The following is a 57,671-nucleotide window of genomic DNA, read 5'->3' on the forward strand; positions in this document are numbered from 1 at the left end:
GGCCGGCAGGCGGCGCTGCCGGATACTTGCTTTTCCTGTGTAAGCAACCGCTTGCTCGATCCATTGGTACGGCAAGTGCTGGCCCAGGCGTGCCCAATCCGGGTCTTCCTGAGCTTGCACGAGAAAATGGAGCGCGTCATCAAACATGGTGACGCAGGTTAACAGCCCCTGCCAACGTTTACAACACCCCAAAAGAAAAATGCCGTTCAGTCTTAACTGAACGGCATTACCTTCGAGAGGCGCTTTTTTACCGAGCAAGCCGCATCACCCGCAGGCGACGGGCCATCTCGTCACTGCGGCTGGATATTGGCAGCCTGTTTGCCCTTCGGGCCAGTGGTGATGTCGAAGCTCACGCGCTGATTCTCTGCCAGCGACTTGAAGCCGGGAGCATTGATTGCCGAGAAGTGCGCGAACAGGTCTTCACCGCCGCCATCAGGGGTGATGAAACCAAAACCTTTTGCATCGTTGAACCACTTAACAGTGCCAGTCGTCATTTTTATTCCCCAAAAGTTATTTTAATTTGCCTTGTCAGGCTTGTCGGTGAAGAAACGAATGACGCCAGCGACTGTCTTAACAAAGCAAAATTATTATAGGCACAATTTCCAGTGTGTGAAGCACAATTGTGAGTAGTATTTACTGTCGAGTTGGGCAGCGACGACAGGAAACCCGGCTTCCCCTGCAACGCCTGTTCTCAGGTGCAATGAAAGTTTCACACTAGTACCGTTTTCGTCGATTTTACCCCGGCTGCATGCGTGTGACGGCAGGCTTGTCCGCCATGCCGCTAAGTACTCGCCTAGTGGGCCGCCGCCTTCGACAGGAGCGCCACCAGCGTCTCGATCGCATACGGTTTGGCCAGCACCTGCACGCCGGGCGTGGCCAGCTGCTGGTCGGTGTAGCCGGTGGCAAGGATCACCGGCAAGCCGGGATAGCGCTGGCGCAGGATGTTCGCCAGGTCGATGCCGCTGACCGCGCCCGGCATGACGACGTCGGAAAACACGACGTCGGGACGGCGCGGGCGGCCTTCCAGCAGGCGCAGCGCCGCGTCGCCGTCTTCCGCGACCAGCACCGTGAAGCCGCTTTCCGTCAGCGCGCGCATGACCGCTTCGCGCACCAGGGCATCGTCTTCCACGAACAGGACCGTGCCGCTGCCGCGCGCCGGCGCCGCGTCTTCGATCGCGGGCGCGGCCGTGACCTCGTCCTGGGCGCGCGCCAGGTACAGGTCGACGCGGGTGCCGATGCCGGGAATGCTGTCGAGGGCCAGGGTGCCGCCGGCCTGGACCGCGAAGGCGTAGGCTTGCGGCAGGCCCAGGCCCGTTCCCTGGCCCGGCGGCTTGGTCGTGAAGAAGGGATCGAGGGCGCGCGCCATCACGTCCGCCTTCATCCCGCTGCCGCTGTCGACCATGCTCACCAGCACATAGTCGCCGCGCGCCAGGTTGCCGTCGGCGCCGTCGATGGCGACGTTGCGCGCCTCGACACGCAGCGAGCCGCCATCGGGCATGGCGTCGCGTGCGTTGAGGGCCAGGTTCAGCAGCGCGACGTCGAACTGGAGCGGCTCGAGCGTGACCGGCCAGACGTCTTCCTCGCAATGCACCTCGACCGCGACGTTGCTGCGCAGCGAGCCTTTCATCAGCTGCACGGCGCTGCGCAGCTGCTCGCACACGTCGACCGTCGTCACGCGCGCTTCCTGCAGGCGCCCGAAGGCGCCGAGCTGGCCGGTCAGGGTGGTGGCGCGCCCCACCGTGCGCTGGCAAGTCTGGATCAGGCTCTTGACCTTGTCCTCGCGCGTGGAAAACGCGGCCAGCTGCAGCGCCGTGGTGAGCGTCTGCAGCAGGTTATTGTATTCGTGGGCAATGCCGCCGGTGAGGCGTCCGAGCGCCTCGAGCTTCTGGTTCTTCAGGAGCGCGCTCTGGGCACGCTCGGTGGCGGCGATGGCGGCGGCGACGCGCGCTTCCATCTCGCCCTGGGCGTGACGGATGCGGCTGCTGGCACCGGCCAGGCGCCGGGCCACGCTGTCGAGCTCGACCCAGCCGGACGGCGCATAGGCCACCTCGGCGCCCTCGCCAAGCGCCCTGGCGCTGCGTCCGAGCGCTTCGATCGACGCGATGGCGCGGTTGGCGAAGCGATGCGCGGCGGCCAGCCCGAGCAGGAGCAGGAGGGCGATCAGCCCGCCGAGTACGGCCGCTGCCTGGCGTGGCGCCTCGCGCAGCGTGTCTACCGGCAGGCTGAGCAGCACTTTCCACTCGGCGCCCGGCACCGTGCTGACGAACACGCGCGACTGCACGCCGTCGAGCGTGCGTGATTCGTAGACGATTTCGTCGGCGTCGCCGATCAGGCGGCGCGACTCGGCCATGATCGGCTTGCCGACGAAGCCCTCGGGGTGGCGGGTACGGGCGACCACGACGCCGTTGCGATCGATCACCGTGGCCAGCCAGTTCGCGGGCAGGTGCTGGCGCATGAGCAGCGTCTGCATGGTGTCCACCCCCACGCCCATGGCCAGCATATAGCGCACCGAATTGTCGACCGTGACCGGCACCTGGATCGCGAAATCGAGCCGCCGTGCGACTTTTCCGATGAAGAGATCGGACACCACGGCACGCTGCGGACCGTATCGCTTGCGCAAGGCGTCCACGTTCGAAGCGGTGCTTGGCGGGAGGGCGCTGCCGAAAGGGCGGCGCGTGTTGAGGAGCTGGCGCGACTCCAGGTCGAACAGGACGACGGTCGCGTTTGGCGGCGGCACGACTGTCCTGGCATGCTCATAGAAGTTGAGCATGCGCCCGCCGGCGAGGGCCGGCGAAGCCGCCAGCGCGCGCAGCACTTCTTCCTTTTTTTCCAGCTCGTTAGCCACCAGCAAGGCCAGGGCGCGCGAGGTTTCCGCCATGCTGCGGTTCTGCGCCTTCTGCGCATCGTGATAAACGTAGGCAACCGCCAGCGCCGAGGCAATGAATGCAGGAACCAATACGGACAGTACAAGCAGCAGGAAGCGGGTCCTGGTTCGCATTGGAGTGAATTGCAATCCATGAAAAACTTCAAAGGGGTTGCAATTATACAAGCAATCGCATCGGCCAACGCATGGCCGGCGTGCGGCCACGCATATGGCAGGCACGCTTGTATAATGTGGCAAGATCAAACAGATATCTGCATATGACCAAGAGCACCCATTTCGGCTACAAGACCGTTTCCGAGGACGAGAAGGTCCACGAGGTCGCCAAGGTTTTCCATTCGGTCGCGGCCAAGTACGACGTCATGAACGACCTGATGTCCGGCGGCCTGCACCGTCTCTGGAAGACCTTCACGATCGCCCAGGCCGGCGTGCGGCCCGGCTTCAAGGTGCTCGACATTGCCGGCGGCACGGGTGACTTGTCGAAGGCGTTCGCCAGGCAGGCCGGGCCGAGCGGGGAGGTCTGGCTGACCGACATCAACGAGTCGATGCTGCGCGTCGGGCGCGACCGTCTATTGAATAAGGGACTGGTGACCCCCACCTTGCTGTGTGATGCCGAAAAGCTACCGTTTCCCGATAATTATTTTGACCGGGTCAGCGTGGCCTTCGGTTTACGTAACATGACGCACAAGGACCAGGCGCTGGCGGAAATGCGCCGCGTACTGAAACCTGGCGGCAAGCTGCTGGTGCTGGAGTTTTCCAAGGTAGCGGCGCCGCTGCAAAAGCCGTACGACGTATATTCGTTCTCGGTGCTGCCGTGGCTGGGCCAGCGCATCGCCGGCGACGCCGACAGCTACCGTTACCTGGCCGAATCGATCCGCATGCACCCGGACCAGGAAACGCTGAAGACCATGATGGAAGGCGCCGGGCTCGAGCGCGTGCAATATTTCAACCTGACGGCGGGCGTTGCAGCCTTGCATACGGGTATCAAACTCTAAGGGGACGACAATGAAGAAATTTCTGGTCACGCTGGTGCTGGCCTTGAGCACAACGGCAATGATTTCGGAAGCGATCGCGCGTCCGATGGGCAGCAAGCGCTCGATCGGGCGCCAGTCGCAGGCGGTGCGCCAGATGCCGGCCCCGGCCCCGGCTCCGATGACGCCTATCAATCGCCAGGCAGCAACGACAGCGCCGGCCGCACCGGTCGCCGGCGCCGCTGCCGGCGCGGCCGGCGCGCGTGCCGCACAGGCGGCCAAGCCGAGCATGTGGAAGGGGGTGCTGGGCGGCGCGCTGCTCGGCCTGGGCCTGGGCGCGCTGTTCTCGCAGCTGGGCATCGGCAGCGCCATGGCGTCGATCCTGTCGTCCATCCTCATGATCGCGCTGCTGGCCCTGGCCGTGATGTTCATCGTGCGCATGTTCCGCCGTAAGGATACGCCGGCCAATGCCCAGTTCAAGGGCGGCTTCAACCAGCCGGTGCCGGCCGGCGCCACGCCCGACATCGGCTCCGGCCTGAGCCAGCCGCAGGCCTACCAGGGCCACGGCACCGCCTCGGGCGTGTCGCTGAACAAGGGTGGCACCGTGGCGCCGGCCGCCGCCCAGCATACCCCATGGGGCGTGCCGGCCGACTTCGATACCGAGGCCTTCCTGCGCCACGCCAAGTCGTCCTTCATCCGCATGCAGGCTGCCTGGGACAAGGGCGATGTGGCCGACCTGCGCGAATTCACGACGCCGGAAGTCTTCGCCGAACTGAAAATGCAAATCGCCGAGCGTGGTCCGAATGCCGATTTCACCGATGTGGTGTCGATCGACGCCCAGCTGCTCGGCATCGAAACCACCGCCAGCGACTACCTCGCCAGCGTCCAGTTCAACGGCATGATCCGTACCGCGCCGAATGCACCGGCCGAGCCCTTCGCCGAAGTCTGGAACATGGAAAAACCGCTGTCGGGCAACACCGGCTGGGTCCTGGCCGGTATTCAGCAGCTCGCCTAGTCGAATTGTCGCCCGGATTGTCGTTCGGTAATGCTCGCTGTACTTTCGTATGGCTGCGCTGCTCGGACGACACTCCTTGCGCTCGTTACAGGCTTTGCACGGTTCTTAATTTCTGCAAACTTTCCTGTGCGACCGGGTTTGCGCCTGGCAAACTGGTAAGATCGACACCGCCCGCCTCACGACGGGCGGTTTTGTTTTTTAGCGACCCTATCCCATGTTCCCAAGCCCCTCATTCCTGGCGCCGCAACGCGCCCTGACAGCGTCGGCCGTCGCCACGATCAACCACTTGCTGGCGGACGAGGCCTGGGCGCGCGCCTCCTTGCAGCGCCATGCCGGCAAGCTGGCCGTGATCGATACCGGCCAGCTGGCGCTACGCCTGCGCATCGGGGCCGACGGCCTGCTCGAAGCGGGCACGGCCGAGGCGGCGCCGAACGTCACCATCCACGTCAAGCTGGCCGACCTGCCGCTGATCGCGCAACACCGCGAGCGTGCGTTTTCGTATGTGCGCATCGAAGGCGATGCCGAGTTCGCCAACACGATTTCCCAGCTGAGCCGCGCACTGCGCTGGGAACCCGAGCACGACCTGGAACGCCTGTTCGGGCCGATCGGCGCGCAGCGCCTGGCGGGCGGGGCGCGCAGCGTGATCGTCAACGTGAATGCCGGCGCACGCCGCCTGGCCGAGAACCTGGCCGAATTCCTGGTCGAAGAACGCCCGGTGCTGAGCCGCCCGGCCGATGTGGAGGCCTTCGGCGCCGACGTCGTGCGCCTGCGCGACGATATCGAACGCGCGGCCAAGCGCATCGCGCGGCTCGAACAACTGCTCAAGCCTTCCCTCATTCCGACAACCCGCCCGAGCGGGGATACCACCCTGGATAGCTGATGATATTGAAATTCCTGCGCCTGCTTAAAATCTTCACCGTCGCAACCAAGTACGGCCTCGATGAAATCGCCATGTCCGGCTTCGATGCCCCGCGTATGGCACGTTTCGTCAGCGGGATGTTTTTCTGGCGCGGGCGCATCACTACCCCGCGCGCGATCCGCCTGCGCCTGGCGCTCGAGGAACTCGGCCCCATTTTCATCAAGTTCGGCCAGGTACTCTCGACCCGGCGCGACCTGATGCCGCCGGATATCGCCGATGAGCTGGCGCTGCTGCAAGACCGCGTGCCGCCGTTTCCTTCCGACCAGGCGATTGCCCAGATCACGCTCTCGCTGGGCGCCCATCCCGACCAGCTCTTCGCCAGCTTCGATCCGGTGCCGGTCGCCTCGGCCTCGATCGCCCAGGTCCACTTCGCAACCCTCAAGAACGGCAAGCAGGTCGCCGTCAAGGTGCTGCGTCCGGGCATGAAGAAGACGATCGACGAGGACGTTGCGCTGATGCACATGGCCACCGGCCTGCTCGAAAAAGTCTGGGCCGACAGCCGGCGCCTGAAACCGCGCGAAGTCGTTGCCGAGTTCGACAAATACCTGCACGACGAACTCGACCTGATGCGCGAGGCGGCCAATGCCAGCCAGTTGCGCCGCAATTTCGCCGACTCGGATTTATTGATGGTTCCGGAAATGTATTGGGACTATTGCTCGAGCAGCGTGATCGTGATGGAACGCATGAATGGCATTCCGGTGTCGCAGATCGACCGCCTGGCGGCCGAAGGCGTCGACCTGAAAAAGCTCTCCAGCGACGGGGTCGAAATCTTCTTTACCCAGGTCTTTCGCGATGGCTTTTTCCACGCAGATATGCATCCCGGAAACATCCTGGTGTCGGTGGAGCCGGAAACCTTTGGCCGCTACATTGCGCTCGACTTCGGTATCGTCGGCACCCTGAACGACTTCGACAAGGATTACCTGTCGCAAAATTTCCTGGCCTTCTTCCGGCGTGACTACAAGCGCGTGGCCGAAGCCCATATCGAATCGGGCTGGGCGCCGAAAAACACCCGGGTCGACGAACTCGAATCGGCCGTGCGCGCCTGCTGCGAGCCGATTTTCGACCGTCCCTTGAAGGATATCTCGTTCGGCCAGATTTTATTGCGCCTGTTCCAGACTTCGCGCCGCTTCAATGTCGAGGTGCAGCCGCAGCTGGTGCTGCTGCAAAAGACACTGCTCAACATCGAGGGACTGGGGCGCCAGCTCGATCCCGACCTGGATCTGTGGAAGACGGCGAAACCCTACCTGGAGCGCTGGATGGGCGAGCAGGTCGGCTGGCGCGGCCTGGTCGAGCGCCTGAAGGCCGAGGCGCCGCGCTATGCCCACATCTTCCCGCAACTGCCGCGCCTGATGCACCAGGCACTCGAACATCATGCGCATCCGCATGCGGCGACCAATCACGAGATGATGAACATGCTGCTGGTCGAAGTGCGCCGCAGCAACCGGATGCTGGGCTTCCTGGCCTGGCTGGTCGGCGGGGTCGCCTCGGGGATCATCGCCGCCGCCTTGCTGGTGCACTACGGCCACACCTTCTGACATGCCCGACTTTGCCAGCCGCGACCCGCTTGCGCCGGCCTTCTGGGACGAACGCTTCGCGCGCGAGTTCACGCCCTGGGATTTGAAGGGGGTGCCGCAGGCGCTGCGCGATTTCGTCGGACGCCGGCAGCCCCGGCGCACGGTAGCGATTCCCGGCTGCGGCAATGGCTACGAACTGGTGTGCATGATGGAGGCCGGCTGGGACGCCACGGCCATCGATTTTTCTGCGGTCGCCGTCAGGCGCGCGCGTGCGCTGGTGGGGCCATGGGCGGCGCAGGTGGTGCATGCCGATTTCTTCACCTGGCAGCCGCCGCGTCCCCTCGACCTGGTGTACGAACGCGCTTTCCTGTGCGCGATGCCGCCGGCCATGTGGCCGCGGGTGGCGGCGCGCTGGGAGCAGTTGTTGGCGCCGGGCGGTTTGCTGGCCGGGTTTTTCTTTTTTGGCAGTGCGCCAAACGGCCCGCCGTTCGGCATCGCGCGCGCGGCCCTCGAGTCGTTATTGCAGCCCTGGTTCGACCTGGTCGAAGAAGGGGCGGTTGCCGATTCGCTGCCCGTCTTTGCAGGACAGGAACGCTGGATGGTGTGGCGCCGCCGCTGAGTCCAGGCCAGGCAAAAAAAAGCCCGCATCAGCGGGCTTCCAACTACAGCTTCTTGTACGGCCATGCGGCGATGAGGCATCGCGCCAACTTCTGTTTCTTGAATCCGGTCCCACGCGCTTGCGCTCGCGGCAGCAGGTGCTGACTAAGCATGCTATTTAATCAGCTAAGTTGATTTTAGGCAAATTAATTCAATCGAACCGCTGACTAAAAACAACACTTCGCCAGGCTGCTGTTTTCACAGGCAGGCCCTTCTTCAGCGAGTGGGGCCATCAATCCGTCGGTGCCGGCTAAAACCTTTATAATGCAGGGTTTTGAGATTTTTGCGGAGTATCAGATGCCGATTTACGCTTACCGCTGCGATGAATGCGGTTTTTCCAAAGATGTGCTGCAAAAAATTTCCGATCCGGTCTTGACGACTTGCCTGTCCTGCGGCAAGAGCGCATTCAAGAAGCAAGTCACCGCCGCCGGTTTTCAGCTCAAGGGGTCCGGCTGGTACGTGACCGATTTCCGTGGTGGAAAGACCCCGGCCACCGGCGCCGCGCCGGCAACCGGTGCTGCCCCGGCCAATGGCGCCAATGGCGCCGCCGCCGCGCCGGATAAGGCCGGCCCGGCCAGCCCGGCCGGCCCGGCTGCCGACGGCGGCGCGCCGGCAACGCCGGCGCCGGCGTCCAAGGGCGACACGAGCGCCTCCTGAGGACGCTCCTGCGGCTGTCCAGGCCGCAGCAATAACAACAATGAGAACGTGATGCGCAAATATTTCCTGACCGGCTTACTGATCCTCGTTCCCCTGGCCATCACGGCCTGGGTGCTGAGCATGGTCATCGGCACGCTCGACCAGTCCTTGATGTTCGTGCCCTACCGCTGGCAGCCGAAGACCCTGTTCGGGTTCGATATCCCGGGCATCGGTGCGATCCTGACGCTTGCCATCGTCTTCATCACGGGATTGCTGACGAATAATCTGGTCGGCGGGTATGTCGTGCGTGTCGGCGAACGCCTGCTCAAGCGCATTCCGGTCGTCAGCTCCCTGTACGGCAGCGTCAAGCAGGTGTCCGACACGCTGTTTTCGTCGTCCGGCAATGCGTTTCGCCAGGCTGTGCTGATCCCCTATCCGCATGCCGATTCGTACACCATCGCTTTCCTCACCGGTGTGCCGGGCGGGGATGTGAAGAACCACCTGGTCGGCGAATTCGTCAGCGTCTACGTGCCGACGACGCCGAACCCGACCTCCGGTTTCTTCCTGATGATGGAACGCAGCAAGGTCGTCGAGCTGGACATGACGGTCGATGCGGCGCTGAAATACATCGTCTCGATGGGCGTCGTCGCACCGGACTAACTACAATACAAGCATGCATCAAGGCCGCCTCTCGCCGGGCGGTGCAATCCGATATACCAACCTGGAATAGAGAAAAATATGTCCTCCATGCGTACTCACTACTGCGGCCTCGTCACCGAAGAACTGCTGGGCCAAACCGTCAGCCTGTGCGGCTGGGTACATCGCCGCCGCGACCACGGCGGGGTCATCTTCATCGACCTGCGCGACCGCGAAGGACTGGTGCAGGTCGTCTGCCATCCGGATAATGCCGATGTGTTCAAGGCCGCCGAGCATGTGCGCAACGAGTACTGCCTGCGCATCACCGGCACCGTGACCAACCGTCTGGAGGGCACGGTCAACGCCAACCTGAAGTCGGGCAAGATCGAGATCAACGCCAGCGCCGTCGACGTGCTGAACGCGTCGGTGCCGGTGCCGTTCCAGCTCGACGACGACAACCTGTCGGAAACGACCCGTCTGACCCACCGCGTGCTCGACCTGCGCCGCGGCCAGATGCAGCGCAACCTGCGCCTGCGCTACAAGGTGTCGATGGAAGTGCGCAAGTACCTCGACAACCTGGGCTTCATCGACATCGAAACCCCGATGCTGACCAAGTCGACCCCGGAAGGCGCGCGCGACTACCTGGTGCCCTCGCGCGTCAATCCGGGCAACTTCTTCGCGCTGCCGCAGTCGCCGCAGCTGTTCAAGCAGCTTTTGATGGTCGCTAACTTCGACCGTTACTACCAGATCACCAAATGCTTCCGCGACGAAGACCTGCGCGCCGACCGCCAGCCTGAATTCACCCAGATCGACTGCGAAACCTCGTTCCTGACCGAACAGGAAATCCGTGATCTTTTCGAAGACATGATGCGCGTCGTCTTCAAGAATGCCGCCGGCATCGACCTGCCGAGCCCGTTCCCCGTGATGGACTTCGCCACCGCCATGGGCACCTACGGCTCGGACAAGCCCGACCTGCGCGTCAAGCTCGCGTTCACCGAACTGACCGAGCTGATGAAGTCGGTCGAATTCAAGGTCTTCAACAGCGCCGCCAACATGACCGGCGGCCGGGTCGTCGGCCTGCGCGTGCCGCAGGGCGGCTCGATGCCGCGTTCGGAAATCGATGCCTACACCCAGTTCGTCGCGATCTACGGCGCCAAGGGCCTGGCCTACATCAAGGTCAACGAAAAGGCCAAGGGCCGCGAGGGCCTGCAATCGCCGATCGTGAAAAACATCTCGGACGAGGTGCTGGCCCAGGTCCTGGAACTGACGGGCGCGCAGGATGGCGACCTGATCTTCTTCGGCGCCGACAAGGCCAAGGTCGTCAACGACGCCATCGGCGCGCTGCGCGTGAAGATCGGCCACTCGGAGTTCGGCAAGAAGGCCGGCCTGTTCGACGAGACCTGGGCGCCGCTGTGGGTGATCGACTTCCCGATGTTCGAGCACGACGAAGAGGCGAACCGCTGGACCGCGACCCACCACCCGTTCACGGCCCCGAAAGACGGCCACGAAGACATGCTGGAAACCAATCCGGGCGCCTGCATCGCCAAGGCCTACGACATGGTCCTGAACGGCTGGGAAATGGGCGGCGGCTCGATCCGTATCCACCGCGAAGAAGTCCAGAGCAAAGTGTTCCGCGCACTGAAGATCGATGCCGAAGAAGCCCAGCTGAAATTCGGTTTCCTGCTCGACGCCCTGCAATACGGCGCGCCGCCGCACGGTGGCCTGGCCTTCGGCCTGGACCGCCTGGTCACCCTGATGACCGGTTCGGAATCGATCCGCGACGTGATCGCCTTCCCGAAAACCCAGCGCGCGCAGTGCCTGCTGACGAATGCGCCTTCGGAAGTCGACGAGAAGCAACTCAAGGAACTGCATATCCGCCTGCGTAACGAGCCGAAAGCAGGCTAAGCCCGATAAGCCTTGCGGCTGGGTAGAATAGGGGCCGGAGCATTGTCGTCGACGATGCGCCGGCCTTTTTTTATGGTTGTCCCCGGAGAAGCCCAGCGTGCACAAGATTCCTGAATCGGTCCTCGTCGTGATCCATACGCTTGAGTTGGAGGTGCTCTTGATCGAGCGCGCCGACCGTCCGGGGTTCTGGCAATCGGTGACCGGCTCGCTCGACGCGCTCGACGAACCGCTGCTGGAGACGGCCCGGCGCGAATTGTTCGAGGAAACCGGGATCGCTGCCGATGGCGAGCGTATCCGCCTGCATGACTGGAAGCTGTCGAATCGCTACCAGATTTATCCGACCTGGCGCCACCGCTATGCGCCTGGCGTCACCCACAATACGGAACACGTGTTTTCGGTGTGCGTGCCGCGCGATATACCAATCCTGCTCAGTCCGCGCGAGCACTTGCAGTACGCGTGGCTGCCGTTGCTGAAAGCGGCGGATCGGTGTTTTTCGTCGTCGAATGCGGAAGCGGTGCTGCAGCTTCCGCGCCATCTGAATCCTTGATCACAGTGCAATCGGCTACTCGAAGTTGCCTACACTCAAGATAGATTTAAAGCATTGTTTGGACATAAAGAAGTGTGATTTAAATCGTTCGTTTTTGTCCAGCCATCGGTTAGGCTGGTCGAATGGATAACGATCTCACGGAGCAGGCCGGCTCCAGCCAATGGCATCTCGGCCCCATCATCGACGCACTGCGCACTTCGCGCGAATCGACCCATAACATCCGTCACCAGGGAAGGGTGCGCGAGCTGCCGTCGCGCGAGGTGGTGCGCCAGGTGATCGACGGTGTCTGCGCGGCGCTGTTTCCCACGCATTACGGTCGACCCGACCTGAACGACGAGAGCATCGATTATTTTGTCGGCGATACCCTCAATGTCGCGCTGGACCGCCTGGCCGGGCAGGTGCGGCGCGCGCTGCGCTTCAATCCGGAGCTCGAGCACATCGCCGAAGCTGAACTGGCCGAACGGGCGCGCGTCATCACGCGCCATTTTGCAGCCGGCCTGCCTGACATCCGCGCGCTGCTGGTGTCGGACGTGCAGGCGGCGCTGGCGGGCGACCCGGCCGCCAGTTCGGTGGCCGAGATCATGCTGTGCTATCCGGGCACGATCGCCGTGCTGTACCACCGCCTGGCGCACTGCCTGCACCGCCTCGGCGTACCCTTCCTGGCAAGACTGGCCGCCGACATCGCCCACACGCTCACCGGCATCGACATCCACCCGGCCGCGCAAATCGGCGCCAGCTTCTTCATCGACCACGGCACCGGCGTCGTCATCGGCGAAACCGCGGTCATCGGCCGCCACGTGCGCCTGTACCAGGCCGTCACACTCGGTGCACGGCGCTTCCCGACGGACGAGAGCGGCGCGCTGGTGAAAGGCGCTCCGCGCCATCCGATCGTCGAGGACGATGTCGTCATCTATGCCGGCGCCACCATTTTGGGACGCATCACGGTCGGGGCCGGGTCGACGATCGGCGGTAATGTCTGGCTGACGCAAAGCGTGGAACCGGGGAGTAACGTGACGCAGGCGCAAATGCGTAATACTTGAAAAAAAAGCAATGCCAGTCGCGATGGACAATAGGCAAATTATTGAAAAAATGGAATTCGGTTGCCATGACGTATTTCCACGGCGGCGCAAAATTTTTCATTAAAGCAATAAAAAGCTGCGTTGACTCAGATTTGACTCGCCTCATTCCGTAAAATCGTCAAGTCAAGCGAAATTTGTTTGTAGGCGCGAATACAACAGTTGCCTAGCATTTGTCCTACAAGCGAGCTTCATCTAAACGTACAAATGTTTTCCGATCAGAATTAAAGGCGGGTGTAAACCACCGATAGTAAGAAATGACTCAGCGAAAGTTTGTCGTACTGTCGGGAAACCTCGGCTAACGTGCATACAAATTGATACAAATACGTACAGAGTGAATACAAATTATCTACGGCAACTTTTTCTGTTACAACTTGAAACAAATTCCCAGCGGCAAAATTGCTGAAGGAAATTTGTTATGTTAGCTAGCGCACAATAGATTCCGCGTTTGACAATCGTAATTCAGTCGCCTATCGTCAGCAATTCGCGTCAAGCGAGTTTTTGAACTGCAACACGTCCAACCAACGGATTCTGGGAGAAAAAATATGGAACAATTCGAACCGAAGCACGAGGAAACAGTGAAGGCAGTGAGCGTTGACGACGATTGTTTTTACGTCGACTTGCTCTGCGGCCTGCGCCTGAGCGGCCCACGCCTGATTTCCGTTCCCTTGTCCGAGGCAGAGAATCTGGCGGCGCCGCGCAATGCGTCGCTGCGCCAGCACTGGGAAGCAGCGCCTGCGTTTGAATGAGCTGCCATCGGGGGCGAGGTTCTGGAAACCTTACCCCGTGCCGCACGATTGGAAACGTTATAAAAATGAACACGGACTGATGGGGTTAGAATGTTCCCATGAAGATTCGTGTCGCGACCTACAATATCCACAAGGGTGTCACCTCGTTGCGTAGTACCCCTCGGGTATTGGCGCTCAAAAAGGCGATTGCCGAGTTTCACGCCGATATCGTTTTCCTGCAGGAAGTGCAAGGGCGGCACGACCGCCACCATGCACGCTATGGCCAGCACAAGCAGCCCACCCGTATCTGGCCAGAAACGGCGCAGTATGAATTCCTGGCCGGCGAGTCGCACCACCATCATTCGGCCTATGGCATGAATGCGGTCTACGACCATGGCCACCACGGCAATGCGCTGCTGAGCTGCTATGCGATCGAGAACAGCCATAACCATGACGTCTCGGACCATGCCTACGAGCAGCGCGGCATCCTGCATTGTGTGCTCGGTACGCCGGCAGGCAGGATCCACTGCTACGTCGTCCACCTCGGGCTGTTCGAAGGGGGGCGCGGGCGTCAGGTGCAGCAGCTGATCGAGGCCGTGCAAACCTCGGCGCCGAACGGCGAACCGGTCATCATCGCCGGCGATTTCAACGACTGGAGAAATACGCTGAGCGAACGCCTGCGCAATGCGCTCGGCGTGACCGAGGTATTCGACGAGCTCGGACCGAAATCGGCGCTCGGGGACATGGTACGTAGCTGGGCCGGCCGCCAGCCACGCCTGGCACCGGCACGCACCTTCCCGGCGGCGCTGCCCTGGTTCCGCCTGGACCGCATCTATGTGCGGGGCTTCAAGATCGATAACGCCCAGGTCATGGCCGGCCCGATCTGGGCCAAGCTGTCCGACCACGCGCCCATCGTCGCCGAATTGCAGCTGGCCTGAGACAATGCGCAGCATTACGTATGTAGCGAACAACGACATCACCCTGCTCGAAACCGGGCAACAGCTATTCCCGGCGATGATCGCCGCCATCGACGCCGCCCGCCAGGACATTCTGTTCGAAACCTATATCTTTGCCGAGGACGAGGTCGCGCGCGGCATCGAGGCGGCGCTCATCCGCGCCGCCGGGCGCGGCCTGAAGGTGCGCGTGCTGGTCGACTGGTTCGGCACCGGGCACCGCGCCTGCTGCCGCCGCGCCGAAGCCTTTGCCGCGGCCGGCGTGTATTACCGCGTCTTCAATCCCTGGTTCAAGCGCGGCATCGCCCGCACCCACCGCAAGATCACGGTCGTCGACGGTGAACTGGCCTTTGTCGGCGGCATCAACATCAACGACGACATGCTCTGCGACTACGAGCCGCACCGCCCGCTGCCGGCGCCGCGCTGGGATTTCGCCGTGTGCGTGCGCGGGCCGCTGGTGGCGCAGATCGACTTCGAGGCCAAGGCGCAGTGGATGCGCGCCGGGCGCCTCGACCTGCTCAGCCGCATCGGCCTGTTCCGTGAAACGCGGCGCGCGCCGCCCACCGAAGGCGCGCGCCCGATGCGCGCCGCCTTCGTCGTGCGCGACAACCTGCGCAACCGCAGGACGATCCAGCGCGCCTACCTGCAGGCGATCGGCCAGGCCAGGAAGAGCGTGCTGCTGGCCAATCCGTATTTCGCGCCGGGCCGCAAGTTCCGCGAGGCGCTGGCGCGGGCAGCGCGGCGCGGCGTCGATGTCACGCTCCTGATCGGCGTCGGCGAATTCCGCATGCAGGATGCGGTGGCGCGTTCCTTCTATCCGAAGCTGCTCGCTGCCGGCATCAAGGTCGTCGAATACCGCAAGACCCAGCTGCATGCAAAGATCGCCGTGGTCGACGACGACTGGGCGACGGTGGGCTCCAGCAATTGCGACGGCTTGTCGCTGTTCCTGAACCAGGAAGCCAATATCGTCGTCAGGAACGCCGCCTTTGCCCGCGCCGTGCGCACCCACATCGAGCGCGGCATCGCCGATGGCGAAGTGGTGCACATGGAAGAGTTCGAAGGCATGGGATGGATGCGCCGTATGCGCTATGAAATGGCTTACCTTCTCTATAAACTGACCATGAGAATTTTCGCGATTGGCTATGCATAAGGAAGGGTAGCGCATGGAAAACGTACGCATCGACAAGTGGCTGTGGGCAGCGCGCTTTTTTAAAACCCGTTCGCTGGCCGCCGACGCGGTCGAGCGCGGACGCGTGCGGATTGCCGGCGAGCCCGTCAAACCGGCGCGCGCCGTCAAGGTGGACGACAGGATCGTCATCGACAACGGGTCCGACCGCTGGGAAGTGGTGGTGCTCGGGATTTCCGATCAACGCGGGGCGGCGCCGATCGCGCGCGCCCTGTACAGCGAGACCGAGGAGAGCATCGCCAAGCGCGAGAACGATTCGGAAGCCAGGCGCTTGTTCCCTGAGCCGGGCAGTACGATCAAGGGCAGGCCGACCAAGCGCGACCGGCGGGCGATTGCGAAAGCGGCCGGCTAACCTGCCCATCGCCGCGTATGCAACAGCCGGCCGACACTGCGCATCGGTCCGCGCGGGCAAGGGACGCCCACCCGCCAGCGCCACCCAGGAAGACAGCGTCGCCACAATAGAATCGCACCTCTAAGTTCCCGTTTGACATTCGACGCCTGATAGATAATAGTACGCTCGTTCGGATTTTTCGATTCACGCAGGGGAAACGTATCAACACTTCAGCAAAATTCATGCGCAAGGGCGAGCAGACACGGGCGGCGATTCTCGACGTCGCGCTCGAGCTGGCCAGCCGCAACGGTCTCGAGGGCTTGACCATCGGCTTGCTCGCGGACCGCATGAACATGAGCAAGTCGGGCGTGTTTGCCCACTTCGGCTCACGCGAAGACCTGCAGATGGAGGTGCTCAAGCTCTACCACCATCGGTTCGAGCAGGAAGTGTTCTATCCCAGCGTCAAGGAGCCGCGCGGCTTGCCGCGCCTGGAGTCGATGTTCGCGCGCTGGGTCAAGCGGGTTTCGGTCGAAATTGCCTCGGGCTGCATCTATATCAGCGGCGCAGTGGAGTACGACGACCGGCCAGGCCCGATTCGCGAGTCGCTCGTGGCGATGGTGCGTGCCTGGCAGGGTGCGCTGCTGCGCGCCGTACAGCAGAGCATCGACTGCGGCGCCTTGCTGCCCGACACCGACCCGAACCAGCTGGTCTACGAGATGTACGGCTTGATCCTGGCCCTGCACCACGACGCCCGTTTCCTGCGCGTCCCCGGCGCGCTGGACCGTGCCAACCACGGCTTCGCGCGCCTGATCGAAAACTACCGCAATCCCGTCCACAGTCATCATCAAAGTAACTGAGCACGCCTCGCGCCTGCTCTTCGGCTTCAAAAAAAACATCTCACCTTCTTCAGGAGAAAACCATGGGTCAGTACGTCGCGCCAATCCGGGATATGCAGTTCGTTCTGCATGAGTTCCTCAACGTTACCGAAGAGTTCAAGAGCCTGCCGGCTTACCAGGAAATCGACACCGACATCATCAACCAGGTGCTCGAAGAAGGTGCGAAGTTCACGCAGGAAGTGCTGTTCCCGCTGAACCACCCGGGCGACCGCGAAGGCTGCCATTTCGACGCCGCGACCAAGACCGTGACGACGCCCAAGGGTTTCAAGGAAGCGTATAAACAGTATGTCGAAGGCGGCTGGGCGGCGCTGGCCTGCGATCCGGAGTACGGCGGCCAGGGCCTGCCCGTCTCGCTCAACAATTCGTTCTACGAAATGCTGAACTCGGCCAACCAGGCCTGGACCATGTACCCGGGCCTGTCGCACGGCGCCTACGAATGCCTGAAGGAACACGGCACCGACGAGCAGAAACGGTTCTACCTGCCCAAGCTCGTGTCGGGCGAGTGGACCGGCACCATGTGCCTGACCGAAGCGCATTGCGGCACCGACCTCGGCATGCTGCGCTCGAAGGCCGAACCGCAGGGCGACGGCAGCTACAAGATCAGCGGCTCGAAGATCTTCATCTCGGCCGGCGAGCACGATTGCGCCGAAAACATCATCCACCTGGTGCTGGCGCGCCTGCCGGACGCACCGGAAGGCTCGAAAGGCATCTCGTTGTTCCTGGTGCCGAAGTTCCTGCCGAACGCGGACGGCTCGCTGGGCGAACGCAACCCGATCTTCTGCGGCGCCATCGAGGAAAAGATGGGCATCCACGGTAACGCCACCTGCCAGATGAACCTGGACGGCGCCGTCGGCACCCTGATCGGCCAGCCGCACAAGGGCTTGAATGCGATGTTCGTGTTCATGAACGCCGCCCGCCTGGGCGTGGGCATGCAGTCGCTCGGCCTGACCGAAGTGGCCTACCAGAACGCGCTGGTGTATGCGAAAGACCGCATCCAGATGCGGTCGCTGTCGGGACCGAAGGCGCCGGACAAGCCGGCCGACCCGATCATCGTGCACCCGGACGTGCGGCGCATGCTGCTGACCGCGAAGGCCTATGCCGAAGGCGCGCGCGCCGTCTGCTCGTACGTCGCGCTGCAGATCGACCGCGAACTGAACCACCCTGACGAAGAAGTGCGCAAGCAAGCCGCCGGCGAAGTCGCGCTCCTGACCCCGATCGTGAAGGCCTTCATCACCGACAACGGCTGGATCGCGACCTCGGAAGCGATGCAGGTCTACGGCGGCCACGGCTACATCAGCGAATGGGGCATGGAGCAGTACGTGCGCGACGCGCGCATCAACATGATCTATGAAGGCACGAACACGATCCAGTCGCTCGACCTGCTGGGCCGCAAGATCCTGATGGACAACGGCGCCAAGCTGCGTGCCTTCGGCGAGAAGATCAAGTCCTTCGTCGAAGAAAACGGCCTGGACGAGTCGATGTCGGAATTCGTGACCCCCTTGGGCGAACTCGGCGAGAAGGTCGGCAAGCTGACCATGGAAATCGGCATGAAGGCCTTCGCCAACCAGGATGAAGTGGGCGCGGCCGCCGTGCCCTACCTGCGCGTCGTCGGTCACCTCGTGTTCTCGTACTTCTTCGCGCAGATGGCGAAGATCGCCCTGGCCAAGAAGGATGCGGACGACAAGTTCTACGAGTCGAAGCTGGCCACCGCGCGCTTCTACTTTGCCCGCCTCTACCCGGAGACCGCGATGCTGATCCGCCAGGCACGCTCCGGTTCGGCCAACCTGATGGCGCTCGACGCCGACCTGTTCTAAGAACGCAAGGATAAAACCATGACCAATTTCACCGTCAAGAAAGTCGCCGTGCTGGGCGCCGGCGTGATGGGCGCGCAGATCGCCGCGCACTGCGTCAACGCCAAGGTGCCTGTCGTTCTGTTCGACCTGCCGGCAAAGGAAGGCCCGAAGAACGGCATCGTCCTGCGCGCCATCGAGAACCTGAAGAAACTGTCGCCGGCTCCGCTGGGCAACAAGGATGACGCGTCGCTGATCGAAGTGGCCAATTACGAAGACAACCTCGACGTGCTCGCCGGCTGCGACCTGATCATCGAAGCGATCGCCGAGCGCATGGACTGGAAGCACGACCTGTATGCCAAGGTTGCCCCGCACATCGCGCCGAACGCGATTTTTGCTTCGAACACCTCGGGCCTGTCGATCAACAAGCTGGCCGAAGGCTTCGACGAGGAACTGAAGGCGCGCTTTTGCGGCGTGCACTTCTTCAATCCGCCGCGCTACATGCACCTGGTCGAGTTGATCCCGACCACGTCGACGAATCCGCAGATCCTCGACCAGCTCGAGACCTTCCTGACCTCCGTGCTGGGCAAGGGCGTCGTGCGCGCGAAAGACACGCCGAACTTCATCGCCAACCGGGTCGGCATCTTCGGCATGCTGGCCACGATCCACGAAGCCGAGAAATTCGGCCTGTCGGTGGACGTGGTCGACGACCTGACCGGCGCAAAACTGGGCCGTGCAAAGTCGGGCACCTTCCGCACCGCCGACGTCGTCGGCCTGGACACGATGGGCCACGTCATCAAGACCATGCAGGACACCCTGCAGGACGACCCGTTCTTCGCCCTGTACAAGACGCCGGACGTGCTGGCGAAACTGATCGGGAAGGGGGCTCTGGGCCAGAAGACCGGCGGCGGCTTCTATAAAAAGGTCGGCAAGGACATCCAGCGCCTCGACTTCGCCACCGGCGAATACGTCGCCGGCGGCGGCAAGGCCGCCGACATCGTCGCGCGCATCCTGAAGGAAAAGGATCCGGTCAAGAAGTTCAAGGCCCTGCGCGAATCGACCAACCCGCAGGCGCAGTTCCTGTGGGCGATCTACCGCGACGCCTTCCACTACATCGCCGTGCACCTCGACACCATCGCCGACAACGCGCGCGACATCGATTTCGCCATGCGCTGGGGCTTCGGCTGGAGCGTCGGTCCCTTCGAGACCTGGCAAGCCGCCGGCTGGACCCAGGTCGCGCAATGGGTCAAGGAAGACATCGACGCCGGCAAGGCGCTGACCGACACCCCGCTGCCGAGCTGGGTCTTCGAGGGACCGGTTGCCGAGAAGGGCGTGCACACCGCCGAAGGTTCCTACTCGGCTTCGTCGAACAGCTACGTGCCGCGTTCGACCCTGGCCGTCTACGAACGCCAGGCCTTCCGCGCACCGGTGCTGGGCGCCGGCGGGATCGACGCCAGGACCTTCGGCACCACCGTGTTCGAGGACGAGTCGGTCCGCCTGTGGCACGCCGGCGACGATGTGCTGGTCATTTCGCTCAAGACCAAGATGCACGTCATCGGCGACGGCGTGATCAAGGGCCTGAAACGCGGTCTCGAAGAGGCCGAAAAGAACTTCAAGGGCCTGGTGATCTGGAATACCGACGCGACCGAAGGCGGCGCCTTCTCGGCCGGCGCCGACCTGCAATCGGCCCTGCCGGCCTTCATGGCCGGCGGCGCGAAGGCGATGGACCCGATCGTCAAGGAACTGCAGGACACGTTCATGCGGATGAAGTACTCGAACGTGCCGGTCGTGGCCGCGGTTGCCGGCCTGGCGCTGGGCGGCGGCTGCGAGCTGGCCCTGCACGCCTCCAGGCGCGTGGCGGCGATCGAGTCCTACATCGGCCTGGTCGAAGTCGGCGTCGGCCTGGTGCCGGCCGGCGGCGGCCTGAAGGAAGCGGCGGTACGCGCCTTCACCGAAGCGAAGGGCAACGACATCCTGCAATTCCTGAAGACCGGTTTCACCAACGCCGCGACGGCCCAGGTGTCGAAGTCGGCGCTGGAAGCGAAGGCGATGGGTTACCTGAAGGACGACGACATCATCGTCTTCAACTCCTATGAGCTGCTGCACGTGGCGAAGGTCCAGGCGCGCGCGATGTTCGACGCCGGCTACCGCGCTCCCCTGCAGCGCCCGGTCACCGTCACCGGCCGCTACGGCTGGGCGACGATCCGCGGCCAGCTGGTCAACATGCGCGACGGCGGCTTCATTTCCGCCCACGATTACAAGCTGGGCGACATGATCGCCGAGATCGTGACCGGCGGCGACGTCGACCAAGGCAGCGTGGTGTCGGAGCAGTGGCTTCTCGACATGGAACGCAAGGCCTTCATTGAACTGCTGAACAACCCGAAGACGCAAGAGCGGATCATGGGAATGATGCAGACCGGCAAGCCGGTGCGGAACTAACTAAGGACGACTGACATGAGCAAACAACTTCAAGACGCATACATCGTCGCGGCGACCCGCACCCCGATCGGCAAGGCGCCACGCGGCATGTTCAAGACGACCCGCCCGGACGACCTGCTGGTGCACGCGATCCGCGGCGCCATGGCCGCCGTGCCGAACCTGGACCCGGCGCTGATCGTCGACGCCATCGTGGGCTGCTCGTTCCCGGAAGCCGAGCAGGGCTTCAACATCGCCCGTAACGCGGTGATCCTGGCCGGCTTGCCGAACACGGTCGGCGGCGTGACCGTCAACCGCTACTGCGCCTCGGGCATCACGGCCCTGGCCATGGCGGCGGACCGCATCCGCGTCGGCGAAGCCGACGTGATGATCGCCGGCGGCGTCGAATCGATGTCGATGGTGCCGATGATGGGTCACCACCCATCGATCAACATGGAGACCTTCAAGGACGAGAACGTGGGCCTGGCCTACGGCATGGGCCTGACCGCGGAAAAGGTCGCCCAGCAGTGGAAAGTCTCGCGCGAAGACCAGGACGCCTTCGGCCTGGAATCGCACCGCCGCGCCATCGCCGCCCAGCAGGCCGGCCTGTTCAAGGACGAGATCACCCCGGTCGAGATCGTCACGCGCACGCCCAACCTGGCCACCGGTGACATCTCGGTCAAGCGCCGCACCGTGGATCTGGACGAAGGCCCGCGCGCCGACGCCAGCCCGGAAGGCATGGCCAAGCTCAAGCCGGTCTTCGCCGCCAAGGGCACCGTCACCGCCGCGACCTCGTCGCAGATGTCGGACGGCGCCGGCGCCCTGATCGTGGTCAGCGAGAAAATCCTGCGCGAGCACAACCTGACCCCGCTGGCCAAGTTCTCCTCGTTCGCCGTGCGCGGCGTGCCGCCTGAAATCATGGGCATCGGCCCGAAGGTGGCGATCCCTGCGGCGCTGGCCGCCGCCGGCATCACCCAGGACCAGCTCGACTGGATCGAGCTGAACGAAGCCTTTGCCGCGCAGGCGCTGGCCGTGATCCGCGACCTCGGCCTGGACACCGGCAAGGTCAATCCGATGGGCGGCGCGATCGCCCTGGGCCACCCGCTGGGCGCCACCGGTGCGATCCGCGCCGCGACCGTCGTGCACGCACTGCGCCGCAACAACCTGAAGTACGGCATGGTGACGATGTGCGTCGGCGCCGGCATGGGCGCGGCCGGCATCATCGAGCGCGTCTGATTTTTCCGATAGCGGCCGTGTCAGCCTTCGCGGCGATGCGGCCTCTACGCGGTCTTGTGCCCCCGAGCCACCCCCGGAGACTGAACCCATGACGATCCAGACGACCAAAGAAAACGGCATCCTCACCATCGAATTCGACCGCCTCGAGCGCAAGAACGCCATCACCGGCGCCATGTATGCGACGATGGCCGACGCGCTGCTCGATGCCGAACAAGACCGGGCAATCCGCGCCGTCCTCATCACCGGCAAACCCGATATCTTCACCGCCGGTAACGACCTCGACGACTTCCTGAACAACGCAGGCGACGGCGCCATGGGTGAGGACCGTCCCGTTTTCCGCTTCATGCGCGCCCTCGAGGGCTGCACGCGGCCGGTCGTCGCCGCAGTGGCGGGCGCGGCGGTCGGCATCGGCACCACGATGCTGATGCACTGCGACCTGGTCTATTGCGCCGACAACGCCAAGTTCTCGATGCCCTTCACCCAGCTCGGCCTGTGCCCGGAATTCGCCTCGTCGGTGCTGGTCGCGCAAAGCGCCGGCTATACCCGCGCCGCCGAAAAGCTGATGCTGGGCGAAGCCTTCGGCGCCCAGGAAGCGTTCGAGATGGGCATCGTGGCGCGCGTGCTGCCGGCCGCCGAACTGCTGGCCTTCGCACAAGGCCAGGCCGCCAAGCTCGTTGCCCTGCCGGCCGCATCGATCCGCGCCACCAAGGCGCTGATGCGCCGTCCACGCGCGGCCCTGGTCGCCGAGACCATGGACGTCGAAAACAAGCAGTTCGGCGCGATGCTGGCCGGCGCCGAGGCGAAGGAAGCGTTCACGGCCTTCTTCCAGAAGCGCAAGCCCGACTTTTCGAAGTTCGACTGATCCGTTGTTTGAAAGCCGGTGAAGGAAAGCCGATGAAGGCGCGGTCGGGCCATGCGCTCGGCCCAAGACGGGTACAAGAACTGGTGCCGGTATGTTTCCCGACCGCCGACGCCGGTAGGGCAGCAGGGCTGCCGTGTTCTTGCGAACGAGGCTATCGTCGCTCACCAATATGACAGGCGCTTGACGCCCGTATGACAATTTGCTGAATCCTAGACGCGCTTGGGCACCGGAAGCGGCTGATGCAGCCGGTTGTCGCACAAGGTCAGCACGGAGCGCACCAGCTCCGCCGGCCCCACCGGTTTCGACAGGTATTCGTCGAAGCCCGCTTCGAGCGCGCGCATGCGGTCCTCTTTGCGCGAGAAGGCGGTCAGCGCCAGGGCGCGCATGGTCGAGACATACGGATCGTGCGAGGCGCGCACGCGCCGGATCAATTCCAGCCCGTCCATGCCCGGCATGCCGATATCACTCACCATCAGGTCGGGCTTCAGGCGGTCGATCATCTGCAGCGCTTCGTAGGCGGTCGAGGCGGTGACGATGGTGGCGGCCATGTCGCCCAGCACGTAGCGCACGATGTCGAGCGAATCGCGTTCGTCATCGATGACCAGGATGGTCAAGCCGGCCAGCGCGCCGCTGCTGGCGCGCACGGCGTCGAGGTCGTGCGGCTTGACCAGGCAGCCGGGTGTCACGCCTGCGTCCGCATTCGCGCCCAGCAGCGGCATGGTCAACGTGAAGACGGCGCCTTTGCCTTCGCCGGCGCTGGCGGCCGTCAGCTGGCCGCCTTGCAATTGGACCAGCTGCTGCGCAATCGACAGGCCCAGGCCGAGTCCGCCGTGGCTGCGCGTCGACGAAGAATCGGCCTGGCGGAAGCGGTCGAATACATAAGGCAGGAAGTCCGGCCTGATGCCGATGCCCGTATCGGCGACCTCGATCACGATGGCATCCTTGGCGCGCCTGGAGCTCACCCGCACACTGCCGCCGTCGGGCGTGAACTTGATCGCGTTCGACAGCAGGTTCGTCATCACCTGCTGCAGGCGGCCGGCGTCCGCCGTCAGCGGGCCGGCGTGGCTCTCGATGAGCATGTCCAGGCGCACACCCTTGGCCATGGCGGTGGGACGCAGCTTTTCGACGGCGGCGGCGATGAAGTCGGACGGCCAGCTGCGGCCAACCTCAATGCGGATCTTGCCGGCGATCAGGCGGCTCATGTCGAGCATGTCTTCGATCAGCTGCGACTGGGCGCGCGCGTTGCGCTCGATCGTCTGCAGGCCGCGGCGCAGCAGCTTTTCATCCTTGCCGCCGTCCATCAGCAATTGCGCCCAGCCGAGCATGGCATTGAGCGGCGTGCGCAGTTCGTGCGACAGGGTGGACAGAAATTCATCCTTCATGTCGGAGAGGCGCTCGGCCTCCAAGCGCGCCTTTTGCTCGTGCAGGTACAAGGTCTGGCGCTCGGCCGAGGTAGCCAGCGAGGCTGCCAGGATGCGCGAGCGGTCTTCGAGGCGCGAGTCGTAGACGGCGATCAGGGTGGCAATCGTCAGCAGCAGCAGGGCCGTGACGGTCACCATGCCAGTCAGCAAGTCCTGGCTGATGCCGACGTCCGCTTCGAGACAGACGCTGGCTGGGGAAAAATGCGCCGCTTCCATGCCGGTGTAGTGCATGCCGACGATGGCGCCGCCCATCACGACGGCGGCGGCCAGCTGGGCCAGCTTGCCGCTCTGGATGCGATCGCGCAGGTGGAAAGCGAGCCACAAGGCGCCGGCCGAAGCGCCGATGGCGATCACGACCGAAACGGCGAACAGCAGCGGGTCGTATTCGATGCCGGGACGCATGCGCATGGCCGCCATGCCGGTGTAGTGCATGGCATTGATGCCGATACCCATCAACACGGCGCTGACGGCGACACGGGTGATGGTGGGGGCCGGCCGGCTGATCTGCGACAGCGCCAGCAGGGAAGCGAGCACCGGCAGCAGCCAGGACACGAAGGTGATGGCCGTGTCGTAGCCGACCGGGAAGGGCAGGCGGAAGGCTTGCATGCCGATGAAGTGCATGGCCCAGATGCCGCTGCCCATGGCAAACGCGCCGCCGGCCATCCACCAGTAGGTGGCACGGCCATGCGAATGGCGCACGCGTTCGGCCAGGCTCAGCGCGGTGTAGGACGCGTAGATCGCGACCACGATGGACACGACGACGAGGGCGGGTTCGTAATGGCCGGGAGACATGGCAAATCCGATAGTTCAGCGGGAAAACGCCCGGTATGTTGGAAAAAACGACAAGTAGGTGAGTCTACACGGCAGCGGCTCAGTCCGCAGCAGATTTCTCTTTGGCAATAGTGTGCCGGCCTGAAACACGCCACGCGGCCGTGCGGCCGCGGTCCAGGGAAGCGGGGTGCGTCATCGGCTTTCTGCCGAGACAGGCTCTCAGCGTTTCAGGAAGACTGCCGCCATCGCCGCCACTACGCCGGCGGCCGCGACGGCCCAGGGGCCGATGCGCATGATCTCGTCCGACCGCCCTTCCTGCACGGCGAGCGGACTGGAGAGCGGACGCCATTCGTCGTCGTGGGCGGCGGCGGCGCGGGCGGTGGCCGCTTCCTGTTCATAGAGGGAAGAGAAGCGTTCGAGGTCGATCGGATTGAGCGTGGCCATGAAGGCGACGATCTGGTCGTGCTGGTCCAGCCGCACCTGGTAGTGGTTGCGTCCGTTGGCGACGGCGCTGCGCAGGTACGCCGCTTCGGTTTCGACGAGGGCGCGCACGCTTTCGCGCGTGATGGCGTCCAGCGCGATCCTGGGTCGTTCAACGCTTCGTCTGTCGGCTTGCACTCGCTGTCTCTCTCGGCATTACATTTGAACGGGCAGTCTACGCTCGCCGCTGTCGGCGTGCCAACACGCTTGGCCGTGCGGCCTGCTGTCGATCTGTCAACGGCCTGATGCAATCCGTCTCGAAATTTCTACAAAGGAAGTTATATTTCTAGAGGTTACCAGAATGTCATTTGGTTGGTATGGGTAAGTACGATAACCTGAGCGGCTCGCTGCATGAGGCGGCGATCGGCGCACGGCGCGGCATGCAACGAGCAGGGTTAGAACAGCAGTTTGGAAACCGATGTGAACCACACGACAACGACGGCGGATCTGGCGCGGCTGGCCGAGGAAAATACGGCCCTGCTCGAAAATTCCCTCGACCTGATCGCCCTGATCGATGCCGACGGCCGCTTCCTGCGGCTGAACGCGGCGACCTACGAGATCCTCGGCTACCGCCCGGAAGAACTGGTGGGGCGCCACTACAACGAACTGCTGGGCGAACAGGAACGCGCCTCGTTCCAGACCCTGCGCTCGGAATTGCGCGCGGGGGTGTCGATCCGGCGCGACCTGGAACACCGGTGGATGCGCAAGGACGGGCGCGTGATCATGATGTCGGTCTCGGTGCGCTGGTGCGCGCTGAGCCAGGTGACGTATGCGACCGCGCGCGACGTCACCGAACAGCATGCGGCACGCGCGGCGCTCGACAAATCGCAGCAGCAGCTGCACATCATGTTGGAAAGCATCGGCGACGCTTTCTTCGCCGTCGACCGCGCGTGGCGCATCACCTTTGCCAACCGCAAGGCCGGCAACTTCGTCAACGTCGATGCCGCGCAGGTCATCGGCAAGAACCTGCTCGAGGTCGCGCCCGACCTGCACGATTCGCCCTCGCTCGGCTACTATCGCCAGGCCATGGAAACGGGCCAGGCCTGCGCCTTCGAGACCTATTGGCAGCCGTCCGGCGTCTGGGTCGAGGTGCATGCCTACCCCAGCGAGGACGGGCTGTCGGTCTATTTTCACGACATCAGCTTCAAGCACCAGGCCCAGCAGGCACTGCGCAAGAGCGAGCAGCGTTTTCGCAGCCTGTTCCAGCAAGCCGCCGACAGCATCGTGATCGCCGACCGCGACCTCTTCATCGTCGCCGCCAATGGCCGCGCCTGTAGCAACTTCGGCTATACCGAGGAAGAATTCCTGCGCCTGCGCATGCCCGACATCGATAGCGGCCAGGCTTATTCGGCCGAGCTGGCAATGGCGCTCGAAGACGACCAGACGCAGCTAGTGCGCACCAGCAAGCAACGCAAGGACGGCAGCATCTTTCCGGCCGACGTGCACATCTCGCGCTTCGAGGACGGCGGCAGGGAATACTTCCAGGCCATCATCCGCGACGTCACCGAGCGCGAGGAGACCCAGAACCGCCTGCGCGAACTGGCCACCCACGACACCCTGACCGGCTTGCCGAACCGGGCGCTGCTGGGCGAACGCGTGCAGCGCCTGCTCGACACCTGTCCACGCGAAGCGGCGGTGGCCACGATGTTCCTCGACCTCGACCGTTTCAAGGAAGTGAACGATTCCTTCGGCCACGAGTTCGGCGACGTCCTGCTGTGCGAAGTGGCGGCGCGCCTGCGCCGCGCGATCGGCCCGGGCGACGTGATCGCCCGCCTCGGCGGCGACGAATTCGTGATCGCGGCGCACTGCGCCAGCGGCAGGGGAGCGGCCGGGTCGCTCGGCGAGCAACTGCTGGACGTGCTCACCGCCCCGATCAAGATCGCGGGTCAGGACGTGATCATCGGCGCCTCGATCGGCATCAGCCTGTTCCCCTTCGATGGCGAGACCAAGGAACAGCTGTTCCAGGCCGCCGACACGGCGATGTACCGCGCCAAGGCGGGCGGGCGCAACCGCTGCCGCTTCTTCGAGCCGGAAATGGCCTTCGCCACGCGCGAACGCATGGCGCTGGAAACCTCGCTGCGCCCGGCCCTGGCGCGCGGCGAATTCACGCTGCACTACCAGCCACGCATCGACCTGCGCAGCATGGCGATAGTCGGCATGGAAGCGCTGATCCGCTGGAACCATCCCGAGCGCGGCATGGTCTGGCCGGCGCAGTTCATCCCGATTGCCGAAGAGACCGGCCTGATCGCCCCGATCGGACGCTGGGTGCTGCACGAGGCTTGCATGCAGACGCGGCGCCTGATGACCGAATTCGGGCGCGAGATCTGCGTTTCGGTCAACGTCTCGGCGCGCCAGCTGGCGCACGGCAGCTTCGTCGACGAGGTGCGCCAGACCCTGGACGAATCCGGCATGCCGCCGCATTGCCTGGAACTGGAATTGACGGAGAGCGCGCTGATCGCCGACATCGAGCGCACCGCGCTGATGCTGCGCGAGCTGCACCAACTGGGCGTGAAACTGGCGGTGGACGATTTCGGCACCGGCTATTCGGGCCTGACCTATCTGCGCCGCTTCCCGATCGATGTCCTGAAACTCGACCGCTCCTTCATGCTGCAGGATGGCGCGGGGATCAGCACCTTCGATTTCGTCAAGGCCTTCGTCGACATGGCGCACGCGCTCAAGCTCGCCGTGGTGGCCGAAGGCGTGGAGACGGCCGACGTCGTCGCATTCCTGCGCGCTGCCGCCTGCGACGAGGCCCAGGGCTATCACTTTGCGCGGCCGCTGACGCTGGCGGCCTTGCGGGAAAGATTGGCGGCCGACGCCAGTAGCGGGCCGTAGCGCGCGCCGCGCGCAGCGTGCCCGCGCCCGGCGCCGTGCCGCCCTTGGTTTTCCAGGCAATATTGCCAAAAGGCTAGCGCGCGCTGGGTTTATGAACGCGACGATACACTGACTGCTGGCTTGAGTGCGTAGTCAGTTGCTGCCGTAGAACACGGTGCTGCGGGCGCGCACAGTTGTTGACAACATTTGAACAAGGGCGGTGCATCGGAGACACGATGCCGGCTCCTTCCCCAACCCCAGGAGAACATCATGCAAAAGAATAAAACGTTGAAAGGACTGCTCGCCGTTTCGGCCGCAGCCGCCATGTTCGCCGCTTTCGGCGTCCAGGCACAGACCGCCGGCGCCGCGAACCCGGGCGCGCAAAAAATGACGGACGCTAATCCGTCGACCGTCGTCGGTAGCGCCGGCCACACCGGTGCGGGCATGGCCGGCCACGCCGGCCACGGGCAGAGCGGCGCCGGCATGAGCGGCAGCACCGGCACCGGCACGACCGGCATGTCGGAATCGATGGCGGGCCAGTCGGGCACCGCGGGCGCCACCGCTGCCGGCGGCACCAAGATGAGCAAGGCCGACAGCAAGGCCATCATGGACATGGCGATGGTGAACATGGCCGAAGTCGAAATGGGCAAGATGGCACAGAGCAAGAGCCAGAACGCGGAAGTGAAAACCTTCGCCCAGCAGATGATCGACGACCATACCAAGGGCCTGGCCGAAGTGCAGGCGGTGGCGCAAGCCAAGGGCATCACGCTGCCGACCGAACTCGATGCCAAGCACAAGGCGATGGCGGCCAAGCTGGCCAAGCTGGAAGGCGAGAAATTCGATCGCGAATACATGAAAATGGGCGGCACGGGCGGCCACAAGGATGCGCTGGCCATGCTGAAGAAGAACGAAAAGAATGCCAAGGATGCTGACGTTAAAGGTCTGGCAACCAAGATGAAGCCGACGGTGGAACAGCACCTGAAGGCCGCCCAGCAGATGCCGATGGCAAAGCCGGGCACCACGTCGGGCAAGTAAGCGGCAATCGATGGCTTGTCGCAGGCGTTGACAGACAGCGCCCGTGACCGGCGGGCTCATGAGCCCACACGGCGCGCGCCGGGAGCGATCCCGGCGCGCGCTTTTGTTCGTGGCCGGCGCGCCGGGCCCACCCGGGGAGCGCGTGCTGGCGTATACTTTGCGCGATGACGACCCGCCGCTGCAGTTGGGCCAACCCGGCCAATCCCCGCTACCTCGACTACCACGACCACGAATGGGGCGTGCCCTGCCATGACGAGCGGCGCCTGTTCGAGATGCTCAACCTCGAGGGCGCCCAGGCCGGCCTGTCCTGGGAAACCATCCTCAACAAGCGCGCGACCTACCGCGCCGCCTTCGACGACTGGGACGCCGGAAAAATCGCGCGCTACGACGATGCGAAGGTGGCCGAACTGCTGGCCGATCCCGGCATCGTGCGCAACCGTCTGAAGGTGGCGGCGGCCATTTCGAATGCGCGCGCCTACCTGGCCTTGCGCGCCGAGGGGCAGACGCTCGACGGCTATCTGTGGGCCTGGGTCGGCGGCCGGCCGCTGGCGGGCGAATGGACCGACGGCGCGCGTCCGACCAGGACGGCGCTGTCGGACCGGCTCGCGAAAGACCTGGCCGCACGCGGCTTCAAGTTCGTCGGCTCGACCATCGTCTACGCCTACATGCAGGCCATCGGCATGGTCGACGACCACGACCCTTGCTGCTTCCGCCGGGCGCGGGCGGCATGAATCCTGCACGCTTCTGGCAGGGCCGCGAACGCTATACGGTGTTCGACACCCGTTACGGCGACGGCGCGCGCGCGGCGGCCCTGATCGCTGCCTGGCGCGACGATCCGGACCGTCCCGCGCGCCTGCACATCGTGGCGCTGGCCGAGCGCCAGCTGCCAGGCTTTCACCGCATGCCGCAGCGCGACCCCGGCGTCACGCTCGACCTCGTCGGCACCCCGCTGGACGCGGCGCTGGCGCAGCTGGCCGCGCGCATCGACTTCGTCCAGCTGCAGGGCTTGCGCGGACCGAACACCGGCTTCGCGCGGGCGCTGGCGCGCCTGGCGGCGAGCGACGCCCGGCTCGCCTTCGACTGGCTCGAGGCGGAGCAGGTCGCGGCCTTGATGGCGCAAGGCTTCGTCTTCGAAGGCGGCGGCGCGCGCTTTGCCAGCCGCAAGCCGCGCCTGCCGCTGCCGCCAGTGCCGCCGCGCCGGGCGGTCGTGATCGGCGCCGGCCTGGCCGGCTGCGCCGCCGCCGAACGCCTGTGCGCGCGCGGCTGGGAGGTCAGCCTGGTCGAACGCCATGCCAGGCCGGCGCTCGAGGCCTCCGGCAACCTGGCCGGCATCTTCATGCCGCTACTGTCGAAGGACGACAACATCCCGACGCGCCTGACGCGCGCCGCCTACCTGTACGCGCTGCGCTACTGGGAGACGATCGGCGGCATCGGCAAGGCCATCGAAGGGGCGGCCTGCGGCGTGCTGCAACTGGCGCGCGATGCGGCGCACGCCGAGGCCGCGCGGGCGATCGCCGCAACCGGCCAGTATCCGCGCGGGTTCGCCGACTGGCTGGAAGCGCCGCAGGCGGCAAGGCTGCTCGGCCTGCCGGCGCCCGAGGGCGGCTGGCTGTTTCGCCAGGGCGGCTGGGCGCGTCCGGGCAGCGTGTGCGACGCGATGCTCGCCGCTTGCGGCGCGCGCCTCGCACGCGTGTTCGGGACCGGCAGTGTCAGCCTGGCGCGCGTGGGGGATGAATGGGAAGTGCGCGGCGCCGGCGGCGCCGCGATCGCGCGCGCGGCGACCGTGGTGCTGGCCGGCGGCGCCGCTTCGGTCGAGATCGCGCAGGCCGCGCGCTTGCCGCTGGCCGCGCTGCGCGGCCAGGTGACGCACCTCGATGCGTCCACGCTGCCGCGGTTGCCGGTGGTGCTATGCCGCGAAGCCTACCTGACGCCGGCCGCGCATGGCGTGGCCTGCGCCGGCGCCACCTACGATCTCGACGCCGACCCGGGCCTGCGCGCGTCGAGCCAGCAGGAAAACGTCGCACGCTTGCAGGCGCTGGTGTCGGACCCGACGGCGGGCGCGCATGCGCCGCTGGCCGGGCGCGTGGGTTTTCGCTGCGTGGCCCCGGACCGGCTGCCGCTGGTCGGGCCCTTGCCCGATTTCGATGCGGCCGGCGACACCGAGCGCCTGCGCGACGTGCCGCGCCATGCCGGCCTGTTCGGCCTGCTGGGCTATGCGTCGCGCGGCCTGATCTGGGCGCCGCTGTGCGCCGAACTGCTGGCGGCGCGCCTGGAAAACGAACCGCTGCCGCTGGAGGCCGGCCTGGCCGACGTCCTCGATCCGGCCCGCTTCGTGTTGCGCGCGCGCCGCACCGGACGCGCTTCGGCGACGTCGACGGCAGATTAAGGCGGTACGAGCCGGATTGTGACACGCGGTGCGCGTATAATTAACGCAAGGAAACTTTTGCGCCAGCCGATGGCGCCGCGCATGGATGACTCCCGTGGACGACACCGCACCTTCCCAGGACTTGCTCCTGTTCCTGGCATCGACTGCCCATGACATGAAGAACTCGATCAGCGTGCTCTCCGGGACCCTGGAGCGCCTGCTGGTGGACGCCGCGCCGGGCAGCACAGCGGCTTATCCGCAGATGGCGCAGATGCTGTACCAGACGCGCCGCCTGAACGACAACCTGATGCAGTTGCTGGCCTTGTATAAACGGGTCGGCACGCCCGCCTACCCGTTCGACGTGCAGCCGATCGAAGCCGGGCAGCTGCTGGACCAGATCGTCGCGCTGGGGCGGGTGCTGCTCGACGCGAAGGGCATCGCGCTCGAGGTCGCGCTCGACCGTGACCTGATCTGGCACCTGGACGAAGACCTGATCGTCGGCGTCGTCTCGCATGCCGTCAACAACGCCGCCCACTACACGCGCGACCGCATCCGGCTGGCGCTGTGCGAAGTCGACGGGCTGCTGGAAATCCGGGTCGAGGACAATGGCGCCGGTTATCCGGCAGCGCTGCTGGCCGCCGGGGCCGCCGGCCTGTCCGACGTCGCCAGCGGCATCGACTTCCGTACCAACAGCGCCGGCCTGGGCCTGTATTTTTCGCGCGAGGTCGCGCGCATGCACCGCCACCGTGGCCGCCACGGCGAAGTGCGCCTTGAAAACGGCGGCAGCTTCGGCGGCGGCTGTTTCGTCCTGAGCCTGCCATGAGCGCGGTCTCGGCGGCGAAGGCCGAGCCGATCGACTGGGCCGGCAAGCATTACCTGGTGGTCGACGATTTCATCGGCGTGCGCCAGCTGCTGCGCGAAAGCCTGCGCAGCCTGGGCGCGCGCAACATCGACCAGGCGGCCAGCGGCAGCGAGGCGATCGGCCTGCTGGCCAGGGTCCGCTACGACGTCGTGTTGTGCGACTTCAACCTGGGCGACGGCAAGAACGGCCAGCAGGTGCTGGAAGAAGCGCGCATGCGCAGCCTGCTGTTGCCATCGGGCGTGTGGATGATGGTCTCGGCCGAAAAAAGCGTCGAATCGGTGATGGGCGCCGCCGAACACCAGCCCGACGCCTACCTCGTCAAGCCCATTACCGAAGGCGTGCTGCTCACGCGCCTGAACCGCGCCTGGCACCGCAAGCAGGTGTTCCGTCCGATCGACCAGGCCTGCGCCGACAAGGATTACCTGCGCGCGGCGCGCCTGTGCGACGAGCAGATCGAAGCGAGCCGCGTGCACGAAGTCGAGCTGCTGCGCATGAAGGCGCGCCTGATGGAAAAGTGCGGCGAGCCGGAAAAGGCGCGCGAGGTCTACGAGCGCGTGCTGGCACAGCGCGAATACCAGTGGGCGCGCGCGGGCCTGGCCAAGATCCGCCTGGCCAATGGCGACTTCGAGGCGGCGCGCCAGATGTTCCAGGGCGTGATTGCCGAAAACCGCTATTACATCGACGCCTACGACCAGCTGGCACTGGCGTATCAAGGCATGGGCATGCTCGACGAGGCGTGCTCGATCCTGGAGCGCGCGGCCAGGCTGTCGCCCAACTCCGTGCCGCGCCAGTGCAACCTGGGACAGGTCTGCCTAAAGCTGGGCAATGTCGGCATGGCCGAGAAGGCCTTTCGCAAGTGCATCGCCGTCGGCGCGTATTCGGTACGGCGCACGCCCGATGCCTACCTCGGCCTGGCGCGCGTGTGCGGCCTGAAGAACGATCCGAAGGAAGCGCAGGCCTTGCTGCAGACGGCCCGGCGCGACTTCGGCGAGCAGTATCCCGACATCGACCTGCGCGCCAAGATCACCGAAGGCCTGGTGTATCACGAGAGCGGCGACTACCGCCGTGCGCGCAAGGCGGGCGACGAACTGGAGGCCTTGCTGGGCGCACGCGAAGACCGTCCCGACACCGAAACCTGTCTCGAGATGGCGACCCTGCTGTTCGCGGTCGGCGTCAAGGAATCACCCAGCGAGCTGCTCTGCTACGTCATCCGCAACAACCACGACAACGCGCTGCTGCTCGATGAGGTGCAGGCCATCTTCGACAAGGCGCGCCTGTCCGACGAGGGCGGGGACCTGATCCGCTCCTCGAAAAAGGAAGCGGCGGACCTGATGAACCAGGGCGTGCTGCTCTGGAAGACCGGCAAGCTGAAGGAAGCCGTCGCCTGGATGCGCGAGGCGCGCGCGAGGCTGCCGAACAACCAGCGCATCCTGTTCAATGCCGCCCAGGTGCTGGTGTCGCACATGCGCGAGCAGGGCCACGACGAAGCCCTGGCGCTGGAAGCGCACGAGGTCCTGTCCCATGTCGACCGCCTGCAGCCGGGGCAGCAGCGCTTCGCGCAGTTGATGGAGCAACTGGCGGTGCTGGCGCCGCAGCCGGAATCGTCCAGGGCGCCGCCGGACGCTACGACGGCGTAGCGTCGTCGCAGGAACCAATGTGTGGCCGGCTGCCGGAACCGGCGCCTTGCTGCATCGGCGCGTGCCCGCGGTGCGCGCACCGCGGCGTACTGGCCGCCTTGCGCCGGATCCGGGTCCGTTTGCCGCAAATAAGATGGTTTTCCGGTCAGGTCATCAGCGGCATTGGTCGCGCACAGCCTGGCCGGCGCGCACAGCCTGGCCGGCGCGCACAGCCTGGCCGGCGCGCACGGCGTCCCGCGCGGGCGCATTCCCGGCCCATGCATGCCCGCCTTGCAGGTACGCGCACAGTCGCGCCACGTCATGCCCCCCGCCGGCCCTGGCCGACGCCGCCGCCGCCTTCGCCAGGGCCGCCTTCGCGATGTGGTAGCCGAGCGCGCGGTAGCTCTCGAACTGGGCCTCGTCGAACCACTGGTCCGCCGTGCTCTGGTGCGGATACGCGGGGTTGGCCTTGCGGTAATTGAGCACGTCCGCATTTTCCGAGCCGACGATCGCCGGCTTGATGTACAGGAGCGTGCCGTCGACGCCGTCCGGGTCGACGTGGCTGTAGCGGATCGTGCCCACCGCGCAGCTGGCGCCGCAGCGGCCCGTGTCCTCGAGCAGGTCCATCCGCGAGACGTCGATGTCGATGCCGATATGGAGGTCGGTCGTGCATTTGCGGATCGCGTTGCCTAGGTCCTCGAAGGCCATCGCCTTGTCGCTGGCCACGTCCACCGCGACCACCAGGCGGCAGCGCCGGCGCACCAGTTCGTAGATGCCGAGGTTTTCGAAATGGCCGCCATCGGACAGGTACACGTAGTTGGCGTCGGCATTCGTCATGCCGAACAGTTCGGCGATGAGGCTGAACAGGCCGATGCCGGGCGAGGACCGGGTCCAGGCGGCACGCAGGGGATTCGGACACCAGCGGCCGAGGCGCACGTTGAACATCGTCATCAGGAAGTTCAGCGGGGGCGAAGAGTGGGTGCCCATGTTCGGGCAGGCCGCCGCGCCCGAGAGGGCGACGGCCATGCCCAGGCGTACGGTGGCGTCGTCGTCGCCGCTGCCGGCCCCGGAAGCATAGTCGCGCGTGGGGCGGTAGATCCCGCGCTGGGCGTCGCGCAGGCCGCCGCTCGTCCCTTGCGCCGGCATCAGGGGCATCTCGAAGCCGCAAAAACGCGGCGTGAAGGCGAACGAGGCGGCCTTGCGCGTCTGCCAGGCCAGCTCCTCGCCGCCCACCAGGTTGAGCGCCGTATTGACGATGTGGTAGGGGCGCTGGTTTTCCATCTCGGCCAGTTGCGGATCGTCCTGCGGGTCGAAGCCGGTGAAGGGGTGCGGGTTGCGGCGCCTGGTGCTGGCGCCGAAATAGGCGCGTACCAGGCGGTTCCGGTACAGCATGTAGAGCGAGAATTTGTTGATATCGACGCGCCAGCCCAGCAGCAGGGCCGCGCCCAGGAAGCAGGCAAACGCGGTCGAGAGCGTGTCGCCGCCGGTGGCCAGGGTGGCGTTCGCATGGGCGGCATACACGCAGGGCAGGGAAACCGGCGTCGGGCAAGCCACGCGCGGCATGGCGACCACCGCTTGCACCAGGCTCGACAGCAGGGCGAAGATGCCGACCGTGAAGAAGTAGGGCGCCAGGCGGGCAATCATTTCGCGCTTGGCGCAATTGCCCTCGCGTGAGCCGGTGGCGCTGCCGCTGCCCGCTTTCAAGCCCATCCAGGTCATCGCCAGCCAGCCGAGCGCCGTGCCGGCGTTGGCCAGCGGATCGTAGGTCAGCCAGGCCCAGTGCAGCAGCGGCGCGCAAAAGAAGGCCACGCCGAACATGATCAGCCAGGCCAGCGAAAAGATCGAGGACCAGGCGCCTTGCCGGCTCCACCACTCGCGGCTGGCGTCGCTGTAGAGCGAACCGATCAAGCCGATCATCAGCGTCATCGTCACCGAGAACAGGGTCATCATCAAGGGCATGCCGAAGGTGCCCAGCGCAATGGCATTGTTCAGGATCGGGTGCGCTTGCGGATTCGGCAGCAGCGCCAGGCCGGCCAGCAGCAGCAGGGTGCCGGCGGCCAGCGCGCCGACGGCGCACGCGAAGTGGCTCAGGCCCTCGAACAGTTCGCCGCGCGAGATGTCCGGGATCGGACGGTGCAGGCGCAGCCGCTGTTCGAGCGCGAGCGCCGTGCCGCCGAAGACGAGCAGTCCGGACAGCGCCGGGCAGACGCGCCAGGCCAGCAGCTGCGCCAGTTCGATCGTCAACAGATGGGCCACCGCGCCGGGCGCGAATTCGAGCGCCGCCGCCAGCGACATGGCGGCCACCGCCGCCGCGCCGGCCATGCACAGCACATAGCCGGCGGTGCGGTAGGCACTGGTGCGGTCGTGCGCCAGGTACCAGCCGCTGGCCCAGACGATGAAGTAAACCAGGCCCGGCACCAGCAGCCAGGCCGCGCCCCAGCCGTGAAAACGCGTGGGCAAGCCTTGTTCCCACAGTAGCGGTACCACGCCCCCATGGCGCCACAGGCCGATGCTGACCAGGAAGCCCGCCGCCAGCAGCGGCAAATTGATGCAGCGCAGGACCGCGCCCTGCTTGAGCGGAAAGCGGCGCCGCCCGGTCGAACTGGCGGGTTTGCTCGAAATGCTCAAGGCGATGCAGAACACGGCGAACAGGAACAGCGCCGTGCCGGCCAGCCAGATCGCGTCCGACCAGGCCGCCCAGGGGCCGCCCGGCTTGACCACGCGGTGCACGGCCCAGACGGCAAGGCGCGGCAGGATCAGGAGCGCGCATAGCCAGGCCACCAGCATGGTCAGGTTCAGGCAAGTGTTGCGCACATAGGTGCCGATCAGGGTCCAGGTATCGGCGCTGAAGGTGCCGCTCTTGGGCGAGAGGTAATTGCTGTACTGGCGCAGGAACTGGATTTCCACCGCTTCGGCCGCCACCGCCTGGCCGGCCGCGCCGGGGGTGAGCAGCGCTTCGACCGCGGCCACGTCGCCGCGCCGCTCGCGAATGCATTTCGAGAGCCAGCCACCGATGAAGCCGCCGCCCGAGACGGTGGACAGGTAATCGAAGTCGCGCAGCAGGCGCAGCTCGGCCAGCGCCTGCAGCGCGCCAAGATTGAAGGTGGCGCTGCGTACCCCGCCGCCGGACAGCGCAAGGCCGGCCAGCTGCGCTGCATGGGCGCGCGTGAGCAGGGCGCAGGTGGCGGCCGGCTGCACGTCCTCGGGGCCGCCGCTGGGGCCGGCGGCATCCGGGCGCAGCAGGCCCAGTTCATTCTGGAATACTTCGCTAAAGACGCTGCCGCTGCAGTCGTTCAGGCGGCGCCAGGTGGCTTCGTCGAGGGGGCCGCCACCGGGCAGGTTGTGCTGCTTGCGGAAAGCGGCGATGGCGGCGGCCAGTTCTTCGAGGCGATGCGCGCTTTGCGGCACCGGAAAGCCCGCGCTTTCGAATTTGCGGCGCACGTCGCCGACTTGCTCGGCCGTAAGACGGGAAAAATCGGTGGTGGACATGCCGGTCTCCAGCTGGGGAACACGGCGGCCGGATGCCCCGGCCGCACTCGCAAGTTCAGCACGGCAGGGGAGGTTCTGAGGCCCGTCAAATCAACACATGGGCACGGTGGCGCGGCATATTTGCGCTGGAATCAAGCCTTGTCGGATTTTGTCCGCGAAGGTTTCTGCGAGGAAGTACCAGGCGTGCCGCCGGCGTCGCCGCCGGTGCCGGCGCGCTCGGCCGGATCGGACACCGCGGCAGCGCCGTCGGCCGGCTTGGCGCCCGCCTTGTCGCGCTGCGCACTGTCTGCCGGGATGGCACTGGCGACGGCTTGCTGGAATTGGTCCTGCAACAAGTTCCACCACGCGACGGCCGCCGGCATCGCCGCATCCGCCGTCGCGCCAGCGCCCGCCGGCGGCGTGCCCGCCTGCTGCGCGCCGGCGGCGCTGAAGAAGGCGGCGAAAGGCGCCAGCGCGGCTGTCTGGTCGGGTTTCTGGCCCATCGCCTGGGCCATGTTGTCGCTCATCGATTTCAGGGCTGCAATCGTGCCACGCTGTACTTCCAGCGCATGGATCGAGGTGCGCAGCATCGTCAAGTTCAGGTTGAGCCAGCTTTCGACGGCTTTCAGGTCGGTGATGCGCTTGTCGAGTTCGTCGAGCGAGAGCGCGGGCGTGGCTGCCGCGGGCATGCCGGGCACGCCCATGCCACCCCAGAGGGTCTTTACGAACTCGAGCGTATCCGTCATGCCTGGCACGTTTTGCGAGGGAGGTTTGAGCATGGTGGTCTCCAATAGATGGAATGCTAGCGTAGCAGATAAATAACACCCGCACAAAGGACAGACGCGACTGTCGAGCAGCAGGCGTGGACGGGGGCGGGTACACTAGGGCCATGGGCATTTTTTCCACCACTGCCGGGCAGCGCCGCGCCGTGCTGGTCGGCGCGCTGATCGTCGTTCTCCACCTCGCGCTGTTTTCCTTCGTCTCGGGAACGGTTGCGCTGCCGCGCCTGCCCGCCTCGACCGGCATGGACTTCGTGCAGGCACAGCTGCTGCCGGCCCCCGCGGCGCCGGCCGCGCCCGATCCCGCGCCGCTGCCGCTGCCGACACCCTTACCGCCGCCGCCACTGCCGAAGCTGGCCCAGGAAGGCGTGCCGGTCGCGCGCGAGGATGCCGTCGAGCCGGCAGTCGAGCCGGGCAGCGGCGGCATGGGGGAAGCCGCCGCGCCGGACGTGCCCGCGGCGCCCGCCGCCGCCGAGCCGGCACCAGTACCGGCGGAACCGGCCGAACCGGTCGCGCCGCCCGTCCCCGCGCCGCGCCGCTACAAGGTCGACCTGCCGCCGCCGGCGCGCATCACGATGGACGTGGCGCGCGTCGACGCCGACGGCACGCGCTGGAGCGGCGAAGCGCAGCTGGGCTGGACTTTCCGCGACGGCGGCTACCGGATCGCGTTCGAGGCCGGCATCCGCATCGTCTTTGCGCGCGTCAATCTCGCCATGCTGACCAGCGAGGGCGCGCTGGCCGCCACCGGATTTGCACCGGTCAAAATGACGGAGAAGCGGCGCGGACGCGCGCTCACCGCGACCCATTTCGACTGGCAGCAGGACAAGATCACTTTTTCGTCCTCGCAAAAGACAGTGCCCCTGGTGGCCGGCGCCCAGGACAAGGCCAGCCTGCCGCTGCAGCTGGCGGCGATCGCGCGCGGCGACCCGGCGCAGCTCGGCGGCGACATCGACATCCAGGTGGGCGAAGACCGCGATGCCGTCGTCTTTCGCTTCGTCGTGGTGGGGCAGGAAACGATCGACACCAGGCTCGGCAAGCTGCAGGCGGTCCACCTGTCGCGCCCGCCGAAAGAGGGTTCCTACCGCTCGCGCCTGGACGTCTGGCTGGCGCCAGGCCAAGGCTGGTATCCGGTGCAGATTCGCAACACCGAAGCCAACGGCGCAGTGACGACGCAAACGGTGAATAATATAGCCTTCACTGAACCAGGAAAATGATAATGCGAAGCAATCTTCTGAAAGGCGCCGTGCTGGCGCTGGTGCTGGCCTCGCATGCGGGCGCCCACGCGGCGGCGCCCAAGCGTGCGGTCGAGCCGCCGCCGTCGGCCGACCTGGCCTACGAATTGAACGCCCAGCACCGCGGCTTCGGCCTGAAGGGCGAGGCGCTGATCGCCTGGCGCGGCGGCGACGGCAAGTACGAGGTGAACGTGGAGGCAAGCACGCCGCTGCTGGGCAAACTGACCGAATACCGCAGCCAGGGCACGGTCGACGGCTTTGGCCTGGCACCGGCCGAATTCTACGAAAAGCGCTACCGCAAGGACGCCACCACCACCGTGTTCAAGCGCGACGCGAACACCATCACGTTTACCGATGGCAAGGAGCCGGTCGCGCTGAAAGGCGGCGAACAGGACCGCGCCTCGGTCACCTGGCAGCTCGCCTCGGTGGCGCGCGCGGCCGGCGAGGCGCGTTTCAAGCCGGGCAGCGAATGGAGTTTCGTCGTCGCCGGCCGGCGCGATGTCGCGCCCTGGACCTTCAAGGTGGTCAAGAAGGAAAAGATCCAGACCGCCATGGGCGAACTCGACACGCTGATGGTCACGCGCGAGCCGCGCGGCGAGGGCAGGAGCGAAGGCGTCGACATCTGGCTGGCCCCTGGCCAGGAATGGTATCCGGTGAAACTGCGCTTTCGCGACGACGAGCGCGAGACGATCGAGCAGACGGTGACGAAAATCACGCGGAAATAAACGTGCTCGCATGCGGTGCAAGCTTGTCGATATTGCATCATGCAAAGATTTGGAGTGTGTCATTTTCGCCAGGCCGGCAGCGGCCGGCGCCTTTCCCTTCCTGCCTGCCTGTTGCTTGCCGGTTCTTAACTGCCCTGGTTAGCTGCTATACTGGCGCCCCCGCGCACAGGCAGGCCTGCCACAGCCTGCCTGACACTGCGCGCACGCAGAACTGGTATCCCACATGATCGACACACAGGCAGGCGTGGTCCTGGCCGCGCAATCCCATGGCATGGCGCCGAGCGAGTTCGACCCGCTCGATCCGCTCGCCGCCCATTTCCAGCACGGCATCGCCCCGGACGAAATCGAGCAAGTCTTCCACCTCAAGCGCGCCCAGCCGATGCTGTCCGCCTTCACGGCGCTGTTCCACGGCACCCAGGACGGCGTGCTGGTGCGGCTGCTGGTGCTGCGCGAACTGGCCGCCGACACGGGCAGTTCGGCCTTCTCGCGCGCCGACATCAACACGAAACTGGCTTACCTGATTCCCGAAAGCCTGGAGACGGTGCTGAACCGCCTGCGCACCCACGGGCTGCTGGCCTGGGACGCGCCCGGCGCGGTCTACCGCATCACGCCCCTGGCGCGCAACGTGCTGTCCGCCCTCGATACCCTGGTCGCGCTGGCCAAGCCGGAAGAAGACGACGCCGAGATGGGTTTCCTGCTGTCGCAGGTGGCCGGCGCCCAGGCGGTCGGCGGCGTCACCGTCGAGCAGTTGCGGCATCTGCTCGGACGCCTGGTCGAGCTGACCGAGGAATTTCGCGACGCGATCGCCTCCGGCTCCGAATTCAAGCTGCGCACCTCGCAGGCGAAGTGGCACATGGCCTGCGACTGGGTCGAGAAGGGTTCCGTCATCCTGCGCGCGATCACGTCGGACGAGCGCGCCGACGCGGCCACCCACAAGGCGGCGCAGGCGATCGGCCGCGCGCAAAGCGCACTGCTCAACATGCAAGGCATGTTTTCCCGTGCATTGAACCAGATCGAGCGCCAGCGCGTGCACCTGGGCCAGTCCGGCCTGTCGACGACCGACGTGAAGCGCTGGCTGCTGGCGCACGACGACCTGGCCAGCCTGGCCGAAGGCGCGATCGACCGTCCGGTGGTGCCGCTGTTCGGCACGCCGGCCGAAATGATCGACGTCGCCGAAACCGAGCTGCTCGCCGAGCGCGCCGTCGCCGCCGGTCCGAAAGGCCTGCCGAGCGGCGAGGACGCGCCCCTGACGATCAACGACAACCCGGCCATGCAGGCCGAGCTCGACGACTGGATCAACAAGCTGGCCGACTTCGCCAACCTCGGCAACTTTCCCGAGTTTTCCGAAACCGGCCCGAAGAAAGTGCGGCTGCACGAGTCGCTGCTGCCGGCCGGTTTCGCGGTGGCCTCGTACCGCGCCTCCCTGTTGCCGCTGCTGGGCGACGCCGCCGAAGCCAGCCTGCAGGGGGCGACGGCCGAACTGGCGCGCCTGCCGATCCGCTTCGAGCCGCTCGACGAGCTGGTCCAGCTGGACGATCCGGAAGTGGCGGCGATGTCGTTTGCAACCCTCTCACTGAATTTGGAAGCAGGACCGGATGATGAATGACGATGCACAAATCCTGATCGCGCGCCTGCTGACGCACCAGACCCTGCGCCGCGACGACAAGATGGTCAAGCGCGCGCTGTCGGACGAGCAGTTCCGCATCGAGGTCGACAAGCGCCTGCTCGAATGCGGTCTCAAATTGCTCGACAACGTGTATGCCGACCATGTGACGATCGCCCTGCACCGCAATGTCGAGCCGAAGATCTTCGGCGCCAGGGACATCTGGCAGAACAATAACTTCGGCCTCACGCGCGACGGCGTGGCGCTGCTGGTGGTGTTGTGGGCGCAGATCATCCTGCCCAAGCGCGAGCGCCAGGAGACCCACGTCACGGTCGACGACGACCAGAACGACCTGTTCGACAAGGACAGCCCGATTCCACGCGCCGAGGACACGTCGATCGGCATCTCGTACACGGCGCTGCTGTCGGACTTCGGCGACAAGCTGGGCAAGAAGACGCGCATGGACATGAACCTGGGGCAGCTGTCGAAGCTTGGCTTCATCGAGCGCCGCGGCGACGTGATCCTGGAAGGCCCCCTGCTCGACCTGATGATGGACACCGACGTGCTGAAGGAGCGCATCATCAACGGCGCCCTGTCGGACGTGTTCAAGCGCGCGCCATTGGCGGCGGCGCCGCGCCGCGGCGCGCTCGAAGCCGCCAACGACGCCAACGATGCCGACGCCGTCGACGCCTTCGACCCATCGAATTAAGCACTGCGAACTGAGACACTATGTTCCACATCAAATCACTCGAGCTGGTCCACTGGGATTACTGGCAGCGGATCAAGAACATCCCGCTCGACGCCAAGATCATCACCATCGCCGGCCAGAACGGCTCCGGCAAGACCACGCTGCTCGACGCGCTGCGCACCCTGTTCGGGCTCGATTGCTCGATGGGCCGCACCTACAAGCACTACGCGCGCCACTCGGGCCAGCAAAGCGCCTGGATCCGCGCCGTGGTCGACAACAAGCCGGTCGGACGCCAGCTGTCGAACCGCCCCTTCCGCCACTCGGGCTTCTTCAGCGACGACGAAGTCACGCTCTTTTGCCAGGTGCAGAAGAACGGCGGCGACTGGAAGCGCCAGTACCTGATGCGGCCGGGTAACGTCGACATCGAAGAGGTCACGGAAGCGACCGACTGGATGGGCGTCGAGAACTACCGCAAGCGCCTGGCTGCGGCAGGGCTGTCGCCGGCGATGTCGAAGGTGCTGGCGCTGGAGCAGGGCGAGACCGATAAACTGTGCGAATACGCGCCGCGCCAGCTGCTGGACCTGGTGTTCCAGGTCTTCGGCGACAAGGAAGTGCTGGACGCCTACGACGAAGCCAAGCGCCACCAGCGCGACACCGAGACGGAACTGAAGCGCTTCGAGGCGGAACTGGAAACCTCGCGCATCAACCTCGAGGGCCTGCGCCTGCGCGTGGCCAACTACCACCAGTGGGAAGACCTGCACAAGGAGCGGCGCGACCTGAAGGAAGAAGTGCTGCCGAGCCTGGAGTACCACGAGGCGCGCGAAAAGGCCGGCGCCGTCAGCCGCAACCTGCGCGAGCAGCGCAAACCGATGGCCCAGGCCGACAGCCAGCTGGCCGAAAAGCGCCAGGCCCTGGCCGCGCAGCAGCGCGCCCTGACCGAGGCCCAGCAGCAGGAAACGCTGCTCGAGCAGGAAGGCACCGTGCTGGCCAGCCGCCTGACCCAGATCAACGGTCGCATCAAGCCGCTGGAAAACCTGGTCGAGCAAAAGGAACGCCTGCAAAAACTGGCGGCCGAAGCCGGCGCCGACCTGGCCGAAGTGGCCGCGCAGCTGGAAGAAAAGGAAGCCGAACTGGCCCGCCAGAAGTCCGCGCGCGACGCCCTGGGCGCGAAGATCGCCGCCGAGATGGCGACCATCTCCGCGCTCCAGGGCAAGAGCGCCATGCCCGAGCCGGAAGCCCAGCGCCTGATGCGCCGCGCCCTGCGCGACGAAGGCATCGCCCACGCCATGCTGTCGGACATCGTCGAGGTGACGGACCCGAAATGGCAGGGCGCTGTCGAGGGCGTGCTCGGCGGTTACGCGTCGGTCGTGCTGCTCGAACGCGCCAAGGACGCGCCGGCGGCCTACCACCTGGCGGAAAAAGAGCGCTATCGCCACTTCATCGTTCCCGACTGCATCGAGGCCCCCAAGACGAAGGACGCCAGCCTGCTGTCGGTCGTCAATTTCTCGGCGCCGGCGCCGTCCTGGCTGATCGATCAACTGGCGCGCATCGACCGCGTCGATTCGGTCGATGCCGGCTTCAAGTCGGGCACCGAGGAATGGATCACGCCGGACGCCTACCACCGCGAGCGCCGCGGCGGCCGCTCGCTGTTCGTCGAGCCGGCGCGCTACCGCTTTGGCGCCGCCGGCAAGACCCAGCGCCTGGAAGCGATCCAGAAGGCGCTGCCGGCGCTGGAAGCGAAGGAAGACGCGCTCACGCTGGCCATCAGCAAGCTGGCCTCGGAAGTGGGCGCGCTGAAAGCCCGCATCGCCGGCGTCGACGCGGCCAAGGAACTGGCGGCGCGCCAGGCCGAGTTCGAGGAAGCGGCGCGCAGCATTGCCCCGATCAAGGCCGAGCGCCTGGAAGTGGGCGCGCGCCTGGGCGAACTGCAAACGCTGACCAAGAACGCGACGGTGGCGCGCACCCGCGCCGACACCGTCTGGCAGAACGCGCGCATGGCGCTGTCGGAAGCCGAAGCGGGCCTGCGCCTGAACCACCGCCGCCAGATCGAGCAGCGCGCCGAGCACGCGCAGGCGCTGCTAGCGCTGCGCCGCGGCTGGCGCAACATCCCGGCCGCGTGGAAGCGGCCGGCACGGCGCGCCGCCCTGGTGTCCCAGCACCAGAACGCGCACCAGGTGAACCTGCGCGTGTCCTCGCTCGAGCACGCGCTGGCGCGCGACGACTGGGAGCTCGACGCCACCGTGATCGACCAGTACGCGCGCCTGAACGACCAGCTCTCGGGCCGCCAGGTGGAAACCGAAGAACGCCGCTACCAGAACAACCGCGCGATCGAGGCGACGGGCAATGCCCGCGGCGCCTACATCGAGCGCCTGCGCTACACGATCAAGACCTATTCGAAGAACATCAAGGACCTGGGGGCGCTGGCCGGCATCGACGTGCAGGCCGATCCGGTGCGCCTCGAGAACGACGACGTGCAACTGGCGCAAGCCGGCCTGCACGTGCGTTTCAAGTTCGACGGCAAGGACCAGATCGGAATGAACGACGGCGAGGCCTCGGGCGGCCAGCAGGTGATGAAGTCGCTGGTGCTGCTCATCGGCTTGCTCAAGTCGGAAGAGGGCTCGGGCGGTTTCGTGTTCATCGACGAACCGTTCGCCCACCTGGATATCCGCAACATCCAGCTGGTCGGCGAGTTCCTCAAGAACACCGACGCCCAGTACCTGATGACGACGCCGCTGACCCACAACACCGACGTCTATGACCCGTCGGAACTGACGCTCATCACCAGCAAGAAAAAGAAGGACACGCAGTGGGCGCAGCCGATTTTCGTGCTGCAGCGGCGCAAGGGCGAGGCGAAAGCCGCATGACGCACAGGGACCGCGCGGTCCCTCTTTTCTTTATGCCGGTGGCAGGGCCGATCCGCGCGACCGCCCCGCGCTCAGGCTTTTTCCAGCGCCTGGCGCAGCTTCCTGCGCCAGAGCAGCAAACCGGCCGAATACACGCCGAAATACGCCGCCGTCAGCCCCAGGCACAGCATGGTCAGCGGGCTGTCCGTGAAGCGCGGCGCCGGCCCTGCGCTGCCCTGGCTGGCATAGATCTCGACCCCCAGGTACAGCACGCGCGCGATCAGGACCATGGCCATCACGATCCCGAGCCGCGCCGGTGGCGTGAAAAAGTAGCCAAGCCCGGTTTCCTCGTACGCCGTGCGGCGCAGCGCGAACACGCCCCAGAACACGCCCAGCGCGGCGCCGGCCGCGAGCGCGCCGAGCGCGGCCGGGCGCGCCAGCACTTCCGACAGCGATACCAGGAGCATTCCCACGAACACCAGCACGCCCGTGTAGTGGCGCGTCATGAGCGAGCGCTGGCGCGCCATCTGCGTCTTCAGGCGCGTGTAGATGCGCCAGACGAGGATCGGCGTGAGCAGGAGCAGGGCAAGCGTGGTGATGGTCATCGGTCGGGAAGCGCTGTTGGGTCGGAGCGGGCATTGTAAACGAGGCGTGCGCCGGGCAGGGCGGCATCCAGCCGGGCGGCGGGCCGCCACGCCCCATGATAAGGTGATCACACCGTTTCCAGGAGACCTGACCCATGTTCGCAGCCAACCCCATCCCGGTGCGCGCCCACCGCGCGCCCGATCCCGTGCCGGCCGACGAGCCCATTCCGGAGCCCTTCGACGCGCCCCATCATCCCTTGCACCACCCGGGCCACACGCCGCAGTCCGAAGAGCCGGTGCCCGATCCGAACCCCAGCCTGCATTGACCGTGTTTTTCGCTAGTCGAAGGCCCAGGCGTACAGCACATCGAGCGCGGTGTTGGTTCCCGCCTGGAACTGCAGCGTGAACCTCGGCGTGAGCTTGTAGCGCAGGCGCACCAGGCTCGAGGCCGTGGTGGCGCCCTGTTCGAAGCTGACGTAGGCACGCGAGGAAATCCGCTTGCCGATCGTGACCACCGTGTTGGCCAGGCCCTCGGCCTCGCCGTTGCGGCCCTGGCCGATGCCCAGCTCGTCGACACCGAGCGTGTTGGCCAGCTTCGACTGGATGCCGCCGGTGCCGCCCTTGCCGCCCAGGAGCGCCCCGGCCGCCGCGCTCAGCACGTCCTTCTCGTTGCCGCTGGTGCCTTCCATGCCGTGGCCCAGCACCAGCCAGGACAGTTTTTCGCTGTCCGGCACCGAGGGCGTCGACACCAGGCGCGCCTGCGGCGAGCGGGCCGTGCCGCGCACCTGCACGCCGGCTTCGACATTGTTCTCGCTCAGCTGTTCGCCCTCGGGCTGCTTGCGCACCGCCAGCACATCGAGCGTCGGATTGTCATACGGCCCGGTAAAGGTGATGACGCCGCGTTCGATCGCCAGCTTCTGGCCATAGGCGGCGTAGTTACCGCTGGCCACGCGGATCGCACCGTTCACCCGCGGCGCGGCGTTGCCGACCATGCGCACGCGGGCGCTGCCCTCGAGCATGGCATCGATGCCGAGGCCGCGCAGGTGGAAGTTGTCGCCCAGGTCGGCGCGCAGGTCGACCACCAGCGGCATGTCCTTCTCCTTTTTCTGCGGCGGCATCGGCTTGCCGCGCCCGAGCACGATGACGTCGTCCGAGATCGTCGGCCGGCCTTGCGGCGCGAACTCGATCAGGGCACGATCGACATTGAAGCGGCCTTCGAGCGAATGGCGGCTGGCGTCGCGCACCAGGGCCGCGTTGCCCGAGACGACGACGGTGCGGTCCGGCCGCGACAGCGCTTCGAGCTTGTCGGCCACCAGGTTCAGCTGCATGGCCGGGTCGCCGGCGCCGAAGCGGATCGCGCCGTCGGCGGTGGCGCTGCCCGACCTGCCTTGCAGGTAGAGGCGCTGCAGCACCAGGCGGTCGCCCGCGAGCTGGGCGCGCAGCTGGCCGCCCTGCAGGCGCACGCCCTGTTCGGGCCAGCGCACGGCGATCGCGTCGCCGTTGACGCTGCCGTTCAGGGATGGCGTGCCGACGGTGCCGGCGCCGGTGACGGCGAGCTTCAGGCTGCCGTCGAGTTCGAGGTCGCGCTGGCCCGCAAACGGCGCCAGCCAGGCGATCGAGGCCATGTCGGCATTGGCCGTCATGCGCAGCGGACTGTCGCGGTTGACGCGTCCGCCGATCATCTGGACCGTGCCGTCGACGCGCGCGCTGCCGGTGCGGGCGCCGTCGAGGACGAGCCGGGTGCGCAGCGAACTGCCCTGCACGTCGGCGCGCATGTCGAAGCTGCGCAGGCCGAGCGCGACCGGGGTGCCGGCGCCGACCAGGGCGTCGCCGCCTTCGCGGAACACATGCACGTTGCCGGCCAGGGCAGGGGCGCCGCCGGTGCCGTTGCGCAGGTCGAGCGCCCAGTCGGCGCCCAGGGTCAGGTTGCCCTGCACGTTCTCGCGCAGCGCTTCCGAGAACTGGCCCAGGTAGCTCAAGGGCACGCCGGCGGCCGCGCCGCGGCTGCTCCAGCGCGCCCCGGTCTTGGTCAGCGTATCGATGCGCACCGTACCCGCCGGCAGGCGGATCAGGGCGCCGTTGAAGGCCAGCGATGCGGGCTTGGCCAGGCCCGTCAGGCCGGCCCCGGGCGCCACGCCGATGCGCAGCGGCACCGGCTGGGCCAGGGTCATCGCATAGCGGCCCTTGTTCTGCAAGGCCGCCAGCGTGCCGGCCCAGGCATTGCCGCTCCAGCCGCCGCGCGCCTCGGTGCTGGCGTCGAAGTCTTCGCCCCGGGCCGCGGCGCGCAGCGTGTGGGCGCCGCGGGTGCCGCTCGTTTGCAGGCTGGCCGCCGCGATGCGGGTCTCGCCGGTGGCGTACTCGACGATCTGGATGTCGCTCACCAGAGGATCGGCGGCGCCGCGGCCGGCGCCCAGGTTGGCCGTGGCGCGCAAGGACTTCAGGCTATGGGTGCCCAGCAGGCGCAGGTTCTGGCCTTCCAGGCTGGCCGTGAGCGAAGGCGTGTCCATGGTGCCGCTGAGGGTGCCGGCGCCGCGCAGCAGGCCGGCATAGTCCGGCCCGAGGGCCGCCAGCTGCGGCGCCTCGATGCGCCAGTCGAGGCGGTCGCCGCCGGCGCCGAAGCTGCCTTTCGCGGCCAGCACGTTGGCGCCCACGTGCAGGTCGACGTCGGCGCCCGAGACGTGGCGCTTGTCGGCCGCCAGGCGCGCATGGCCCCACAGCGGCGACTTGGCCAGCGTCGAGTCGGCCAGTTTCAGGTTGAGCGCGCCGCGCCAGTCGGCGCCGGAGCGGCCGCTGGCGTCGAAGGCGCCGTTGATGGAGCCGGGCAGGGGGCTGCCGAAGGCGGCCGGATTGAAGCGCGCCATGGTGCCGCTGCCCTTGGCTTCGACGAAGCGGGCTTCCTTCGTGCCCGCGAGCCAGGCTTCGCCGCTCACGCGCAGGTTGCTGGTGCTGGCCTTGCGCTGGGCCGCGACCCAGCCCAGGCCGTTGGCATCGGCCACGAAGGTCGTGCGCGGGTTGTCCATGGTGCCGGTGACGACGCCGTTGGCATTGACCGCGCCATACAGGTCGCGCCGCAGCGTGGCCAGGTTGCGCCCGTCCACGCGCCAGGCCAGACGCTCGCCCGGCGCGCCGAACGCGCCGTCGAGCTCGACCGTGTTCGCGCCCAGGGCCAGCGTCGCGTCCACCCCGGTGACGTGCCTGGCGTCGGCCGCCAGCTTGCCCTTGCCCGACAGCGGCTGGTCGAACAGCCGGCTCGGACGCAGCGTGAAGTCGGTGGCGACACGCCACGCCGGGGCCAGCACGCCGCTGGCGTTGACGACGGCATTGATGTCGGCTTGCGGATAGTCGCCCAGCGCCGCAGGATTGAAGCGGCTGGCGTCGGCACGGACCTTGAAGGCCTTGTCCTGGCCGAGTTGCATGTTACCCGTCAGGGCCACGGTACCGCTGCCGGCCGCGAGGCGCGCTTCGGAGACCGTGACTTCGTCGTTCTCGAGCCTGGCCTTGGCCGTCAGGCGCAGGCCGTTCTCGACCAGGCGCACGTCGAGCGATTGCACCTTGCCGACATTCGCCACCGCGATGTCGCCGGCGATCTTGGTCGGCTTCATGCTGCCGTGGATGCCCTTCAAGTCGAAGCGGTCGGTATGCAGCGCGAAGTGGGCGGTGCCCGCGCCCTCTTCGTCCTTGCCGCGCTGGACGCTGCCGCTGCCGGTAAACCGTCCGGCTTGCCCGAAGTCGAGCAGCACGTCGCCGATGCGCATCGCGCTCAGGTCGCCGCCCAGCTGGCCGCGGAAGGCGCGCAGCGGCAGGCGCTGCTGGTCGATGGTGCCGGCCGGGCCGTCGTTGACCAGGTTCACGCTGCCGGAAATGGCGCGCTTGTCGTCCAGCCTGGCCTGCACCGTCAGCGTCAGGTCGGCCGCCGGCAGGGAAGGGTTAAAGAAGCCCGGATCGATGTTGCGTGCGTTCAGGTCCATCGTGCGCAGCGGGATCGGGGCGAAGGGCGAGAGCGTCATGCGCGCCTCGCCGCCGGCGCGGCCGGCATTGCCGGTCGCGGTCACGGTCGTCAGTTCGAGGTCGCCGCCGGCGCGCAGCTTCAGGGCCGCCGGCGTGGCGCCCGGCCCCACCTGCGCCTGCGACAGGCTGGCGTTGGCGTCGAGCTTGAACGGACGGCTGGCGCCGATCTGGCCGTCGGCCGCGACCTTGCCCCAGGGCGTGGTGGCCACCGCGTCGCGCAGCTGCCATTGCACCTTGTCGCCGAACAGGCGCATGCGGACATTCGATATTTCCGTCGCCGCGCCCTTGTTCACGAAGGTCGCTTTCGCCAGGCGTGCATCGGCGAGCGAAATCTTGAAGGGTGGCGCGAGCGAGACCGGCATCTTGGTCGGCTCGTCGGTTTCCTTCAGGGTTTCCAGGCGCAGGTCGGCCGCGTGCAGCTTGTTGACCTCGATGCCCTTCGAGAGCAGCTGGCGCGGCGACCATTCGAGGTCGATGTCGGTGGCAATCGCCAGCTGTTCGTCGGTGCGCCAGACGATGCGGTCGATGTGCATGGCGCCATAGATCGAACCGCGGATGCCGGTCATGGTCAGCTTGCCGCCGGTCGAGCGGCTGACGCGTTCGGCGATCATTTGCAGCGTCGTTTCGCGGCCCAGGTACCAGATCGCGCCGCCGACGACGACGCCGGTGGCGACCAGGCCGATGGCGACGCGGCGCGGCCAGCGCCGCGCTTTCGGCGCGGGCGTCTTGGCCGGAGTGGGGGTGGTGGTGTGATCGTCCATCAGAACGTGAATCCAAGTGAGAAGTGCAGGCGCGCCTTGCGCACCGCCTCGCCATAGGCAAGGTCGACATTGATCGGTCCGACCGGGCTGCGCCAGCGCGCGCCGATGCCCACGCCGACTTCCGGTTTCAGGTCGTTGAACTTGTCGGCGGCATTGCCCGCGTCGACGAAGAAGGCCACGCCCCAGGGCGGACGGAACCAGTACTGGTATTCGGCGCCGGCGGTGAGCAGGTAGCGCCCGCCGACGACGGCGTCGCCTTCGCGCACGCCCAGCTGCTGGTAGCCGTAGCCGCGCACCGACTGGTCGCCGCCGGCGCGGAACAGGAAGCTGCTCGGCACGCCGATCTTTTCCTTCGACAGCACGGCCCCGGCTTCGCCGCGCAGGATCAGTGTACCGCTCGTTCCCACCGGGCGGTAGTACACGCCGCGCGTATACCCGCGTACGAATTTTTCGTCCGTCAGCAGCGGCAGCGGCGCCACGCCGAGCTGCCAGTTGAGCGCATAGCCGCGCGTCGGCGAGAGCAGGTTGTCGAGCTTGCGGCGGGTGACGGCATAGGTGAGCGGCACGCTCCTGCTGCGCGTCGTTTCGACGCCCTCGACTTCGCGCTGTTCGATCAGCGCTTCGAGCGTGAGGCTGCGCTCGAGCTCGGGCGTGCCCCAGGCGCGCCGCGCGGCGACGGTGGCCACCGTGGTCAGCTCGCCGCGCACGTCGGTGCGCTCGATGCCGCCGCCGACGCTGTCGTTGTAGCCGTCGGGCGTGGTCGGCCAAAAGAAGTCGACGCGGGCCGACTGGCGCTTCTGTTCGTAGATCAGGTCGCTCTTCATGCGCTTGCCGAACACGTACAGGTCGTCGTAGCTGAGCTGGGCGCGGCCGCCGGTATTGGTCGAGAAGCCGAGGCCGACCTCGATGTTCTTTTGCTTGTTCTCGGTCACGCGCACCAGCACCGGCAGCACGGTCGGGCCGGCGGCGGTGGCTGGCTTGACGCCGGTCGCGGCCTGGCCGGGCACGGCGGCGGCCGGGTCGGCCGGGGCGGCCGGCGCGGCGCCGTCGTCCTCTTCCTTGAGTTCCTTGAGCTCGGCGTCGAGCACGGCGCGGATGTCGGCGCTGACCTCGACGGTGGCGAAATAGCCCGTTTCCTGCAGGCGCGCCTGCAAGGCTTGCAGGGCGGCCTCGCTGTAGAGGTCGCCCGGCTTGATCTTGTTGAGGTTGGCGATGACGTCGCGCGGATAGCGCTTCAGGCCGCGGATACGCAGCTCGCCGAAACGCATTTCCGGGCCGCTGTCGATCACCACGCGCAGCGAAGCCCGGTAGGCTTCCGGGTCGACCGTGGCGCTGGTTTCGACCAGCTGGGCGCGCGGGAAGCGCGACTGCGTCACTTCGCGCAATAAATCGCGCTTGGCCGCTTCCCAGTCGGCCTGGCGGAACCGGGCGCCGACCGGCAGCGACCAGCGGTTGCGCAGCGCCGCCGCGTCGAAGGGCGCGCCGCCTTGTTCGAAGGGGACGAAACCCTGCAGCACGAGGTCGAGATCGCTCACCAGCACCGGCTGGCCGGGATCGACGACGATGCGCGCGACCGGCGTGGCGCCGCTGGTGTCGAGGCCGGCGGTGATTTTCGGCGAATAATAGCCTTCGGTGGCGATCAGGGTCTTCGCTTCTTCCGGTGCCGCCTTCACGAGGCGCTGCAGCTGTTCGAGGTCGACGCGCGGATTGCCGCGCCAGCGCAGCAGGTCGAGGTTGTCTTCGAGCAGGTCGTCGAGCTTGCCAGGTGCATCGATGCGCACGGTGTAGTTGATACCCTGTGCGAACGCCGCCTGCGCACTCAGGAGCGCGTACACGGAGAGCATGATTTGTGCCAGAATTCGTGATTGCCTTGGCCCCGTCTTTGCGGTCCGGCTGGATGTTGCGAGAACCATGTATCTCCGTCTGAGTATAAAAGCTGGGCGAATCTTAGCGGAATTGCAAAAATGATGGCGAACGTTTAATGAATGGAAAACAACACATGCTCGCATCCGATACCGCGCTCGTTCTCTTCAGTGGAGGGCAGGATTCGACCACCTGCCTGGCCTGGGCATTGCAGCGTTATGCGCGCGTGGAAACCATCGGCTTCGACTACGGCCAGCGCCACGCGATCGAACTAGCCGTGCGCCCGACGGTGCTGGAAAAGATGCGCGCATTGTCGCCCGACTGGGACGCGCGCCTGGGCGAAGACCACATGATCGACCTGTCGCTGATTGCACGCATTTCCGATACGGCGCTGACCAGCAATGTTGCCATTGAAATGCAGGCGAACGGGTTGCCGAATACGTTCGTGCCCGGTCGCAATTTGCTGTTCATGACGGTGGCGGCGACGGTCGCCTACCGGCGTGGCTTGACGGTGCTGGTGGGCGGCATGTGCGAGACCGATTTCTCGGGCTATCCGGATTGCCGCGACGATACGATGAAGGCGCTGCAGGTCGCCCTGAACCTGGGCATGGCGACGCGCTTGAAGGTCGAGACGCCGCTGATGTGGATCGACAAGAAACAAACCTGGGAAATGGCCGAGCAGATCGGCGGTACCGCCCTGGTCGACCTGGTGCGTTTCGAGACCCACACCTGCTACCTCGGCGAGCGCGGCGCGCGCCACGACTGGGGCTATGGCTGCGGCGCTTGCCCGGCCTGCGAACTGCGCGCGCGCGGCCATGCGCAGTTCGCGGCGCAGAAGGCGGCTGCCTAGCATTAGTAGCCGGCCTCGGCGGCGCCCGGGAGCAGGTCCCACGGCGGCAGGGCGCCGGCGAACATCGCGCGTTTTCCGACCTTGCAATGCGCTCGGCGCCGCCTATACTGACAGCCTGCTCTGTTGTAGGAGGGACCTTATGCATGTCGTCAGCTCAACGATGAAGGTGCAGCCAAGCGCACCGCCGCCGGTGCGGGCGGGCGGGGGACCGAAGGGTCCGCCATCGGCTCCGCCTGCCATTCCACCCATCATCATCAACCCGTTCAACCGGGAAGCGCCGAAGCAGCGGTATATCGACCCGCTGCGCACGCCGCCCCCGCCCCCGGTGCGCCCGCCGGCATTGCCCGGCATGCGAATGGTGCGCTCGTTACTGCAATTTCCTCTATGATCTCGTCTTTGGGCGACAGCCCGCAGAGGGACATAGTGAGCGATGAACGACCAAGAATCCAACCTGGAACCGGAAGACGACAGCGCGCCGGTGCAAGAGCCGCGCTTGTGGAAAGGCAACGGCTGGACCGCGCGCGTCATCAAGAACGACGATGACGAGGGCTGGGCGGTCGCCATGTTCAAGGATGGCGAGCCGGAACCGGCCCTGGTCGGTCCATGGACGATGGGCCGCGACAAGAAAAACCCGAAGCCGCTCGACGTCAACGCCTTCAATACGCTGATCAAGACGGCGTCGGAAGTCATCCGCCGCCACGAGCAGCACCTGCACGCGATGCTGCACAAGAGCCTGTACGTGTGGACCGAAGGCAGCGGCGAGCTGAAGGTCACGCTCGACATCAAGCCGGACGACGACGACCCGTATGCGATCCTGACCGCGACCGACCAGATGAGCGAGCAGGTGGCGCAGGTGCGCGTGGCCGCGAGCTTCAAGCTCACGCCGGGCACGGCGACGGCCTGGATCGAGAACGATTTCAAGGCGCCGCGCTCGTAGGCAGGCGGCCCGCGTCCAGGACGCCACACTTTCACGCAGGGAAGGTGCATGAAAGCGTTCCCACTGTTAATATTTCCTTTGGGAATTAATTTCAGGGGAAGCCATGGAACGTCTTGACCGGCTGGAAGCGGTCCAGTCGATGCTGCTCGACATCGGGCGGACCTCGACCAGCTGCAGCGACATCACCGAATTCATCCGCGCGGTGCACCGCGCGCTCGGCCTCATCATGTATGCGGCCAACTTTTATGTGGCGCTGTCGGAGCGCGACGAAGGCACCGTGCGCTTCGTGTATTTCGTCGACGAATTCGACGACGGCCCGCCGCTGAATCACTCGGTCACGCTCGGTTCCCCGGAGGAGTCGCCCACGGCCTGGGTCATCCTGAACCGCCAGACCCTGGTCGTCACCGCCGCCGATTTCGAGGCGCGCGAGGCGCAAGGCTCGAATTTCGGCGCCGGCAGCGCGGCCGAGCACTGGATGGGTTGCCCGCTGCTCGACCAGCAGCACCTGCCGCTGGGCGCGATCGTCATCCAGAGCTATACGCCGGAACACACCTACAGCATCGAGGACCAGGCCTTGTTCGGCGTGATCGCGAACCATGTCTCGGTGGCGCTGCAAAGCCTGCAGAGCATGGACCGGCTCGAACGCGCCGTGCAGGAACGCACCGCGCGCCTGGCCCACGAAGTGGCCGAACGGCGCCGCGCCGAGCAGGTGCAGCACGCGCTGTACCAGATCGCCACCCTGTCGGCCAGCGCCGCCGATACCGAGGTGCTCACCGCCAGCCTGCACCGCATTATCGGGGAACTGATGGTGGCGCAGAATTTCCTGATCGGTTTGTACCATCCCGAAACGCAGGAAATCAGCATTCCGTATTTCGTCGACCAGAAAGATGCCCAGGCCCCGGTCACGCGCTTCCCTTACGGCAAGGCCATGTGTTCCTACGTGCTGGCCTCGAAGCAGGCGCAACTGCACGATGCCGGCAGCTTCGCGCGCCTGGTCGCGCATGGCCTGGTCCGGGAGCCGCTCGGCAACGCCGACATCGCCAGCTGGATGGGCGCGCCGATGCTGGTGCACGACAAGCCGTATGGCGTGCTGGTCGTGCAGAGCTACGATCCGGCCGTGGTCTACACCAAGGCCGACCTCGACCTGCTCGCCTTCATGGCCAGCCATGTCGCCGTCGCCCTGGCCCGCATGCAGGCCGACCAGCGCCTGCGCACGACCAAGACCATGCTCGAAGAGCAGAACGCCGCCCTGAACACGGCGCTGACCCAGTTGCGGCAAGCCCAGGGCGAACTGGTGCGCCAGGAAAAGCTCGCCTCGCTGGGCCGCCTGGTGGCCGGCGTCGCGCACGAGATCAACACCCCGCTCGGCATCTGCGTGACGGCGACCAGCCATCTGGTGGAAGAGCTGCGCCTGACGCGCGAGGAACTCGGCGCCGGCGAGATGACCGGGGATAGCCTGAACGGCTTCCTCGACATCGTCGACCAGTCGCTGCGCATCATGACCACCAATACCCAGCGCGCCGCCGCGCTCGTGCGCAGTTTCAAGCAGGTGGCGGTCGACCAGTCCTCGGACGATATCCGCAGCTTCAATTTGCGCAGTTATCTGAATGAAGTGCTGCTGTCGCTGCAGCCGAAACTCAAGGGCCGTCCCGTGACGGTCGAGGTCGACTGCCCGGCCGACCTGGTGCTCGAAAGCTACCCGGGCGCCGTGTCGCAAATCGTCACCAACATGCTGGTCAATTCGCTGGTGCACGGCTTCGAGCACGGTCAGAAGGGGCGGATCGCAATCGGCGTCTCGGTCGCGGACGACATCGTCTCGTTCTCGTATGCCGACGACGGCGCCGGGATGGATGGCGAGACGCTCGACAAGCTGTTCGACCCGTTTTTCACGACCAAGCGTGGCAACGGCGGCAGCGGCCTGGGCGCGCACATCCTCTACAACCTGGTGACGGGTCCGCTGGGCGGCAGCGTGCGGGTGGAAAGTGCGCCGGGCGCGGGCTTGCGCTACGCATTGCGTTTCCCGCGCAGCCGGCGGGCGGAGAAGCTGGCCGCGTGACGGGCAGGGGGCAGGGCGGCCGGCGCCACCTGGCGTCCGGGCCGGTACCGAGGTCGCGCGCTCACCGCCCCCAGCCGGCACGCTCCCCGCTCAATCCGGCCACTGCCGGTTGATCTCCATCACCTTGTCCATATTCTTGATCAGCAAATCGACATACACCGGATCGAGGTGCTGTCCCGCCACTTCGCGCAGGTAGCCGGTCACTTGCCCGATCGGCCAGGCGTCCTTGTAGACGCGCGCATGGCTGAGGGCATCGAACACGTCGGCCACCGCGACGATGCGCGCATACGGGTGAATGTCTTCGCCCTTCAACCCCTGCGGATAGCCGCTGCCGTCGTATTTTTCGTGATGCTGGTAGGCGATGACGGCAGCGGCTTTCAGGATCGGGCGGCTCGAGCCGTCCAGGATCTGCAAGCCGACCGTCGGGTGCTGCTTCATGACTTCCCATTCTTCCGGGCTCAAGCGGCCGGGCTTGAGCAGCACGGCGTCGGGCGTGGCGATCTTGCCGATGTCGTGCATCGGCGCGGCGTGCATCAGGATCGCCGTTTCGTCTTCCGGCAAGCCCGAGGCCTGGGCCAGCAGGTGGCAGACCTGGGCCATGCGGCGCACGTGGTTGCCGGCCTCGTTCGAACGCGACTCGACCACGTCGCCCAGGCGCAGGATCAGTTCGGCCTGGGTGTCGGTGATTTCCTGGTTCAGGAGGATGTTGTCGAAGGCGATCGCCACGCCCGAACAGAACACTTCCAGTAGCTGGGC

General features: G+C 66.0%; 44 protein-coding genes and 1 pseudogene (1 of these 45 running past the window's edge). 34 read left to right on the forward strand and 11 right to left on the reverse strand.

Annotated features, from left to right (window positions below; all coding sequences use genetic code 11):
* The 3 genes and pseudogenes from ACFPOU_RS20225 to ACFPOU_RS20235 all read right to left on the reverse strand — a co-directional run.
* Positions 1–258, reverse strand: a pseudogene (locus tag ACFPOU_RS20225) (hypothetical protein); the annotation flags it as partial.
* A gap of 32 nt (positions 259–290) precedes the next feature.
* On the reverse strand, positions 291–494 hold the full coding sequence (locus tag ACFPOU_RS20230; protein WP_379725565.1) for a cold-shock protein: 204 nt from the start codon (positions 492–494) through the stop codon (positions 291–293).
* Between the two features lie 299 nt (positions 495–793).
* Positions 794–2,998 (reverse strand): hybrid sensor histidine kinase/response regulator, encoded by a 2,205-nt coding sequence (locus tag ACFPOU_RS20235; protein WP_379725568.1) that lies wholly within the window; start codon positions 2,996–2,998, stop codon positions 794–796.
* A 143-nt stretch (positions 2,999–3,141) separates the two neighbouring features.
* On the opposite strand from ACFPOU_RS20235, the gene ubiE reads away from it, so the two are divergent.
* The 19 genes from ubiE (at position 3,142) to ACFPOU_RS20330 (ending at position 23,154) form a co-directional block, all read left to right on the forward strand.
* Positions 3,142–3,876: a bifunctional demethylmenaquinone methyltransferase/2-methoxy-6-polyprenyl-1,4-benzoquinol methylase UbiE gene (ubiE, locus tag ACFPOU_RS20240; protein WP_379725571.1), complete on the forward strand. Its 735-nt coding sequence runs from the start codon at positions 3,142–3,144 to the stop codon at positions 3,874–3,876.
* Positions 3,877–3,886: 10 nt separating this feature from the next.
* Positions 3,887–4,867 carry a Tim44 domain-containing protein gene (locus ACFPOU_RS20245; RefSeq protein WP_379725574.1) on the forward strand — a complete coding sequence of 327 codons (981 nt, stop codon included), beginning with the start codon at positions 3,887–3,889 and terminating at the stop codon, positions 4,865–4,867.
* A gap of 214 nt (positions 4,868–5,081) precedes the next feature.
* Positions 5,082–5,747: a ubiquinone biosynthesis accessory factor UbiJ gene (locus tag ACFPOU_RS20250; protein WP_379725576.1), complete on the forward strand. Its 666-nt coding sequence runs from the start codon at positions 5,082–5,084 to the stop codon at positions 5,745–5,747.
* The gene (gene ubiB, locus ACFPOU_RS20255; RefSeq protein WP_379725579.1) at positions 5,747–7,321 is read left to right on the forward strand and encodes a ubiquinone biosynthesis regulatory protein kinase UbiB; all 1,575 of its coding nucleotides are present in this window, start codon (positions 5,747–5,749) and stop codon (positions 7,319–7,321) included. Before ACFPOU_RS20250 ends, ubiB begins: the two co-directional genes overlap by 1 nt.
* A gap of 1 nt (position 7,322) precedes the next feature.
* Complete coding sequence (locus ACFPOU_RS20260; protein ID WP_379725582.1) at positions 7,323–7,919, forward strand: methyltransferase domain-containing protein; 597 nt, start codon at positions 7,323–7,325, stop codon at positions 7,917–7,919.
* A gap of 335 nt (positions 7,920–8,254) precedes the next feature.
* On the forward strand, positions 8,255–8,614 hold the full coding sequence (locus ACFPOU_RS20265) for an FmdB family zinc ribbon protein (RefSeq protein ID WP_379725585.1): 360 nt from the start codon (positions 8,255–8,257) through the stop codon (positions 8,612–8,614).
* A 51-nt stretch (positions 8,615–8,665) separates the two neighbouring features.
* Complete coding sequence (locus ACFPOU_RS20270) at positions 8,666–9,253, forward strand: DUF502 domain-containing protein (protein ID WP_379725587.1); 588 nt, start codon at positions 8,666–8,668, stop codon at positions 9,251–9,253.
* A gap of 87 nt (positions 9,254–9,340) precedes the next feature.
* Positions 9,341–11,134: an aspartate--tRNA ligase gene (aspS, locus tag ACFPOU_RS20275; RefSeq protein WP_379725589.1), complete on the forward strand. Its 1,794-nt coding sequence runs from the start codon at positions 9,341–9,343 to the stop codon at positions 11,132–11,134.
* Between the two features lie 97 nt (positions 11,135–11,231).
* Entirely contained in the window at positions 11,232–11,681 is a 450-nt protein-coding gene (gene nudB / locus ACFPOU_RS20280) for a dihydroneopterin triphosphate diphosphatase (protein WP_379725592.1), read from the forward strand.
* A 122-nt stretch (positions 11,682–11,803) separates the two neighbouring features.
* Entirely contained in the window at positions 11,804–12,721 is a 918-nt protein-coding gene (gene epsC, locus ACFPOU_RS20285) for a serine O-acetyltransferase EpsC (RefSeq protein WP_379725595.1), read from the forward strand.
* A 581-nt stretch (positions 12,722–13,302) separates the two neighbouring features.
* A complete protein-coding gene (locus ACFPOU_RS20290) occupies positions 13,303–13,506 on the forward strand; it encodes a hypothetical protein (RefSeq protein WP_379725598.1) in 204 nt (67 codons plus the stop codon).
* Positions 13,507–13,604: 98 nt separating this feature from the next.
* Positions 13,605–14,423 carry an endonuclease/exonuclease/phosphatase family protein gene (locus ACFPOU_RS20295; protein WP_379725601.1) on the forward strand — a complete coding sequence of 273 codons (819 nt, stop codon included), beginning with the start codon at positions 13,605–13,607 and terminating at the stop codon, positions 14,421–14,423.
* 4 nt (positions 14,424–14,427) lie between these two features.
* Complete coding sequence (gene clsB / locus ACFPOU_RS20300; RefSeq protein ID WP_379725604.1) at positions 14,428–15,588, forward strand: cardiolipin synthase ClsB; 1,161 nt, start codon at positions 14,428–14,430, stop codon at positions 15,586–15,588.
* 13 nt (positions 15,589–15,601) lie between these two features.
* Complete coding sequence (locus ACFPOU_RS20305; RefSeq protein WP_379725607.1) at positions 15,602–15,976, forward strand: RNA-binding S4 domain-containing protein; 375 nt, start codon at positions 15,602–15,604, stop codon at positions 15,974–15,976.
* A 221-nt stretch (positions 15,977–16,197) separates the two neighbouring features.
* Entirely contained in the window at positions 16,198–16,812 is a 615-nt protein-coding gene (locus ACFPOU_RS20310) for a TetR/AcrR family transcriptional regulator (protein ID WP_379725610.1), read from the forward strand.
* 62 nt (positions 16,813–16,874) lie between these two features.
* Positions 16,875–18,665 carry an acyl-CoA dehydrogenase C-terminal domain-containing protein gene (locus tag ACFPOU_RS20315; protein WP_379725613.1) on the forward strand — a complete coding sequence of 597 codons (1,791 nt, stop codon included), beginning with the start codon at positions 16,875–16,877 and terminating at the stop codon, positions 18,663–18,665.
* Positions 18,666–18,683: 18 nt separating this feature from the next.
* Positions 18,684–21,080, forward strand: coding sequence for a 3-hydroxyacyl-CoA dehydrogenase/enoyl-CoA hydratase family protein (locus tag ACFPOU_RS20320; RefSeq protein WP_379725616.1), 2,397 nt, complete (start codon positions 18,684–18,686; stop codon positions 21,078–21,080).
* A 15-nt stretch (positions 21,081–21,095) separates the two neighbouring features.
* The gene (locus ACFPOU_RS20325; RefSeq protein ID WP_379725619.1) at positions 21,096–22,292 is read left to right on the forward strand and encodes an acetyl-CoA C-acyltransferase; all 1,197 of its coding nucleotides are present in this window, start codon (positions 21,096–21,098) and stop codon (positions 22,290–22,292) included.
* 88 nt (positions 22,293–22,380) lie between these two features.
* Positions 22,381–23,154, forward strand: coding sequence for an enoyl-CoA hydratase (locus ACFPOU_RS20330; RefSeq protein WP_379725622.1), 774 nt, complete (start codon positions 22,381–22,383; stop codon positions 23,152–23,154).
* A 209-nt stretch (positions 23,155–23,363) separates the two neighbouring features.
* Here ACFPOU_RS20330 and ACFPOU_RS20335 read toward each other — a convergent pair whose 3' ends face one another.
* Positions 23,364–25,367 carry an MHYT domain-containing protein gene (locus ACFPOU_RS20335; RefSeq protein ID WP_379725625.1) on the reverse strand — a complete coding sequence of 668 codons (2,004 nt, stop codon included), beginning with the start codon at positions 25,365–25,367 and terminating at the stop codon, positions 23,364–23,366.
* Positions 25,368–25,565: 198 nt separating this feature from the next.
* On the reverse strand, positions 25,566–25,964 hold the full coding sequence (locus tag ACFPOU_RS20340) for a hypothetical protein (protein WP_379725628.1): 399 nt from the start codon (positions 25,962–25,964) through the stop codon (positions 25,566–25,568).
* A gap of 282 nt (positions 25,965–26,246) precedes the next feature.
* Here ACFPOU_RS20340 and ACFPOU_RS20345 point away from each other — a divergent pair, with 282 nt between their 5' ends.
* The 6 genes from ACFPOU_RS20345 (at position 26,247) to ACFPOU_RS20370 (ending at position 34,539) form a co-directional block, all read left to right on the forward strand.
* Complete coding sequence (locus tag ACFPOU_RS20345) at positions 26,247–28,661, forward strand: sensor domain-containing protein (RefSeq protein ID WP_379725631.1); 2,415 nt, start codon at positions 26,247–26,249, stop codon at positions 28,659–28,661.
* A gap of 249 nt (positions 28,662–28,910) precedes the next feature.
* Positions 28,911–29,675: a DUF4142 domain-containing protein gene (locus ACFPOU_RS20350; protein WP_379725634.1), complete on the forward strand. Its 765-nt coding sequence runs from the start codon at positions 28,911–28,913 to the stop codon at positions 29,673–29,675.
* A 164-nt stretch (positions 29,676–29,839) separates the two neighbouring features.
* On the forward strand, positions 29,840–30,406 hold the full coding sequence (locus ACFPOU_RS20355) for a DNA-3-methyladenine glycosylase I (protein WP_379725637.1): 567 nt from the start codon (positions 29,840–29,842) through the stop codon (positions 30,404–30,406).
* On the forward strand, positions 30,403–32,061 hold the full coding sequence (mnmC1, locus tag ACFPOU_RS20360) for an FAD-dependent 5-carboxymethylaminomethyl-2-thiouridine(34) oxidoreductase MnmC1 (protein ID WP_379725640.1): 1,659 nt from the start codon (positions 30,403–30,405) through the stop codon (positions 32,059–32,061). Before ACFPOU_RS20355 ends, mnmC1 begins: the two co-directional genes overlap by 4 nt.
* Positions 32,062–32,146: 85 nt before the next feature.
* The gene (locus tag ACFPOU_RS20365; protein ID WP_379725643.1) at positions 32,147–32,863 is read left to right on the forward strand and encodes a sensor histidine kinase; all 717 of its coding nucleotides are present in this window, start codon (positions 32,147–32,149) and stop codon (positions 32,861–32,863) included.
* Positions 32,860–34,539 (forward strand): tetratricopeptide repeat protein, encoded by a 1,680-nt coding sequence (locus ACFPOU_RS20370; RefSeq protein ID WP_379725646.1) that lies wholly within the window; start codon positions 32,860–32,862, stop codon positions 34,537–34,539. The genes ACFPOU_RS20365 and ACFPOU_RS20370 overlap by 4 nt, the downstream gene beginning before the upstream one ends.
* A gap of 153 nt (positions 34,540–34,692) precedes the next feature.
* Here the strand turns inward: ACFPOU_RS20370 and ACFPOU_RS20375 are convergent, their stop codons facing one another.
* A complete protein-coding gene (locus ACFPOU_RS20375; RefSeq protein ID WP_379725649.1) occupies positions 34,693–38,007 on the reverse strand; it encodes a patatin-like phospholipase family protein in 3,315 nt (1,104 codons plus the stop codon).
* A gap of 131 nt (positions 38,008–38,138) precedes the next feature.
* Positions 38,139–38,765 carry a PhaM family polyhydroxyalkanoate granule multifunctional regulatory protein gene (locus ACFPOU_RS20380; RefSeq protein ID WP_379725652.1) on the reverse strand — a complete coding sequence of 209 codons (627 nt, stop codon included), beginning with the start codon at positions 38,763–38,765 and terminating at the stop codon, positions 38,139–38,141.
* Positions 38,766–38,875: 110 nt separating this feature from the next.
* On the opposite strand from ACFPOU_RS20380, the gene ACFPOU_RS20385 reads away from it, so the two are divergent.
* The 5 genes from ACFPOU_RS20385 to ACFPOU_RS20405 all read left to right on the forward strand — a co-directional run bounded on the left by ACFPOU_RS20385 (position 38,876) and on the right by ACFPOU_RS20405 (position 45,877).
* Positions 38,876–39,979, forward strand: coding sequence for a DUF3108 domain-containing protein (locus tag ACFPOU_RS20385; protein WP_379725656.1), 1,104 nt, complete (start codon positions 38,876–38,878; stop codon positions 39,977–39,979).
* Between the two features lie 2 nt (positions 39,980–39,981).
* The gene (locus ACFPOU_RS20390; protein ID WP_379725659.1) at positions 39,982–40,722 is read left to right on the forward strand and encodes a DUF3108 domain-containing protein; all 741 of its coding nucleotides are present in this window, start codon (positions 39,982–39,984) and stop codon (positions 40,720–40,722) included.
* Between the two features lie 223 nt (positions 40,723–40,945).
* Positions 40,946–42,328 carry a hypothetical protein gene (locus ACFPOU_RS20395; protein ID WP_379725662.1) on the forward strand — a complete coding sequence of 461 codons (1,383 nt, stop codon included), beginning with the start codon at positions 40,946–40,948 and terminating at the stop codon, positions 42,326–42,328.
* Complete coding sequence (locus ACFPOU_RS20400; protein ID WP_379725665.1) at positions 42,321–43,034, forward strand: hypothetical protein; 714 nt, start codon at positions 42,321–42,323, stop codon at positions 43,032–43,034. Before ACFPOU_RS20395 ends, ACFPOU_RS20400 begins: the two co-directional genes overlap by 8 nt.
* A gap of 20 nt (positions 43,035–43,054) precedes the next feature.
* Complete coding sequence (locus tag ACFPOU_RS20405) at positions 43,055–45,877, forward strand: ATP-binding protein (RefSeq protein ID WP_379725668.1); 2,823 nt, start codon at positions 43,055–43,057, stop codon at positions 45,875–45,877.
* A 71-nt stretch (positions 45,878–45,948) separates the two neighbouring features.
* Here ACFPOU_RS20405 and ACFPOU_RS20410 read toward each other — a convergent pair whose 3' ends face one another.
* Complete coding sequence (locus tag ACFPOU_RS20410) at positions 45,949–46,461, reverse strand: CcdC protein domain-containing protein (RefSeq protein ID WP_379725671.1); 513 nt, start codon at positions 46,459–46,461, stop codon at positions 45,949–45,951.
* 134 nt (positions 46,462–46,595) lie between these two features.
* Between ACFPOU_RS20410 and ACFPOU_RS20415 the strand changes: the two genes are divergently transcribed.
* A complete protein-coding gene (locus ACFPOU_RS20415) occupies positions 46,596–46,766 on the forward strand; it encodes a hypothetical protein (protein WP_379725674.1) in 171 nt (56 codons plus the stop codon).
* A 12-nt stretch (positions 46,767–46,778) separates the two neighbouring features.
* On the opposite strand, the gene ACFPOU_RS20420 is transcribed toward ACFPOU_RS20415, so the two are convergent.
* Positions 46,779–51,209 carry a translocation/assembly module TamB domain-containing protein gene (locus tag ACFPOU_RS20420; protein WP_379725677.1) on the reverse strand — a complete coding sequence of 1,477 codons (4,431 nt, stop codon included), beginning with the start codon at positions 51,207–51,209 and terminating at the stop codon, positions 46,779–46,781.
* Positions 51,209–53,053, reverse strand: coding sequence for an autotransporter assembly complex protein TamA (locus tag ACFPOU_RS20425; protein WP_379725680.1), 1,845 nt, complete (start codon positions 53,051–53,053; stop codon positions 51,209–51,211). Before ACFPOU_RS20425 ends, ACFPOU_RS20420 begins: the two co-directional genes overlap by 1 nt.
* A 155-nt stretch (positions 53,054–53,208) precedes the next feature.
* Between ACFPOU_RS20425 and queC the strand changes: the two genes are divergently transcribed.
* The 3 genes from queC to ACFPOU_RS20440 all read left to right on the forward strand — a co-directional run bounded on the left by queC (position 53,209) and on the right by ACFPOU_RS20440 (position 56,915).
* On the forward strand, positions 53,209–53,922 hold the full coding sequence (queC, locus tag ACFPOU_RS20430) for a 7-cyano-7-deazaguanine synthase QueC (RefSeq protein WP_379725684.1): 714 nt from the start codon (positions 53,209–53,211) through the stop codon (positions 53,920–53,922).
* Between the two features lie 430 nt (positions 53,923–54,352).
* Complete coding sequence (locus tag ACFPOU_RS20435) at positions 54,353–54,859, forward strand: hypothetical protein (RefSeq protein ID WP_379725687.1); 507 nt, start codon at positions 54,353–54,355, stop codon at positions 54,857–54,859.
* 103 nt (positions 54,860–54,962) lie between these two features.
* Positions 54,963–56,915 (forward strand): GAF domain-containing sensor histidine kinase, encoded by a 1,953-nt coding sequence (locus ACFPOU_RS20440; protein ID WP_379725691.1) that lies wholly within the window; start codon positions 54,963–54,965, stop codon positions 56,913–56,915.
* Between the two features lie 90 nt (positions 56,916–57,005).
* On the opposite strand, the gene ACFPOU_RS20445 is transcribed toward ACFPOU_RS20440, so the two are convergent.
* A protein-coding gene (locus tag ACFPOU_RS20445) for an HD domain-containing phosphohydrolase (RefSeq protein ID WP_379725695.1) crosses the window boundary here: on the reverse strand, positions 57,006–57,671 show its 3' end. The gene runs 837 nt beyond the window's last position; the window shows 666 of its 1,503 coding nt (coding positions 838–1,503); the start codon falls outside the window, past its right edge; the stop codon is at positions 57,006–57,008.

This window comes from Massilia jejuensis, from assembly GCF_042656795.1.
Taxonomy (GTDB): domain Bacteria; phylum Pseudomonadota; class Gammaproteobacteria; order Burkholderiales; family Burkholderiaceae_D; genus Telluria; species Telluria jejuensis.

What these genes read in the sequence shown, in the direction of transcription:
- ACFPOU_RS20230 (WP_379725565.1), bottom strand. Translation starts at nt 494, where the DNA reads ATGACGACTGGCACTGTTAAGTGGTTCAACGATGCAAAAGGTTTTGGT.
- ACFPOU_RS20235 (WP_379725568.1), bottom strand. Translation starts at nt 2,998, where the DNA reads ATGCGAACCAGGACCCGCTTCCTGCTGCTTGTACTGTCCGTATTGGTT.
- ubiE (WP_379725571.1), top strand. Translation starts at nt 3,142, where the DNA reads ATGACCAAGAGCACCCATTTCGGCTACAAGACCGTTTCCGAGGACGAG.
- ACFPOU_RS20245 (WP_379725574.1), top strand. Translation starts at nt 3,887, where the DNA reads ATGAAGAAATTTCTGGTCACGCTGGTGCTGGCCTTGAGCACAACGGCA.
- ACFPOU_RS20250 (WP_379725576.1), top strand. Translation starts at nt 5,082, where the DNA reads ATGTTCCCAAGCCCCTCATTCCTGGCGCCGCAACGCGCCCTGACAGCG.
- ubiB (WP_379725579.1), top strand. Translation starts at nt 5,747, where the DNA reads ATGATATTGAAATTCCTGCGCCTGCTTAAAATCTTCACCGTCGCAACC.
- ACFPOU_RS20260 (WP_379725582.1), top strand. Translation starts at nt 7,323, where the DNA reads ATGCCCGACTTTGCCAGCCGCGACCCGCTTGCGCCGGCCTTCTGGGAC.
- ACFPOU_RS20265 (WP_379725585.1), top strand. Translation starts at nt 8,255, where the DNA reads ATGCCGATTTACGCTTACCGCTGCGATGAATGCGGTTTTTCCAAAGAT.
- ACFPOU_RS20270 (WP_379725587.1), top strand. Translation starts at nt 8,666, where the DNA reads ATGCGCAAATATTTCCTGACCGGCTTACTGATCCTCGTTCCCCTGGCC.
- aspS (WP_379725589.1), top strand. Translation starts at nt 9,341, where the DNA reads ATGCGTACTCACTACTGCGGCCTCGTCACCGAAGAACTGCTGGGCCAA.
- epsC (WP_379725595.1), top strand. Translation starts at nt 11,804, where the DNA reads ATGGATAACGATCTCACGGAGCAGGCCGGCTCCAGCCAATGGCATCTC.
- ACFPOU_RS20290 (WP_379725598.1), top strand. Translation starts at nt 13,303, where the DNA reads ATGGAACAATTCGAACCGAAGCACGAGGAAACAGTGAAGGCAGTGAGC.
- ACFPOU_RS20295 (WP_379725601.1), top strand. Translation starts at nt 13,605, where the DNA reads ATGAAGATTCGTGTCGCGACCTACAATATCCACAAGGGTGTCACCTCG.
- clsB (WP_379725604.1), top strand. Translation starts at nt 14,428, where the DNA reads ATGCGCAGCATTACGTATGTAGCGAACAACGACATCACCCTGCTCGAA.
- ACFPOU_RS20305 (WP_379725607.1), top strand. Translation starts at nt 15,602, where the DNA reads ATGGAAAACGTACGCATCGACAAGTGGCTGTGGGCAGCGCGCTTTTTT.
- ACFPOU_RS20310 (WP_379725610.1), top strand. Translation starts at nt 16,198, where the DNA reads ATGCGCAAGGGCGAGCAGACACGGGCGGCGATTCTCGACGTCGCGCTC.
- ACFPOU_RS20315 (WP_379725613.1), top strand. Translation starts at nt 16,875, where the DNA reads ATGGGTCAGTACGTCGCGCCAATCCGGGATATGCAGTTCGTTCTGCAT.
- ACFPOU_RS20320 (WP_379725616.1), top strand. Translation starts at nt 18,684, where the DNA reads ATGACCAATTTCACCGTCAAGAAAGTCGCCGTGCTGGGCGCCGGCGTG.
- ACFPOU_RS20325 (WP_379725619.1), top strand. Translation starts at nt 21,096, where the DNA reads ATGAGCAAACAACTTCAAGACGCATACATCGTCGCGGCGACCCGCACC.
- ACFPOU_RS20330 (WP_379725622.1), top strand. Translation starts at nt 22,381, where the DNA reads ATGACGATCCAGACGACCAAAGAAAACGGCATCCTCACCATCGAATTC.
- ACFPOU_RS20335 (WP_379725625.1), bottom strand. Translation starts at nt 25,367, where the DNA reads ATGTCTCCCGGCCATTACGAACCCGCCCTCGTCGTCGTGTCCATCGTG.
- ACFPOU_RS20350 (WP_379725634.1), top strand. Translation starts at nt 28,911, where the DNA reads ATGCAAAAGAATAAAACGTTGAAAGGACTGCTCGCCGTTTCGGCCGCA.
- ACFPOU_RS20355 (WP_379725637.1), top strand. Translation starts at nt 29,840, where the DNA reads ATGACGACCCGCCGCTGCAGTTGGGCCAACCCGGCCAATCCCCGCTAC.
- mnmC1 (WP_379725640.1), top strand. Translation starts at nt 30,403, where the DNA reads ATGAATCCTGCACGCTTCTGGCAGGGCCGCGAACGCTATACGGTGTTC.
- ACFPOU_RS20365 (WP_379725643.1), top strand. Translation starts at nt 32,147, where the DNA reads ATGACTCCCGTGGACGACACCGCACCTTCCCAGGACTTGCTCCTGTTC.
- ACFPOU_RS20370 (WP_379725646.1), top strand. Translation starts at nt 32,860, where the DNA reads ATGAGCGCGGTCTCGGCGGCGAAGGCCGAGCCGATCGACTGGGCCGGC.
- ACFPOU_RS20375 (WP_379725649.1), bottom strand. Translation starts at nt 38,007, where the DNA reads ATGTCCACCACCGATTTTTCCCGTCTTACGGCCGAGCAAGTCGGCGAC.
- ACFPOU_RS20380 (WP_379725652.1), bottom strand. Translation starts at nt 38,765, where the DNA reads ATGCTCAAACCTCCCTCGCAAAACGTGCCAGGCATGACGGATACGCTC.
- ACFPOU_RS20385 (WP_379725656.1), top strand. Translation starts at nt 38,876, where the DNA reads ATGGGCATTTTTTCCACCACTGCCGGGCAGCGCCGCGCCGTGCTGGTC.
- ACFPOU_RS20390 (WP_379725659.1), top strand. Translation starts at nt 39,982, where the DNA reads ATGCGAAGCAATCTTCTGAAAGGCGCCGTGCTGGCGCTGGTGCTGGCC.
- ACFPOU_RS20395 (WP_379725662.1), top strand. Translation starts at nt 40,946, where the DNA reads ATGATCGACACACAGGCAGGCGTGGTCCTGGCCGCGCAATCCCATGGC.
- ACFPOU_RS20400 (WP_379725665.1), top strand. Translation starts at nt 42,321, where the DNA reads ATGAATGACGATGCACAAATCCTGATCGCGCGCCTGCTGACGCACCAG.
- ACFPOU_RS20405 (WP_379725668.1), top strand. Translation starts at nt 43,055, where the DNA reads ATGTTCCACATCAAATCACTCGAGCTGGTCCACTGGGATTACTGGCAG.
- ACFPOU_RS20410 (WP_379725671.1), bottom strand. Translation starts at nt 46,461, where the DNA reads ATGACCATCACCACGCTTGCCCTGCTCCTGCTCACGCCGATCCTCGTC.
- ACFPOU_RS20415 (WP_379725674.1), top strand. Translation starts at nt 46,596, where the DNA reads ATGTTCGCAGCCAACCCCATCCCGGTGCGCGCCCACCGCGCGCCCGAT.
- ACFPOU_RS20420 (WP_379725677.1), bottom strand. Translation starts at nt 51,209, where the DNA reads ATGGACGATCACACCACCACCCCCACTCCGGCCAAGACGCCCGCGCCG.
- ACFPOU_RS20425 (WP_379725680.1), bottom strand. Translation starts at nt 53,053, where the DNA reads ATGCTCTCCGTGTACGCGCTCCTGAGTGCGCAGGCGGCGTTCGCACAG.
- queC (WP_379725684.1), top strand. Translation starts at nt 53,209, where the DNA reads ATGCTCGCATCCGATACCGCGCTCGTTCTCTTCAGTGGAGGGCAGGAT.
- ACFPOU_RS20435 (WP_379725687.1), top strand. Translation starts at nt 54,353, where the DNA reads ATGAACGACCAAGAATCCAACCTGGAACCGGAAGACGACAGCGCGCCG.
- ACFPOU_RS20440 (WP_379725691.1), top strand. Translation starts at nt 54,963, where the DNA reads ATGGAACGTCTTGACCGGCTGGAAGCGGTCCAGTCGATGCTGCTCGAC.